At 32.1% G+C, this 57,671-nt stretch carries 55 protein-coding genes and 1 tRNA gene (2 of these 56 only partly in view); 23 read left to right on the forward strand and 33 right to left on the reverse strand.

What is annotated here, in order from left to right:
* A protein-coding gene (locus tag Q4Q39_RS17075; protein WP_303283769.1) for a TrkH family potassium uptake protein crosses the window boundary here: on the reverse strand, positions 1-18 show its 5' portion. It extends 1,476 nt beyond the left edge of the window; only the first 18 of its 1,494 coding nucleotides appear in the window; the start codon lies at positions 16-18; the stop codon falls past the left edge of the window.
* 14 nt (positions 19-32) lie between these two features.
* Positions 33-1,382 carry a Trk system potassium transporter TrkA gene (trkA, locus tag Q4Q39_RS17080; protein WP_303283770.1) on the reverse strand — a complete coding sequence of 450 codons (1,350 nt, stop codon included), beginning with the start codon at positions 1,380-1,382 and terminating at the stop codon, positions 33-35.
* 137 nt (positions 1,383-1,519) lie between these two features.
* Here trkA and ubiE point away from each other — a divergent pair, with 137 nt between their 5' ends.
* Together ubiE and porT are read left to right on the forward strand one after the other, a co-directional pair.
* Positions 1,520-2,245: a bifunctional demethylmenaquinone methyltransferase/2-methoxy-6-polyprenyl-1,4-benzoquinol methylase UbiE gene (gene ubiE, locus Q4Q39_RS17085; RefSeq protein ID WP_303283771.1), complete on the forward strand. Its 726-nt coding sequence runs from the start codon at positions 1,520-1,522 to the stop codon at positions 2,243-2,245.
* Positions 2,246-2,249: 4 nt separating this feature from the next.
* Positions 2,250-2,978 (forward strand): type IX secretion/gliding motility protein PorT/SprT, encoded by a 729-nt coding sequence (gene porT, locus Q4Q39_RS17090; RefSeq protein ID WP_303283772.1) that lies wholly within the window; start codon positions 2,250-2,252, stop codon positions 2,976-2,978.
* A gap of 188 nt (positions 2,979-3,166) precedes the next feature.
* Here the strand turns inward: porT and Q4Q39_RS17095 are convergent, their stop codons facing one another.
* Positions 3,167-3,886 carry a TrmH family RNA methyltransferase gene (locus tag Q4Q39_RS17095; RefSeq protein ID WP_303283774.1) on the reverse strand — a complete coding sequence of 240 codons (720 nt, stop codon included), beginning with the start codon at positions 3,884-3,886 and terminating at the stop codon, positions 3,167-3,169.
* Between the two features lie 279 nt (positions 3,887-4,165).
* Here Q4Q39_RS17095 and tamL point away from each other — a divergent pair, with 279 nt between their 5' ends.
* The 4 genes from tamL (at position 4,166) to accD (ending at position 9,210) form a co-directional block, all read left to right on the forward strand.
* Positions 4,166-6,658 (forward strand): translocation and assembly module lipoprotein TamL, encoded by a 2,493-nt coding sequence (gene tamL / locus Q4Q39_RS17100; RefSeq protein ID WP_345075620.1) that lies wholly within the window; start codon positions 4,166-4,168, stop codon positions 6,656-6,658.
* A gap of 14 nt (positions 6,659-6,672) precedes the next feature.
* Entirely contained in the window at positions 6,673-6,816 is a 144-nt protein-coding gene (locus tag Q4Q39_RS17105) for a hypothetical protein (protein ID WP_303283776.1), read from the forward strand.
* Positions 6,817-6,950: 134 nt separating this feature from the next.
* The gene (fbaA, locus tag Q4Q39_RS17110) at positions 6,951-8,018 is read left to right on the forward strand and encodes a class II fructose-bisphosphate aldolase (RefSeq protein ID WP_303283777.1); all 1,068 of its coding nucleotides are present in this window, start codon (positions 6,951-6,953) and stop codon (positions 8,016-8,018) included.
* A gap of 334 nt (positions 8,019-8,352) precedes the next feature.
* Positions 8,353-9,210 carry an acetyl-CoA carboxylase, carboxyltransferase subunit beta gene (accD, locus tag Q4Q39_RS17115; protein ID WP_303283778.1) on the forward strand — a complete coding sequence of 286 codons (858 nt, stop codon included), beginning with the start codon at positions 8,353-8,355 and terminating at the stop codon, positions 9,208-9,210.
* A 189-nt stretch (positions 9,211-9,399) separates the two neighbouring features.
* Here accD and Q4Q39_RS17120 read toward each other — a convergent pair whose 3' ends face one another.
* Complete coding sequence (locus Q4Q39_RS17120; RefSeq protein WP_303283779.1) at positions 9,400-10,323, reverse strand: LysR family transcriptional regulator; 924 nt, start codon at positions 10,321-10,323, stop codon at positions 9,400-9,402.
* An 84-nt stretch (positions 10,324-10,407) separates the two neighbouring features.
* On the opposite strand from Q4Q39_RS17120, the gene Q4Q39_RS17125 reads away from it, so the two are divergent.
* The 6 genes from Q4Q39_RS17125 to Q4Q39_RS17150 all read left to right on the forward strand — a co-directional run bounded on the left by Q4Q39_RS17125 (position 10,408) and on the right by Q4Q39_RS17150 (position 16,804).
* The gene (locus Q4Q39_RS17125; RefSeq protein WP_303283780.1) at positions 10,408-10,611 is read left to right on the forward strand and encodes a hypothetical protein; all 204 of its coding nucleotides are present in this window, start codon (positions 10,408-10,410) and stop codon (positions 10,609-10,611) included.
* A gap of 20 nt (positions 10,612-10,631) precedes the next feature.
* Positions 10,632-11,600, forward strand: coding sequence for a sodium-dependent bicarbonate transport family permease (locus Q4Q39_RS17130; protein WP_303283781.1), 969 nt, complete (start codon positions 10,632-10,634; stop codon positions 11,598-11,600).
* Between the two features lie 22 nt (positions 11,601-11,622).
* On the forward strand, positions 11,623-11,934 hold the full coding sequence (locus tag Q4Q39_RS17135; protein ID WP_303283782.1) for a hypothetical protein: 312 nt from the start codon (positions 11,623-11,625) through the stop codon (positions 11,932-11,934).
* A 253-nt stretch (positions 11,935-12,187) separates the two neighbouring features.
* Complete coding sequence (gene rpsO / locus Q4Q39_RS17140; RefSeq protein WP_303278477.1) at positions 12,188-12,457, forward strand: 30S ribosomal protein S15; 270 nt, start codon at positions 12,188-12,190, stop codon at positions 12,455-12,457.
* A gap of 225 nt (positions 12,458-12,682) precedes the next feature.
* Positions 12,683-14,941 (forward strand): polyribonucleotide nucleotidyltransferase, encoded by a 2,259-nt coding sequence (locus Q4Q39_RS17145; RefSeq protein ID WP_303283783.1) that lies wholly within the window; start codon positions 12,683-12,685, stop codon positions 14,939-14,941.
* Between the two features lie 426 nt (positions 14,942-15,367).
* Entirely contained in the window at positions 15,368-16,804 is a 1,437-nt protein-coding gene (locus tag Q4Q39_RS17150; protein ID WP_303283784.1) for a glycosyltransferase family 2 protein, read from the forward strand.
* Between the two features lie 329 nt (positions 16,805-17,133).
* Here the strand turns inward: Q4Q39_RS17150 and Q4Q39_RS17155 are convergent, their stop codons facing one another.
* Entirely contained in the window at positions 17,134-18,591 is a 1,458-nt protein-coding gene (locus tag Q4Q39_RS17155; RefSeq protein WP_303283785.1) for a PKD domain-containing protein, read from the reverse strand.
* A gap of 288 nt (positions 18,592-18,879) precedes the next feature.
* Between Q4Q39_RS17155 and Q4Q39_RS17160 the strand changes: the two genes are divergently transcribed.
* From Q4Q39_RS17160 to Q4Q39_RS17170, 3 genes are all read left to right on the forward strand, one after another.
* A complete protein-coding gene (locus Q4Q39_RS17160; protein ID WP_303283786.1) occupies positions 18,880-19,659 on the forward strand; it encodes a prohibitin family protein in 780 nt (259 codons plus the stop codon).
* A gap of 51 nt (positions 19,660-19,710) precedes the next feature.
* Positions 19,711-19,938, forward strand: a complete 228-nt coding sequence (locus tag Q4Q39_RS17165; protein WP_303283787.1) for a hypothetical protein — start codon at positions 19,711-19,713, stop codon at positions 19,936-19,938.
* 442 nt (positions 19,939-20,380) lie between these two features.
* Positions 20,381-21,232 (forward strand): zinc-dependent peptidase, encoded by an 852-nt coding sequence (locus tag Q4Q39_RS17170; protein WP_303283788.1) that lies wholly within the window; start codon positions 20,381-20,383, stop codon positions 21,230-21,232.
* On the opposite strand, the gene Q4Q39_RS17175 is transcribed toward Q4Q39_RS17170, so the two are convergent.
* The 4 genes from Q4Q39_RS17175 to Q4Q39_RS17190 all read right to left on the reverse strand — a co-directional run bounded on the left by Q4Q39_RS17175 (position 21,219) and on the right by Q4Q39_RS17190 (position 24,302).
* Positions 21,219-21,827, reverse strand: coding sequence for a pyridoxamine 5'-phosphate oxidase family protein (locus tag Q4Q39_RS17175; RefSeq protein WP_303283789.1), 609 nt, complete (start codon positions 21,825-21,827; stop codon positions 21,219-21,221). The genes Q4Q39_RS17170 and Q4Q39_RS17175 overlap by 14 nt on opposite strands.
* A 144-nt stretch (positions 21,828-21,971) precedes the next feature.
* Entirely contained in the window at positions 21,972-22,958 is a 987-nt protein-coding gene (locus Q4Q39_RS17180; RefSeq protein ID WP_303283791.1) for an alpha/beta fold hydrolase, read from the reverse strand.
* 312 nt (positions 22,959-23,270) lie between these two features.
* On the reverse strand, positions 23,271-23,678 hold the full coding sequence (locus tag Q4Q39_RS17185; RefSeq protein WP_303283792.1) for a nuclear transport factor 2 family protein: 408 nt from the start codon (positions 23,676-23,678) through the stop codon (positions 23,271-23,273).
* Positions 23,679-23,741: 63 nt separating this feature from the next.
* Entirely contained in the window at positions 23,742-24,302 is a 561-nt protein-coding gene (locus Q4Q39_RS17190; RefSeq protein WP_303283793.1) for a TetR/AcrR family transcriptional regulator, read from the reverse strand.
* 155 nt (positions 24,303-24,457) lie between these two features.
* Here Q4Q39_RS17190 and Q4Q39_RS17195 point away from each other — a divergent pair, with 155 nt between their 5' ends.
* A complete protein-coding gene (locus Q4Q39_RS17195) occupies positions 24,458-24,874 on the forward strand; it encodes a CBS domain-containing protein (protein ID WP_303283794.1) in 417 nt (138 codons plus the stop codon).
* Here Q4Q39_RS17195 and rpe read toward each other — a convergent pair.
* The 18 genes from rpe to mraZ all read right to left on the reverse strand — a co-directional run bounded on the left by rpe (position 24,871) and on the right by mraZ (position 44,072).
* Positions 24,871-25,533 carry a ribulose-phosphate 3-epimerase gene (gene rpe / locus Q4Q39_RS17200; protein ID WP_303283795.1) on the reverse strand — a complete coding sequence of 221 codons (663 nt, stop codon included), beginning with the start codon at positions 25,531-25,533 and terminating at the stop codon, positions 24,871-24,873. The genes Q4Q39_RS17195 and rpe overlap by 4 nt on opposite strands.
* A gap of 39 nt (positions 25,534-25,572) precedes the next feature.
* Positions 25,573-25,992 carry a BLUF domain-containing protein gene (locus Q4Q39_RS17205; protein WP_303283796.1) on the reverse strand — a complete coding sequence of 140 codons (420 nt, stop codon included), beginning with the start codon at positions 25,990-25,992 and terminating at the stop codon, positions 25,573-25,575.
* Between the two features lie 183 nt (positions 25,993-26,175).
* Positions 26,176-27,039, reverse strand: coding sequence for a sigma-70 family RNA polymerase sigma factor (locus Q4Q39_RS17210; RefSeq protein ID WP_034041378.1), 864 nt, complete (start codon positions 27,037-27,039; stop codon positions 26,176-26,178).
* A gap of 340 nt (positions 27,040-27,379) precedes the next feature.
* A tRNA-Arg gene (locus tag Q4Q39_RS17215) sits at positions 27,380-27,453 on the reverse strand.
* Between the two features lie 146 nt (positions 27,454-27,599).
* A complete protein-coding gene (locus Q4Q39_RS17220; RefSeq protein WP_303283797.1) occupies positions 27,600-28,049 on the reverse strand; it encodes a GatB/YqeY domain-containing protein in 450 nt (149 codons plus the stop codon).
* A gap of 171 nt (positions 28,050-28,220) precedes the next feature.
* Positions 28,221-30,221 (reverse strand): cell division protein FtsZ, encoded by a 2,001-nt coding sequence (gene ftsZ / locus Q4Q39_RS17225; RefSeq protein WP_303283798.1) that lies wholly within the window; start codon positions 30,219-30,221, stop codon positions 28,221-28,223.
* A gap of 105 nt (positions 30,222-30,326) precedes the next feature.
* Positions 30,327-31,640 (reverse strand): cell division protein FtsA, encoded by a 1,314-nt coding sequence (ftsA, locus tag Q4Q39_RS17230; RefSeq protein WP_303283799.1) that lies wholly within the window; start codon positions 31,638-31,640, stop codon positions 30,327-30,329.
* Positions 31,641-31,643: 3 nt separating this feature from the next.
* Positions 31,644-32,336 carry a cell division protein FtsQ/DivIB gene (locus Q4Q39_RS17235; protein ID WP_345075610.1) on the reverse strand — a complete coding sequence of 231 codons (693 nt, stop codon included), beginning with the start codon at positions 32,334-32,336 and terminating at the stop codon, positions 31,644-31,646.
* Positions 32,337-32,352: 16 nt separating this feature from the next.
* Positions 32,353-33,705: a UDP-N-acetylmuramate--L-alanine ligase gene (gene murC / locus Q4Q39_RS17240; RefSeq protein ID WP_303283801.1), complete on the reverse strand. Its 1,353-nt coding sequence runs from the start codon at positions 33,703-33,705 to the stop codon at positions 32,353-32,355.
* A 3-nt stretch (positions 33,706-33,708) separates the two neighbouring features.
* Entirely contained in the window at positions 33,709-34,809 is a 1,101-nt protein-coding gene (gene murG, locus Q4Q39_RS17245) for an undecaprenyldiphospho-muramoylpentapeptide beta-N-acetylglucosaminyltransferase (RefSeq protein WP_303283888.1), read from the reverse strand.
* A 76-nt stretch (positions 34,810-34,885) separates the two neighbouring features.
* The gene (locus tag Q4Q39_RS17250) at positions 34,886-36,079 is read right to left on the reverse strand and encodes an FtsW/RodA/SpoVE family cell cycle protein (RefSeq protein WP_303283802.1); all 1,194 of its coding nucleotides are present in this window, start codon (positions 36,077-36,079) and stop codon (positions 34,886-34,888) included.
* Between the two features lie 78 nt (positions 36,080-36,157).
* Entirely contained in the window at positions 36,158-37,489 is a 1,332-nt protein-coding gene (gene murD, locus Q4Q39_RS17255; protein ID WP_303283803.1) for a UDP-N-acetylmuramoyl-L-alanine--D-glutamate ligase, read from the reverse strand.
* Positions 37,490-37,624: 135 nt separating this feature from the next.
* Positions 37,625-38,866, reverse strand: coding sequence for a phospho-N-acetylmuramoyl-pentapeptide-transferase (mraY, locus tag Q4Q39_RS17260; protein WP_303283804.1), 1,242 nt, complete (start codon positions 38,864-38,866; stop codon positions 37,625-37,627).
* Position 38,867: 1 nt separating this feature from the next.
* Positions 38,868-40,331, reverse strand: coding sequence for a UDP-N-acetylmuramoyl-L-alanyl-D-glutamate--2,6-diaminopimelate ligase (locus tag Q4Q39_RS17265; RefSeq protein WP_303283805.1), 1,464 nt, complete (start codon positions 40,329-40,331; stop codon positions 38,868-38,870).
* On the reverse strand, positions 40,328-42,286 hold the full coding sequence (locus tag Q4Q39_RS17270; protein WP_303283889.1) for a penicillin-binding protein: 1,959 nt from the start codon (positions 42,284-42,286) through the stop codon (positions 40,328-40,330). Before Q4Q39_RS17270 ends, Q4Q39_RS17265 begins: the two co-directional genes overlap by 4 nt.
* A gap of 63 nt (positions 42,287-42,349) precedes the next feature.
* Positions 42,350-42,667, reverse strand: coding sequence for an FtsL-like putative cell division protein (locus Q4Q39_RS17275; RefSeq protein ID WP_303283806.1), 318 nt, complete (start codon positions 42,665-42,667; stop codon positions 42,350-42,352).
* A gap of 51 nt (positions 42,668-42,718) precedes the next feature.
* Positions 42,719-43,615: a 16S rRNA (cytosine(1402)-N(4))-methyltransferase RsmH gene (gene rsmH, locus Q4Q39_RS17280; RefSeq protein WP_303283808.1), complete on the reverse strand. Its 897-nt coding sequence runs from the start codon at positions 43,613-43,615 to the stop codon at positions 42,719-42,721.
* A complete protein-coding gene (gene mraZ, locus Q4Q39_RS17285) occupies positions 43,602-44,072 on the reverse strand; it encodes a division/cell wall cluster transcriptional repressor MraZ (RefSeq protein WP_303283809.1) in 471 nt (156 codons plus the stop codon). The genes rsmH and mraZ overlap by 14 nt, the downstream gene beginning before the upstream one ends.
* Before the next feature lie 293 nt (positions 44,073-44,365).
* Here mraZ and Q4Q39_RS17290 point away from each other — a divergent pair, with 293 nt between their 5' ends.
* Both Q4Q39_RS17290 and yihA read left to right on the forward strand, forming a co-directional pair.
* Positions 44,366-45,130, forward strand: a complete 765-nt coding sequence (locus Q4Q39_RS17290) for an alpha/beta fold hydrolase (RefSeq protein WP_303283810.1) — start codon at positions 44,366-44,368, stop codon at positions 45,128-45,130.
* Positions 45,131-45,240: 110 nt separating this feature from the next.
* The gene (yihA, locus tag Q4Q39_RS17295) at positions 45,241-45,855 is read left to right on the forward strand and encodes a ribosome biogenesis GTP-binding protein YihA/YsxC (protein WP_303283811.1); all 615 of its coding nucleotides are present in this window, start codon (positions 45,241-45,243) and stop codon (positions 45,853-45,855) included.
* Between the two features lie 212 nt (positions 45,856-46,067).
* Here the strand turns inward: yihA and Q4Q39_RS17300 are convergent, their stop codons facing one another.
* Entirely contained in the window at positions 46,068-47,162 is a 1,095-nt protein-coding gene (locus Q4Q39_RS17300; protein ID WP_303283812.1) for an ABC transporter permease, read from the reverse strand.
* An 8-nt stretch (positions 47,163-47,170) separates the two neighbouring features.
* The gene (locus Q4Q39_RS17305) at positions 47,171-49,315 is read right to left on the reverse strand and encodes a carboxy terminal-processing peptidase (RefSeq protein WP_303283890.1); all 2,145 of its coding nucleotides are present in this window, start codon (positions 49,313-49,315) and stop codon (positions 47,171-47,173) included.
* Between the two features lie 175 nt (positions 49,316-49,490).
* Between Q4Q39_RS17305 and surE the strand changes: the two genes are divergently transcribed.
* The 5 genes from surE (at position 49,491) to Q4Q39_RS17330 (ending at position 54,554) form a co-directional block, all read left to right on the forward strand.
* A complete protein-coding gene (gene surE / locus Q4Q39_RS17310) occupies positions 49,491-50,267 on the forward strand; it encodes a 5'/3'-nucleotidase SurE (protein ID WP_303283813.1) in 777 nt (258 codons plus the stop codon).
* Positions 50,260-50,544, forward strand: coding sequence for a hypothetical protein (locus Q4Q39_RS17315; RefSeq protein WP_303283814.1), 285 nt, complete (start codon positions 50,260-50,262; stop codon positions 50,542-50,544). The genes surE and Q4Q39_RS17315 overlap by 8 nt, the downstream gene beginning before the upstream one ends.
* 46 nt (positions 50,545-50,590) lie before the next feature.
* Positions 50,591-51,700, forward strand: coding sequence for a lipid-A-disaccharide synthase (lpxB, locus tag Q4Q39_RS17320; RefSeq protein ID WP_303283816.1), 1,110 nt, complete (start codon positions 50,591-50,593; stop codon positions 51,698-51,700).
* Between the two features lie 245 nt (positions 51,701-51,945).
* Complete coding sequence (locus Q4Q39_RS17325) at positions 51,946-52,491, forward strand: C40 family peptidase (RefSeq protein WP_303283817.1); 546 nt, start codon at positions 51,946-51,948, stop codon at positions 52,489-52,491.
* Positions 52,492-52,514: 23 nt separating this feature from the next.
* Positions 52,515-54,554, forward strand: a complete 2,040-nt coding sequence (locus Q4Q39_RS17330) for a ComEC/Rec2 family competence protein (RefSeq protein ID WP_303283818.1) — start codon at positions 52,515-52,517, stop codon at positions 54,552-54,554.
* Between the two features lie 38 nt (positions 54,555-54,592).
* Here Q4Q39_RS17330 and Q4Q39_RS17335 read toward each other — a convergent pair whose 3' ends face one another.
* From Q4Q39_RS17335 to Q4Q39_RS17350, 4 genes are all read right to left on the reverse strand, one after another.
* Positions 54,593-55,135, reverse strand: a complete 543-nt coding sequence (locus tag Q4Q39_RS17335) for a thioredoxin family protein (protein ID WP_303283819.1) — start codon at positions 55,133-55,135, stop codon at positions 54,593-54,595.
* Positions 55,136-55,196: 61 nt separating this feature from the next.
* Positions 55,197-55,655 carry a thioredoxin family protein gene (locus tag Q4Q39_RS17340; RefSeq protein WP_303283820.1) on the reverse strand — a complete coding sequence of 153 codons (459 nt, stop codon included), beginning with the start codon at positions 55,653-55,655 and terminating at the stop codon, positions 55,197-55,199.
* Positions 55,656-55,743: 88 nt separating this feature from the next.
* On the reverse strand, positions 55,744-57,528 hold the full coding sequence (locus Q4Q39_RS17345; RefSeq protein ID WP_303283821.1) for a peptide MFS transporter: 1,785 nt from the start codon (positions 57,526-57,528) through the stop codon (positions 55,744-55,746).
* A 53-nt stretch (positions 57,529-57,581) separates the two neighbouring features.
* A protein-coding gene (locus tag Q4Q39_RS17350) for a peptide MFS transporter (protein WP_303283822.1) crosses the window boundary here: on the reverse strand, positions 57,582-57,671 show its end. Its footprint extends 1,296 nt past the window's final position; only the last 90 of its 1,386 coding nucleotides appear in the window; the start codon falls outside the window, past its right edge; it ends in the stop codon at positions 57,582-57,584.

Genomic DNA, 57,671 nt, shown 5'->3' on the forward strand with positions numbered 1-57,671 from the left:
TTTATAATTTAACTTCATTCTATAAGCTTATATTAACGAAATAATTTTTCAACACCTTTTATTGATTTAAGTAGACTACAAACCACGACACGATCGCCTTCACGAATTTTAAAATCTCCAAGAGCAATAACACCTAATCCATTTCTAATAACTCCTCCAATAATAGCAGACCTTGGAAAATCAATATCTTTAATATGCTTATTACAAATAGCCGAGGTAGGTTTCACTTCAAACTCAAGTAATTCAGCATTCATATTATTAAGCTTTGTCATGGCAACAACCTCTCCTTTTCTTATATACCTAAAGATATTATTTGCTGCAAGTAACTTTTTATTTATTAGTGTTTCAATACCAACGGAATGAGATAATTCGAAATAGTCCATATTCTCAACCAAAGCAACCGTTTTTTTAACGCCTTTTGATTTTGCAACTAAGCAAGACATAATATTTGTTTCAGAATTACCAGCTACAGCTATAAAAGCATCCATTTCACTAATATTCTCTTCATCAAGCAAATCAACATTGCGCCCATCACTATGAATCACTAAAACATTTGGTAAATCGTCTGCAATTTCAAATGCACGCTCTTTATCTTCTTCAAAAAGTTTTACATTAAATCCTTTATCACTTAAATCTCTTGCCGATTTATAACCAATTTGGCTACCGCCCAAAATCATCACATTTTTTATCTCTTTGTTTGATTTCCCAGTTAGTTTGCAAAGTTCTTCCCCTCCTCCTTCTGAAGTGACAAAAACAACATTATCGCCTCTTTTAAACTCTGTATTCCCTCTGGGGATGATTGTATATTGTGTACCAAAACGTTGAATCGCAATAGGAACAAAATGTATTTCTGGAAAAATTTTGGCAGCCTCCTTAACCGTTTTGCCAACAAATGAGGCCGACCTCGATAATGTTAAACCAACCATAGTAAGTGCACCTCCTTCAAACTCATAAGTATCATTAAAAGACGATTGCTTTAAAGATACTTTTATTTCTGCCGCAGCTAAAGCTTCTGGAGAAATCAACTCATCAATACCAAACTTGGTAAAGCCTACTTCATCTTTATACGTTATAAATTCAGTATTAGAAATTCTGGCAATGGTTCGTTTGGCTCCTAATTGTTTGGCTAACACACATACTGTGATATTAGTTGTTTCAATAGCCGTAACAGCAATAAAGAGATCGCAATTATTTACGCGGGCTTCTTTTAAAATAGAGATTGATGTTGTATCGCCTTTAATAACTTTAATATCCAAATGGGTATCAGCATAAGCTAAACTCTCTTTGTCTATATCTATTAATGTTATTTCTTGAGACTCGTAAGACAGCAATTTTGCTAAATGAAATCCAACTTCACCAGCACCAGCAATGATTATTTTCATTATTCAATTATCATATAAAGTAGAGCAAATATACTATAAAATACATATTGCCACATGAGATATTATAAATATAATATTTGCTATCCTATTGGTTAATGCTTTTCTAAAAGTTTATATTTGCCAAAAAAAACACAACATTGTCAAAAATTAAACCCTACAAAAACAGTGATTTAGGAAAGAAAGAGCAAGTCACCAAGATGTTTGATACTATTTCTGGAGATTACGATGGTTTAAACCGCGTTATTTCTTTTGGCATAGATATTAAATGGCGAAAAAAAGTAGTAAAGATTGTTAAAGAAAGCACCCCAGATACTATTTTAGATATTGCTACAGGTACTGGAGATTTGGCTATTAATCTAGCTGAAACCAATGCCACAAAAATTGTTGGCTTAGATATTAGTAGTGGCATGCTAGAAGTTGGAAAAGAAAAGATTGAGAAAAAATCTTTAGAGTCTAAAATAGAAATGGTTTTAGGCGATAGTGAGAATATGCCTTTTGAAGATAATTCTTTTGATGCTATTACCGTAGCCTTTGGTGTTAGGAATTTTGAAACTCTGGAAAATGGTTTAAAAGAAATCTTTAGAGTCTTAAAACCAAATGGAACGTTTGTAATACTAGAAACATCTATTCCTTCTAAAACACCATATAAACAAGGCTATAAGTTTTATACAAAACACATTTTACCCCTTATAGGAAAACTATTTTCAAAAGACAGAAGTGCTTATAAATATTTATGCGAATCTGCCTCTGTTTTTCCTTATGGTGAAGATTTAAACAATATTTTACGTAAAATTGGGTTTATTAATGTTGAAGATTTTCCACAAACGTTTGGTGTGGCAACAATTTATAAATCATCAAAGTAATAATATGAAGCGGTTTTTTGCATTACTATCATTTTTATTTATCATACAAACATCTAATGCACAACTTTTTAGCAAAGAGAAAGTGACATATGATGCAAACCAAGGAAGAGGGTCTACTGACAACAGATTGTTACGCTGGGGGTACTTTTTAGGAATCAATAGTTATGATTTTAATTTTGACTATAAAGATGATTTACGTGATATTTATGTAAAAAAGAGTCCTGGCTTTAGTGTTGGTTTAATTGGAAACTTACGTGTTAATAGTTTTATTGATTTACGTTTTGAGCCTGGTTTACTAATTACCACAAGAGATTTATACTATAGTCAAACATATTTTACGGGTACAACTTTTAAAAGTTCAGATTTAATTAGACAAGTTAAATCAACCTATGTACACTTGCCATTTTTGGTGAAAATTTCCACCAAACGCATCAACAACTTCAAACCTTTTATTGTTGGTGGGTTTTCAACTGCTTTAAACCTATCTAGTAACCAAGATAACCCAGAAGATAATAGTAATGGGCAATTTAGAACTAAAAAAAATTCCTTGTTTTATGAACTTGGATTTGGTATAGACCTATATTTATACAACTTTAAATTTACGCCTTCTATTCGCGGGCTTTTTGGGATTGGCGACGAACTAGTTAGAGATAAAGACCCTAATAGCCCTTGGACTAGTAATGTTGCTAGTATGAAAACTAGAGGGGTATTTGTTAATTTTACATTTCAGTAAAAAACAGTACTCAGTCGCAATCAACAGTTTTTAGTTGGCAAACTTACTTACAACTTTATATCTTTAAAATAAAAGTGAGTTTTCTAAAATATATCGTAACTACGTTTTTTATATCGAAGAAAGAAATAGTCTATTAATACTTTATCTGTTAACTATAACCGAATACTGAGACAGACTGTAAACTAAAATTACCCTCTCCTAAACTCACTTAACAAAATAGCAGTTGCCGTAGCAACATTTAAACTTTCGGTAGCTTGTAAATCACCAAACCTAGGAATAGAAACCTTTCTCTTTATAAGCGCTTCAATGTCTTCTGAAACACCATTAGCTTCATTCCCCATAACTAAAACCCCATCATCTGGTAAACTTGTATTATAAACGGTCTCGCCCTCCATAAAAGCGCCATAAATTGGTAAACTTGTTTCGTTTAAAAACAATTCTAAGTCCACATAGCTAATGTTCACCCTGGTAATAGACCCCATAGTTGCTTGTATGACTTTTGGGTTGAAACAATCTACCGTTTCTTTACTACAAACCAAATCCTTAATACCAAACCAATCGCAAAGTCTAATAATGGTCCCTAGATTTCCTGGATCTCTAACAGTATCTAATGCTAAAACAAGTCCGTTTTGTACAATTGATTTTTCTTCTGGAATTTTAAAAATTGCTAGCGCTATATTAGGGGTGGTTAAAAAACTTATTCGATTTAATTCTGCCTCAGTAACTAAAATTTCATCTTTGGCATCAATATTGAAAGATTCCGTCGTATATAAGGCATGAAGTATTAATTTAGATTGTAATAGTTCTTTTATTGTTTTAACACCTTCAACAACAAAAAAGCCGTGTTTTAGTCTATATTTTTTCTGCTTTAAACTCGTTATTAATTTTATATGACTTTTAGAGAGCATGTAATCTACATTAACGTAATATTTATTTTATAAAGAAATGAAAAATACCGTTGTTTCAAACTAAAATTGTTTAAATATTTTTTCAAAATAAACACCAAAGACAAAAAAATTAGAATGTTCTATCCAACCTCTGAAAAAAAATAAAAATAAACACTTGAAAAAATGTACTTTTGGGCTCATGACTAACAATATTATATTTCTTTATTTAAAATCAATTTGGAAAACTATAACTTGAATTAATTTCATTTGAAAAAACAGCTCTCGAAAATATTAATCTTCTTGATATTAACAGGATACATTTTGTCTTGTGATAGTGTAAAAAGAGTTGCCGAAAATGAACATTTACTTACTAATACTGCTGTAGTAGTAAATGAAAGAAAAGATAATACAGAGACTATAAACAATTTATTGTATCAAAAGCCTAATAGAAAAATTGCAGGCATTCCGTTACGTTTACACATTTACAATTTAGCTCGTAATAATCGAGATTCCCTGTTCGAAGCATGGTTAGATGCAACTCCTAAACGTAGAGCTCGTTTGACCAAAAAATTATCAAAAAAGCAATTAAATCGATTGAAAAACTCTTCTATGGGATTTAATAATTGGCTGCGTAAAACAGGTGAAGCCCCTGTAATTGTAAATGAAGAAAAAACTAAAAAGTCTGTAAAACGTCTTCAAGATTATTATATAAATAATGGTTGGTTTGATGTTGAAACAACTTATAACACAAAAAAGAGTGAAGACAAGCGTGCAAGTATTAAATATCATGTTGAAACTGGTCATCCTTTCATAATTGATACTATTTCAGAAAAAGTAAAGTCGCCAGTAATAGATTCTTTATACCAAAACATTAAAAGAAACGCCTTAATAAAATCAAACGAGCAATACAAAACCACTAATTTTGAACAAGAGCGTGATAGAATCTCTAATGAATTACGTAATTCTGGTGTATTTCATTTTGATCAGGATTATATCACCTTCGAAATAGATACGGTAGGTACTAATAAAAAAGTGAACGTTGGAATTCAAATTCAAGATAGAGCTATTAGAACACAAGACTCTATAAGACGTGAACCCTTTAAAATATTCAAAATTAAAGATGTAAACATTATTACAGATTACACCTTTGAAAACAGAGGAAAACCGTTTCAAGATTCAATAACGTATAATGGCTATAAACTTTATAGCTATAACAAACTACGTTACAGACCAGAAGCCCTTACAGATGCTATATTTATAAGCCCTGGTGCTGTTTTTAAAGATTTAGATAGAACGCGTACATATAGACATCTAAATGAATTACGCACCTTTAAATACCCTAACATTCAATATATTGAGAACCCCGACAATACCCTTACGGATACTATTAGATTAACGCCTTTAAAAAAGTTTAGTTTAGGATTTAGTGCCGATGCTTCGCAAAGTAATATTCAAACAGTTGGTTTTTCATTAAACCCAAGCTTATTAATTAGAAATATTTTTAGAGGAGCAGAAACACTTGAAGTCTCTGTAATTGGATCCATAGGAGCGTCTAAAGATAAAAATAATATAGACGATCCATTCTTCGATATTAATGAAATGGGGCTTGATTTGAAATTAACAATCCCTAGATTGTTTTCTCCTTTTAACACCGAGAGCATCATTCCTAAGTACATGTCTCCGTCTACACGAATGAGTCTATCTGCAACCAGCCAGACTAATATAGGTTTAGACAAACAAACTTTTAGCGGTACCTTTAATTATAATTGGTATCCTAATAAAAAAGTAAGTAATCGATTAGATTTATTTAATGCGCAGTACGTTAAAAATCTTAATGTAAATAACTATTTTGGGATATATCAAAGTTCTTTAACATCTTTGGAACAGATTGCAAGAGCAGTTAATTATATAGACTCAGGTGACAACTTAGATTTCCCTGAAGAAACAGATGCTTTTTTAGATTATGCTTTAAACCCAGAAACTCCTAGCGAGATTTCAAATGATCAATTAGCAACAATTAATAGTATTGGAGAACGCAAAAACAGGTTGACAGAAGATAATTTAATTCTTTCTTCCAGTTTTAGTTTTATTAATGACGAGCGTACTAATTTATTTGATGATGATTTTTCAATCTTTCGTTTCAAACTAGAATTAGCAGGGAACTTATTAACAAGTACCTCCAAATTATTAGGTTTAAAGAAAAACAGTGATAATCGTTACGAAATTTTTAATGTAGCATATTCTCAATATGTAAAAACCGAATTCGATTATACAAAACATTGGGATTTAGGGAAAAAAAATGTGCTAGCAATGAGAAGCTTTTTAGGCATTGCGATACCTTACGGAAACTCTACCAGTATACCTTTTTCAAAAAGTTTCTTTGCAGGAGGCCCCAACGATAACCGTGCTTGGACTGCTTACAGCTTAGGCCCTGGAAGTTCGGAAACTTTTAATGAGTTTAATGAGGCCAATTTAAAAATAGCTTTAAATGTAGAACAACGCTTCAATATATTTGAAGATTTAAATGGAGCCATTTTTGTTGATGCTGGAAATATCTGGAATGTATTAGATAATGTAGAAGACGACAGTGCTACACTTACAAGTGCTAATTCTTTGAAAGATATTGCTATTGGTTCTGGTTTTGGTTTGCGTTACGATTTTAGCTTTTTTGTTTTTCGTTTCGATATTGGTTTTAAAACATACGATCCTTCTTACAGAGAACAAAACAGGTGGTTTAACGATTATAACTTTTCAAATGCTGTTTATAATATAGGTATTAACTACCCTTTTTAAACCTGATTTTAATTATGAACTCATTTAGACTTTTTGGATTTAAGCGAAAATTAGAAGTTTTTGGCTATGTTGAAGACTTTTTTGAGTTGCATAGCAGAGCTACGGAAGGAAAAAAAGACAAAAACAGAGCTAAAAACAGCCATTTTTTAGCAAATTGAAAAAGTATAAATGAGTTCTGTATATACTATAACGTTTTAGTCCTTTTTAGTGTTTTCAAACAACTAAATCACGTCTATTTATTCAAAAAATGATTACTTTTGACATCAATTAATCACTAATCAAATTATTTAAAATGGGACACAATATTAAACCAGGAGTTGCTACAGGCAATGAAGTACAAGCAATTTTTAAACTTGCAAAAGAAAAAGGATTTGCTTTACCAGCTGTTAATGTAATAGGTTCGGACACAATTAATGGTGTTTTAGAAACTGCAGCAGCTTTAAATGCTCCCGTAATTATACAATTTTCTAATGGTGGCGCTCAATTTAATGCTGGAAAAGGCTTAAGTAACGAAGGTCAAAAATCAGCAATAGCTGGTGCAATAGCTGGTGCAAAACATGTACACACGATGTCTGAAGCATACGGTGTTCCAGTTATTTTACATACAGACCACTGTGCAAAAAAACTATTACCTTGGATTGATGGTTTATTAGATGCTAGTGAAAAGCATTACGCAGAAACTGGAAAATCACTTTTTAGTTCGCATATGATCGACCTTTCTGAAGAACCAATTGAAGAAAATATTGAAATATGTAAAACCTATTTAGAACGCATGAGCAAAATGGGTATGACATTAGAAATAGAACTTGGAATTACTGGTGGTGAAGAAGATGGTGTAGATAACAGTGATGTAGATGATTCTAAATTATACACACAACCAGAAGAAGTAGCTTATGCTTATGAAGAATTAAGTAAAGTGAGTGATCAATTCACTATTGCAGCTGCTTTTGGTAATGTACACGGTGTTTACAAACCAGGGAATGTAAAATTAACTCCAAAAATCTTAAAAAACTCTCAAGAATATATTAGTAAAAAATATAATGTTGAAGAAAATCATATTGATTTTGTTTTCCATGGTGGTTCTGGTTCAACAGTTGAAGAAATTCGTGAAGGTATCAGCTACGGTGTTATAAAAATGAATATTGATACAGATTTACAATATGCTTTCATGAGCGGTATTCGTGATTATATGGGAGATAAATCCGAATACCTAAAGGCTCAAATAGGAAATCCTGACGGAGATGATGTTCCAAATAAAAAATTCTATGACCCACGCGTATGGTTACGTGCTGGTGAAGTTACTTTTGTTGAACGTCTAAAAAAGGCTTTTGAAGATTTAAACAATGTAAACACCTTATAATCATAGGTAAATTTACTACAATAATGTTTACTAAAGACTCTGTATTTTGCAGAGTCTTTTTTACTTATACACCTATAAAACAACTAATTACAGTTATTGAATTAAAAAATCATTAGGGTGTTTCCACAAAATTAAAAAAAGGTTTAATTTTGTGGCCAGGCTTTTGGCTGTCGCTTCCCATTTAAAAATTAAGGGAGCTTTAACAAACGCTTCAAATACAAAATATTAACGATTTCATATTTAACAAAATTAAAGGACGAATAATCCTTAACATGAGTAACGCTTAATTAAGATTAAAAATCTAACAACCGTTAATCTAAAACTGTAAATCACTATGTCTTGGTTTAAAAGAAAAACAAAAGGAATTACAACAACTACAGAAGAGAAAAAAGACACGCCTAAAGGTCTTTGGTATAAATCTCCCACTGGTAAAGTTGTTGATGCAGAAGAATTAGAAAAAAACTTCTACGTAAGTCCAGAAGACGGCTATCATGTACGTATTGGAAGCAAAGAATATTTCGAAATATTATTTGACGATAACAAGTTTAAAGAATTAGATGCTAATTTAGAATCTAAAGATCCACTTAAATTTACTGATACAAAAAAATACCCTGAACGCCTAAAAGCTGCTCAGGATAAAACGAATTTAAAAGACGCTGTTCGAACAGCTGTTGGAAAATCTAAAGGAAAAGATTTAGTAGTTGCTTGTATGGATTTTGCCTTTATCGGTGGATCTATGGGAAGTGTTGTAGGTGAAAAAATTGCACGTGCTGCAGATTATTCATTAAAGAAAAAAATTCCTTTAATGGTAATATCTAAATCTGGTGGTGCTAGAATGATGGAAGCTGCATTATCTTTAATGCAATTGGCTAAAACATCTGTAAAATTAGCTCAATTAGCAGAAGCACAAATTCCATACATTTCTTTATGTACAGACCCAACTACTGGTGGTACAACTGCTTCATTCGCTATGTTGGGAGATATTAACATTAGTGAACCCGGTGCTTTAATTGGATTTGCTGGCCCACGGATTGTAAGAGATACTACAGGTAAAGAATTACCAGAAGGTTTTCAGACTTCAGAATTTTTATTAGAACATGGTTTCTTAGATTTTATAACAGTAAGAAAGGAGTTGAAAAACCAGGTAAATAAATACCTTGATTTAATAACGAATCAGCCTTTAAGAGTATAAAACAAAAGAAGGAAAACAAGCTTTCTCCTCTTTCTATAATTATAGAAAAGCCTTATCAAATAATTTTGATAAGGCTTTTTTTGTTTTAAATAATCTGCTAAGTCTTGTAATAACTAAGATTTCTCTCCTTATCATTAATCACTTTATAGCAATGACACCAAAAAATAACAAACTGGTCATTAAAAACAATTAATACTTCTCTAACCAACCAAAGTGCTTATCGATTAACGCTTGTTTGTTTGTATTAATATGCTCTATCAATTTTTTGGAGATATTAGACATATTCTTTGAGCTTAACCAAACCAAATTCCAAGTAGTAATAATTGGAAGTCCTTTTACTGGAATAATCTGTAATTCGCCAATACTAATAGCATTCTTTATACCGATTAAAGGCATAATAGAGTACCCTAAACCAGAAATAACAGCTTGTTTTAATGCTTCATTAGAGGTTAATTCCATTTTTTTATACGTAGATATTTTTCTAGAATCTATAAATTTTTCCATTGCCAATCGAGTAGCAGACCCTTGTTCTCTATATATAAGTGGTAATTTTTGAAACTCAGTTTTAGATAAATATTTCCCTTTATGCTTATAATCCTTCCCACCTACCATAAACAATTCGTTTTTCATAAGCTCAATTCTATTCATTTTAAGTTTTTTAGGGAGCGTTGAAACCATAGCAAAATCTACTTCATTATTCTCCAAAGCCCTAACAACATTTGCTTTATTAGTAACATCCATAATTAAGTCTACCCCCCTATTTTCATTAATAAAATCTGAGATAAAATATGGCATTACATATTTAGCGGTAGATACAATAGCTATTTTTAATTTTCCGGCAAGTTCACCTTGAAAGGATAATGCTTTGTAATCTATAGCTTTTACCTCTTCCATTATTTTTTTTGCAGCACGTCCTACCTCCTCTCCAAACTCAGTTATATATATTCTCCTCCCAACAACCTCAAAAAGAGGAATTTTAAATTGTTCTTGAAACTTTTTTAGCTGAATTGAGACAGCTGGCTGGGTAAGATAAAGTGCTTCAGAAGCTCTTGTAACACTTTGTAATTCAGATATTTTAAGAAAAACCTCTAACTGGTGCAATGTATAATTCATAAATATAGTTTATATATTGTATAATAAATATAAATAAAAATAAATGAATAAAAAAATTAAACTTTGCATCAAACATAAAAAACAATGAAAGAAAAATTATTAAATAGTATTAAAAGATTACATCAAAAATCAGCCGCTCTTAATGACATCATTATTGCATTAATTTATGCAACTATCGTTTCACTGTCAATAATAAACAACTATTTATTTCTAGAAGAGATATTGCTGTGCGGTTTAATTATTGGAATGACTCTATTAAGTGCAAAAGACAGATACACTAACAAATAACAGTTACAATATAATCTTTTATGGATTTACACTTACTAATAGACAACCTTACTAATCCTGCATTACTTTTTTTCTTTCTAGGTATCATTGCGGTCCAATTAAAGAGTGATCTCAAAATACCAGAAAATTCATCGAAGTTCATATCACTTTATTTATTACTAGCTATAGGCTTTAAAGGAGGGCAGGAATTATCTCATAGCGAGTTTAACATGGAAATTATTTGGTCCTTATTATTTGGTATTTTTTTAGCAGTTGCTGTCCCTGTCTACACATACTTTATACTAAGAAAAAAGTTCAGCATTGAAAATGCTGGTGCAATAGCTGCATCATACGGATCAGTTAGCGCAGTAACTTTTGTGACCGCAATATCTTTTTTAGAAATAGAGCAAATCCCCTTTAGTGGTCACATGGTTGCTGTTATGGCTCTAATGGAAGCCCCTTCTATTATGGTTGGCCTTTTTCTAATTATGATTTTTAAAGGAAGTAAAAGAAAATCCGATGTTCCTTTAAAAACAACACTACGTCATGCTTTATTTAATGGTAGTGTCTTACTTATAATTGGAAGTTTAATGATTGGTTTTTTAGCTAATGATGCTCAAGCTCAAGGGATCAAACCATTTACTACAGATATTTTCAAAGGATTTCTGGCTGTTTTTTTACTAGATATGGGAATTACCAGCGGAAAAAAACTTTCAGAGTTCATTAAAAAAGGCAAATTTGCTCTACTATTCGCCATCATTATACCAATTATAAATGGTTTACTAGTTGCTGTTATGAGTGGTGCATTTATTTCTGATATAGGTAACAGATTATTATTTGCAATTCTTGCGGCTAGCGCTTCATATATTGCAGTACCAGCTGCAATGAAAATAGCAGCACCTAAAGCAAGTCCCAGCCTATATATACCGATGGCACTAGCCATCACATTCCCTTTTAATATAACCTTGGGAATGCCTTTATACTTATACACTATTCAAAGTTTTAATTAAAAATAAATTTAAAAATCACATTATGGAAACAAGCCTAAAAACATCAATTGATTCAAAACTAGAACAAAAAATTAAACTTATTGATGGCAACTTTACCCCATCAGAAGCAGCAGATATAATAAATAACATTCTAGATGTGAAAATAAACTTTCACAAAATACAAAGGCTATCTCGTACTGAAGGAGACATAAATGATGCATGCGAATATGATAGCGGTAGAATCGTTGAACTTATTGATTCAAAACATGATGCAAAATCATTTTTAACCGATGCCAGATTACATGGTAAAAAATTAAAAATAAAAAGTACCGTAACAATAACAGTAGAAGATTGATTAGTAGCAGTTAGTTTTTTTGAGTTTAGTTAGTCTGAAAAGCCCATCAAGTTACTTTTTGATGGGCTTTTTAATTATTCTTGCTTTCCCGTTACCCTAGCTTAGTCGAATCATATAAACCTGTTAAAAACATAATAGTGACTTAATCCTTTTCTTTATAATAGATTATCTTGCAAATCATTAAAAATTACTATATTTGCCGCTCGAAAGAGAAACTTTCGTTTACATAACAATTATTTACAATAATATTAGCATGTATTTAGATCAAAAAGAAAAAGAAGCCATCTTTAAAAAACACGGTAAAGATGCAAAAAACACAGGTTCTGCAGAAGGGCAAATTGCATTATTCACTTACAGAATCAATCACTTAACAGAACATTTAAAAAATAATCGTAAAGATTTTAACACAGAGCGTTCATTAGTGAAATTAGTAGGAAAGCGTCGTGCTTTACTAGATTACTTAACTAAGAAAGATATCTTAAGATATCGTGCCATAGTAAAAGAATTAGGATTAAGAAAATAATTAAAAGAGAGGCTTTTCAGCCTCTTTTTTGTTTTTACGCTATTATACTTATGGACTAAAAAGTCAAGTAATACGTAAATAATATAACTCTAGCGTGAGAGTATAAATCATGTATTTTATGATTAAGCAGATCCTGAAACAATTTCGGGATATATAGTTTTTCATTGGTCAAACACAACACTACAACAACACAACGACCATTGTTTAATTAGAATTAAAAAATTTATGATTCCAAAAGTTTTTAGAGAGGTCATAGACCTAGGTGACGGTAGAGAAATTTCTATCGAAACTGGAAAATTAGCAAAACAAGCGCATGGTAGCGTTGTAGTGCAATCAGGAAATTGTATGCTTTTGTGTACAGTTGTTTCCAATTACAAACAAGCAGACGTTGATTTCTTACCATTAACGGTTGATTATAGAGAAAAATTTGCTGCGGCCGGACGTTATCCAGGAGGTTTCTTTAAAAGAGAAGCAAGACCTAGTGATGGCGAAGTTTTAACAATGCGTCTTGTAGACCGTGTTTTACGTCCGTTGTTCCCTAAAGATTATCACAGTGAGACACAAGTGATGATTCAGTTAATGTCTCATGATGATGATGTTATGCCAGATGCTATGGCTGGATTAGCGGCTTCTGCTGCGATTCAATTATCAGATTTTCCTTTTGAATGTGCCATTTCTGAAGCTAGAGTTGGTCGTGTAAACGGTGAATTTGTTATCAACCCAACTAGAACTCAGTTAGAAGAATCTGACATCGATATGATGATTGGCGCTTCTGCAGACTCAGTAATGATGGTTGAAGGAGAAATGGATGAGATTTCTGAAGAAGAAATGACTGAAGCTATCAAGTTTGCGCATGAAGCAATAAAAGTACAATGTGCTGCTCAAGTTGCATTAGCTGAAGCATTCGGAAAAAAAGAAGTTCGTGAATACGAACCAGAAAGAGAAGATGAAGATTTAGCAAAGAAAATTCATGATATGGCATACGATAAAGTGTATGCTGTTGCAAAAGCAGGTTCTGCTAAACATGAAAGAGGAGCTTCATTTGCTGAGATTAAAGAAGAAATAAAAGCAACCTTCTCTGAAGAAGAACTAGAAGATGTTGGTGGTTTAATTTCTAAATATTATAGCAAAGCTGAAAAAGCAGCAGTTAGAGATTTAACTTTAAACGAAGGTTTACGTTTAGATGGTCGTAAGACTGATGAAATCAGACCTATTTGGTGTGAGATAGATTATTTACCATCTACACATGGTTCTGCAATCTTTACTCGTGGAGAAACTCAAGCATTAGCGACAGTTACTTTAGGAACATCTAGAGAAGCTAACCAAATAGACATGCCTTCTTTTGAAGGTGAAGAACGTTTCTATTTACACTATAACTTCCCTCCTTTTTCAACGGGTGAAGCTAGACCAATTCGTGGCACGTCTCGTCGTGAAGTAGGACACGGTAACTTAGCACAACGTGCTTTAAAAGGAATGGTTCCAGAAGACTGTCCTTATACCGTTCGTGTTGTAAGTGAGGTATTAGAAAGTAACGGTTCGTCTTCTATGGCAACAGTATGTTCTGGTACAATGGCTCTTATGGATGCTGGTGTACAACTTAAAAAACCTGTTTCTGGTATTGCTATGGGATTAATCTCTGATGCAGATTCTGGAAAGTACGCTGTATTATCTGATATTTTAGGTGATGAAGATCACTTAGGTGATATGGATTTTAAAGTTACTGGTACAGCAGATGGAATAACAGCTTGCCAAATGGATATTAAAGTGAAAGGATTATCGTATGAAATCCTTGTGAATGCTTTAAAACAAGCTCGTGAAGGTCGTTTACATATTTTAGGTAAATTGACTGATACGATCTCTGCTCCTGCTCAAGATGTGAAACCACACTCTCCAAAAATGATTACCAGAAGAATTCCTAACGAATTTATTGGTGCTTTAATTGGCCCTGGTGGAAAAGTCATTCAAGAATTACAAAAAGAAACTGGAACAACAATCGTTATTAATGAAGACCCTGTTACTGAAGAAGGTATTGTTGAAGTTTTAGGTGTTGGTAACGAAGGTATTGATGCTGTTTTAGCAAAAATAGATTCTTTATTATTTAAACCAGAAGTGGGTAGCGTTTACGAAGTGAAAGTTATTAAAATGCTTGATTTTGGTGCTGTTGTAGAATATATGGATGCGCCTGGTAATGAAGTATTATTGCACGTAAGTGAATTAGCTTGGGAACGTACAGAAAATGTATCTGACGTTGTAAACATGGGAGACGTTTTTGATGTGAAGTATTTTGGAGTTGATTCCAGAACACGTAAAGAAAAAGTATCTCGTAAAGCTATTTTACCAAAGCCAGAAGGTTATGTAGCAAGACCACCAAGAGAAAGTAATGGTCGTGATAACAGAGGACGTGATAATAGAGGTAGAGACAATCGTGGACGTGATAACCGTCGCGATGACAGAAAACCTAGAGAAGATAAGAAAGAAGATTAATATCTTTTAAATCTATAAGTTCAAACCCTCTCAAATTTAGTTTTGGGAGGGTTTTTTATGTTTCTAAACAGCCTTTTCAAAATTCATAGGCTATTAAGATGGTATAATTAGCGTTGCCGTTAAATCTAATTTTGATGTAGACACGATAAAGCTAAGCTTCTTTACCAAAGACTAGAAAATCCAGATTAATTTTTCAAATTATTTTAGAATTCTTACCTCAATTTGTCGTAACAGATTTAAGTTTTTTTATATCATTCTACAGCTATTTAAAAGCAGTTCTTTTTGAACTTATCTTGACTAAAATTTTAACAACCTACTCCATTTTAGACACTAATCACAATTACTTTCTTAAATAAATATTAAAAAAAGTCTGAAACGATTTTTACTACGTAAAAGGTTTAAAGCTTATAATCAAAATAAAAACTTATGAAAATCAAAAAGATAGTTTCTAAACTATTAAAGCCATTAAAAAATCACATTTTTCATGCGCCTCAATCTACCATTATTAGTAAATATCTATCGTCGCTAAAAAAATCAGACATTTGGGGTCTTTTGGTTTTAACATGTACTTTTTTACTTATGATTGATGCTGTTTATTTAGGCTTTGTTTTAAAGGAAGATTACATACAATTTAATATAGAACGCATGAGTTCTACATTAGGATTTTCATTTATGATAGCCTCTATCTCCTTCTTAGTATTTAAAGGCAGTTTTTTTATTTATAACTTATATCATTATTTTAAATACAAACATATTGCATCTGTATCTAATGACGAATTACCAACCTGTACAGTCATCGTTCCTGCATATAATGAAGGCAAGCAAGTTTGGGACACTTTAATGAGTTTAATAAATAGTGATTACCCTAAAGAGAAGTTGCAATTACTAGCTATTGACGATGGAAGCGTAGATGATACTTGGGAATGGATGCTAGATGCTAAAAAACAATTAGGAGACCGTTTGGAAATTTACCAACAACCTAAAAACAAAGGGAAACGTCATGCTTTATATAGAGGTTTTAATCAAGGAAATGGAGACATTTTTGTTACTGTAGATAGCGATTCTATTGTAAAGTCAGACACACTAAGAAATTTAGTGAGTCCATTCGTTACAAATAAAAAGTGTGGAGCGGTAGCAGGAAACATTCGTGTGCTAAATAAAGAAACATCTTTATTACCTAAAATGTTAGATGTAAGCTTTGTTTTGAGTTTCGAATTTGTACGTTCAGCAGAAAGTAATTTAAATTCTGTTTTATGTACTCCCGGAGCCTTAGCTGCATACAGAAGTGAAGCTGTTTTTGCCTGTCTTCCAGAATGGATCAATCAAACTTTTATGGGACAACTTTCAGATATTGGAGAAGATAGAGCCATGACAAACATGATTTTGAAACAGGGCTATAGCGTCTTATTCCAACGAAATGCTTACGCATATACCAACGTACCAGAAAAATATAGTGGTTTGTATAAAATGTTTATCAGATGGGGAAGAAGTAATGTTCGTGAAAATATTGAAATGTCAAAATACGTATTTAAAAATTTTAGAAAAGGACCAAAAACAGCTCCACGGCTTCTTTTTTTAAGTCAATCATTAAAAATAATAATGGCATATCCTTTCTTATTGTTTATGCTATTTTTTGTGACTACCCATCCCATTTTATTTTTGAGTTCTACATTTTTAAGTATACTAATATTATCAACGTTTTCTGTAATATTCTATGCAAACAGGTATAAAACCAAAGAATCTTTTTGGGCCTACACTTACAGTATTTTATACACATTTGGTTTGTTTTGGATTACACCTTATGCCATAGTAACAGCCAATAAAAGAGGCTGGTTAACGCGTAGTTTACCTGAAAAGAAATAATTTAAAGGCTATAAACTTTCAAACAATCAACTCGAGTTTCCAATAATTTAGATTATATGCTTGATTTGGAAAGCCATCACAAACAGTATTAATTTCAACGTTAGTTTGACATATTAAAACCTAATTTACAGTAATTTCAATGTAGAAATGGTATTACAGTTCATAATCTGTATAACCTCTATCTCCATACAAAGCACTTTCAGCTGGTAAATCATGAGTACATGCGCTGAAAATATCATCTACTATACAATAGCCCCTATAACTTTGTACTGGAGCATTTTTGAGTTGGTGCTTTGTTTTGCAACTCTAAAAAGTCTAAATGAGTTCTATTATTGAGGTGAATCAGGTAATATTTGCGGAGCATCTATATAATAAGGGCCTTTCCAATCAGACGGCAATACGTTTACATTTTGATTAGTTATGGTTTTATAATCTCCTGTACTGGTATTTCCTCTTTCTATAAGATTGCGTCCTCCAAAAACAGTTTCTACCTGGAAGTCAAATTTGAAAACATTATTTTCAACAATAACATCATGTACACCTTCTTCGCTTATTGAATTTTGAGGATCGAATGTAATAGACCACGGGTTTTTTTGAGCAGAACCATCTCCCAATGTATTATTAGCAACTACTATCCAACGACTAGCACTATTCATACTGTCTTTTGCTAAGATTTCGTCCTCCTTTAATAATATACCGCCACTATGTAGTTTAATATTATGATGGGCAGAACCTGCATTATAGAATAAATTATGACCAATAAATGTATTTACTGCATATCTAGGCCTTATATTATGCTGTGCGGGATTTGCTAACTCGGTACCTAACATATTAAACCCATTTGATAATACCCAAGAGTTAAAACTAGTAGTGGGTGCTGTATTTGTTGATTCATACATAAAAATATTTGAAGGGTATCGCATACTTTGTGATTCGTTTGCCGTACCATTCAAGACATAATACTCAACAGTAGTCCCTACATAAAAACTAGTGTTAGTTCCTCTAATAATATAAATATCTTCAGAAGTATTAGGAAGGTTTATAGCTTGTGAATTTAAATCTGAAACGACTACACGAGCGGCCCAATCTGATGTGGATGGTTTACCTCTTTCTATGTTTACCTCGTCTATAATAGGGTCTGCATTTGTTCCATTTTTGCCTATTTGTATATCCTGAACTTTTTTAAGGTTTATTGGACCAAATGAAGTGAAATCTTGACCAGACATTAATAGGTAACGTTTTCCAGATTCCCATACAGGCCAAAAAGTTTGATCTGTTAGTAAAAGAGCGTCTTCTGGAGCTTCAGAAACATGCGAATTTGTACTTATTACAACGGTATTTTCTTCAATATATACTTTATCAGGGTCTGTTACTGTAATTTCAACAAATGCGTCATTAAAATTTCCTTCACTATCCTGAGCTCTTACTTTTACTGTATAAAATCCTGCAGACTCAAAAACATGAGAAGCAATTGGACCTCCGATTTGCGAGTTTTTGGATTTGTTACTATGTTTCCATACGCCACTAGCTTCGTCGTTGAATGTAAAATGATATGCTAATTCCCTAAAGGTATTGACATCTTTATTTTCGTGAGTCGTTTCTATGGCACTAAATTGAATAGCTAAAGGAGCTGGTCCACTAGTTCTACTGGCTTTTAATACTGTTGATATAACACTCTCATTGTCAATGCTTGAGTCAGGGTCGTCTACTTGGGAACCATCATCAGAACTACAGGCAGTCACTATTATAATGCATATTGCAGCAAGCCATACAAATAAATTTTTCATAGTATTTTTATTGATTGGGGGTTTAATTTCAAATATAGTAAAAGTGTAAGATTCACTATACTTTTTTTACTTTATATTCAAAATATGTTTTTTATACAATATTTTGAAAAACAGGTATTGCTTGAATGTGATGATTTTAGCTTCTTCATATTAATTTAATTTTTTTATTTCAGAATTGAGATATAATTCATTAAATCTATTTATGTAATTCATAAAATATATAAATAAAAATATATGAATTATAATATAGATATTTGTTTATCTATAAATAGTACAAAAATAAAAGTTATGAAAACGAATTTTTTTCTTTTAATTGGAGTGTTAGTATTATGCTCTAATTGTGCAGTAATAAAACCTGGTGAAGCTGGGGTAAAACAGACATTAGGTAAATTTTCAAATGAAGTATCAACTCAAGGGACTGTATTTTATAACCCTTTTATAAGCAAAGTGATTAAAGAATCTACACAAACCAAAAATATAAAACTTATTTTGACTTTACCTAGTAAAGAAGGGCTTAGCGTAAATTCTGAAATCTCTATTTTATACCGTTTAGTACAAAACAAGATTCCTTCTGTGTTAGAGAATTTAGGACAAGGGTATGAATCTATAATTACTAGTGTGTTTAGATCAGCCTCTTCCGATGTTTGCGCGCAATTTTACGCTAAGGATATGCATTCTGGAATGCGAGCAAAAATAGAAGAGGAAATTAAAAATAAAATGGAAATAAATCTTAAAAAGCAAGCAGACGGAATAGAACTCATTGCTGTTTTAATGAAACGTATACAATTACCCAAAGGTTTAGCCAATTCTATAGAGCGAAAATTACAGGCAGAACAAGATGCCATGCGAATGGAGTTTGTATTACAGCAAGCAACGCTAGAAGCCGAAAGAAAAGTAATAAATGCCAAAGGAGAACGAGATGCCCAAAAAATACTTTCTGAAGGATTAACACAGGAAATTATTAAAATTAGAAGCATAGAGGCTTTCAATAAATTAGCTGAATCAACTAATAGTAAAATAATTATTACTGATGGAAAAACACCTCTATTGATTAATTCGGATGAGTAAGCGAAATATACATTAAGATATAATATAAACTGTATAAAAAATGTTCGTATTATGAAAGACTTAATAGAAAAAGCTTTAGAATTTGATAAAAGGAAAGTGAGCAAGATGACCACAAGCGATCGAGTTTCAGCATCAAGAGAAGCAAAATCGTTAATACTTAGTATTAATGAGCTCTATAAAAAAAATAAGGATCCATACCTGATGCATATTATGAAACTGCTAACTAAGAAAAAACATAAGATTGAAAGAAGGCTAAAAGGAGGTTTATCGATTACATAAAATAGTATATGGTGGTTATGCCATTTTATATGCCTCTATAATAATCTAAAATTTTCACTCGTAATAAATTACTCGTATTTGATTCAAGTTTAGCTCAGCACTATTCATATTATTTTTACTGGTAATATACTCTACAATGTTTGATACCACCTTTATTGTATTGTACTTCGTTAACACGAAAATATTCTTTAAAAGCGGTTTTTGCAAGTTTCCATGCATATTGACTGTTCAATATTTGTATCTAGCGAAGTGAAAATTGTGCTTTAGAAAAGGATGAAAAGAATCTCTATATAATTTTGTTTTGTCAGTTGATTCAAAATAAGGTTTTAAATTATAATAAACCTTGTTTTGTTGCTTAACTATGCTTTTAAATTAGTTATTTTACACGAACAATTAACATTAAAGTGTATATTATATTTTAATTAAGAGCGTTAAGCTACATATGTTCCAAATTTTAGTAATTCAACAATACAGTTTAGGTAGTCAGATCATTCTCGGTATTTTCTTTGTGGCCATGGGGTATATATTTATAAACTATGGTATGAAAATGATAGAAATGGGCTACGTGCTTAAATACAAACGACCATTATATAATCATTTTTATCTTCGTTTAAGACGTTTAAATAAAAATCAAAAAGCTGTTTTAAGAAATCAATTTTCCTTTTATAAAAAACTCACAACCCAAGAGAAAAAGTATTTTGAACATCGAGTAGCATCCTTTATAAAAGATAAAGATTTTATTGGCAGAGATGGCATCGTAATTAACGATGAAATAAAAGTTTTAATAGCGTCTACCGCTGTAATGCTAACGTTTGGTTTTCGTGATTTTTATATTGGGATTATTTCAAAAATAGTCATATATCCTGGAAACTATTATTCTAATATAAATAAGGCATATCATAAGGGGGAATTTAATCCTAGGTTTAAAACTCTGGTATTATCCTGGGAAGACTTTGTAAAAGGTTTCGATAATGAAAGTGATAATTTGAATTTAGGAATCCATGAGATTACACATGCAATTCATATTAATAGTATGAAGGAACGGGATGTAAGCTCCATTATTTTTAGTGATTCTTTTAAAGAATTATCTGCTTTATTCTCTAAAAACGAATTACTACGTGATGAATTACAAGCGTCTGATTATTTTAGAAAATATGCCTACACAAATCAATTTGAGTTTTTAGCGGTTACTATTGAGAATTTTATAGAAACACCTCAAGAATTTAGATCTCAGTTTCCAGAAATTTATAGTAAAATAAAGCAGATGCTTAATTTTAAAGTTAAGGGGTATTAGTTTTTAGAATATTTATTTCCTCTTGTAATGCTTTAATTTTATCATATAAAGGTTTTGTTACTTCTTCAATTTGCTCTATCGTAAAACGGCGTCGGATATGCTGTCTGCAATTAACATCCCAGGCTTCAACCGTAAAAATGATAGCTCTTTCAGATTTAGCATTATAGTTTTCATCAGATAATGAATTGATTAACTCCTTATCATTTTCAATAATTTCAGCTGTTCCCCAAATTTTGATTCTGGTTTGGTTGGAATAATCCATTAGAAAAATATAAGCTTTATTATTCTCGCTAAGGTTTCCTATTGAAATATATTGCTTATTTCCAGAGAAATCTGCAAAAGCTAACCGTTTATTATCTAATACTTTTAAAAAACCTTTAGGCCCGCCTCTGTGCTGTATATATGGTTGATTGTTATTATTAGAGGTTGCGAAATAAAAAGAATCCATATTTTGTAGTATGTGGAATAAATTCGAATTGATCTCATGTTGCCATCCTCCGGATAGTTCCATACGTTCATAAGATTTTCGTGAGCCATATTTTTCCTGAAGTTCTTTTACTGCTGGTGTAAATGCAATATCGCTGGTATGTTTCATGGTCATAACTGTTATAAAAAAGGTGAAAAAGTCTGATTTTTTGTCTGTTCGAGCGCAGTCGAGAACTAAAATACTTCGTTAAATATGAAGGTTTCGACTACGCTCAACCAGACATTCAATTCTTATGTGTCTTTTTTATTTGGATTATTTTATTTGGTTCTTTTTTAAAAAATTCAGTATGTAATTTGCTATTTCAATACCTTTTTCTTCAAGAGCAAAATGACCTGTGTCCAATAAGTGAGTTTCTAAGTTTTTTAAATCTTTTTTGTATGAATATGCCCCTTCAGCAGGGAATATAATATCATTTTTGCCCCAAACAATGAGTGTTGGTGGTTGATAATCTCTAAGATATTGTTGCCATTCTGGATATAATGTTACATTGGTTCTATAATCATAAAACAAGGCTAATTGTATCTCATTATTTTCTGGTCTTGTAAGATGATGTAAATCTATTGTCCAGTTATCTGGACTAATTTTCGATATATCTTGTACGCCGTGCGTGTATTGCCATTTCAATCCATCAATAGAATGGGAACCTTCAAGGGTTTTGCCGTTTTCAATAGTATAATCATTCCAATACTTTTTAATAGGGTTCCAGAATTCAAGTAAACCTTCTTCATAGGCATTCCCATTTTGAATAATTAACGACTCTATGCGGTTTGGATGTTTAGTGGCAATTCTATAACCAATTGGCGCACCATAATCCATTAAGTATAAACTGTATTTTTCTACATTAAGTTCATTTATAAATGCTTCTACAATTTTTGACATATTATCGAAAGTATAATCGAAATCTTTTATTAAAGGTTGATCGCTTTTTCCAAAACCAGGATAATCAGGAGCTAACACATGATACTGAACAGACAAGTCTGTTATTAAATTACGAAACATATATGATGATGTTGGATAACCATGTAATAATATAATCGTTGGTTTATTAATGTCCCCAGCTTCACGGTAAAAAATATTTAATCCATTTATAGTGACGTTTTTGTGTAATGTTGGATAAGGGGTCTTTTCAATCGCATTACTAATTTTAGCATTTTTTAAGCCATTAAAAGACAATACTCCAAAGGATACAATTGCTAATAGGGTTAAACCCAAAATTGATTTTAAAATTTGTGTTTTCATAATGTTTTATTTAATTGTTATTTAATATGACGCATTTATCGGTATCGTCTTTTAATATTCCAAATATTAATTTTGGGTGTTTTTGCTATGAACTCATCTTGACTTTTTGTTTTTAACCGAACCCGCCTGCCGGATGGGCAGGAATGAGATAAGATTTGTTCAGATGAAGCATTTTTTGCAAGGCATAACAGTGCTAAGCATAAAAAAAAGTAACAAAATATGGGTGAATTTTAGCCATTCTTTAGGAAATAGAAAAAGTCAAGATGAGTTCTATACTTGTAATTTGGTTGCTATTTAATGTTTTCATAATTTTTATAATTTGCGTTCGTTTTCATTTATTTTTATATCATTGGCACTCATATCTCTCACTCTCATTAATCCGTCATTATCAAATTCCCAATGTTCATTACCATGTGTTCTATACCATTGTTGTGTTTTTTCGTTTAGCCATTCATATTCAAAGCGAACAGAAATTCTGTTTTCGGAAAAGCACCATAAATATTTTTTTAATTTATAATGTGATTCTTTTTTCCATTTTCTGCTTAAAAACTGTTCAATGGCATCTCTGCCTTGAAAAAATAAGTTTCTATTACGCCATTTTGAATTTTTAGAGTAGGCTAACGATACTCTATATGGATCTTTGCTATTCCAAGCATCTTCTGCTGCTCGTACTTTGGCTTCTGCTGTTTCTTTGTTAAAAGGTGGTGTTAATTTTTTCATTGTTTCAGCTAACAGAACAGACAGGTCTGTTCTTTTTGTTTATAAAAATATTATCTTGGTGTTTTATTTTAATAAATTAATACATGCATTTTTAGCGGCTATAATAGGCCATTTGTTTTTTTGAATTTGGGATAAAATAATAGCACCTTCAATAAGTATTATAATTTGATCTCCTAAACTTTCTGCTTGTTCTAAGGAATATTCAGGAGCATCTTTTAACAAGCTATGAATATAATGTCTTATTTCATTTTTATGATTTATGGCTTGATCTCTAATTTTATCATGATCACTTGGTAAGTCTGTTATAATATTTTGCCATCCACAGCCTCTAAAATCTACTTCACACAACCAATCTGTTAAAAAATCAAAACAACGAATTACTTTTCCTTTACTAGTGTTTTCTGTTGATAGATAATCAAATAATTTTCCCATCCACATACTATGCCTATCTATTAGGTAAGCGACTGCAATATCTTCTTTAGACCTGAAATGTTGGTACATACTAGCTTTAGCAACTCCAGCTTCAGCAATAATTTGATTAATACCAGTTTGATTATAGCCATTATGATAAAACAGATCTGATGCTGTTTCTATAATACGTTCTTTTACTCCTAATCTTTTCATAATGCAAATATATAATAAAAACAGACAGGTCTGTTCGTTATTAACATAACTTTAACATTTTATTTTCTCGTTTTTAATGTTTGCTACATGATTTTTATCATACTTTATTTTCCTTTTCATGCTTAATTTTAATATGGAATTTAAAACCAAGTGAGATGAAAAGAAGAACTCCAGTTTCAGAAATAATGAGCAAGGATCTTATTGCTTTATATAAAGAAGATACTTTAGAAACAGCTGAAATGCTTTTTAAAAAGAATGGCATTAGACATATTCCTGTTGTTAGTGGTGAATCTATTATTGGTATGTTAAGTTATACTGATTTACTTAGAATTAGTTTTGCAGATGCAACAGATGATGAGAATAGTATTGACACAATAGTTTATAATATGTTTACTATTGAACAGGTCATGACAAAAAACCTAGTAAGTGTTTCTAGCGATACAACTATTAAAGAAGTCGCTGAAATTTTAGCTAATAATGAGTTTCATGCTTTACCAATTGTAGACGATTCACTTTTGGTCGGTATTGTAACTACAACAGATTTAATAAACTATCTGCTAAAGCAATATTAAGAATTAGCTAGCGCTTTAAGATCTTTGATAGTGGTGATTTGGTCACTACTTTTAAAGACATAACTTCCGGCAACTAAAACATCGGCGCCAGCATCTACAAGTGCTTTAGCATTTTTATTAGTCACACCGCCATCAATTTCTATAATTGTTGAAGCACCTTTACGTACAATTAATTCTTTTAACTGCGATACTTTGTTATATGTGTTTTCAATAAAACTCTGCCCTCCAAACCCTGGATTTACACTCATAATACAAACTAAATCAATGTCATTTATAGTGTCTTCTAAAACATTTATATTAGTATGTGGGTTTAGTGCTACACCAGCTTTCATCCCTTCAGCTTTTATAGCTTGTAAAGTTCTATGTAAATGCGTACAAGCTTCGTAATGTACGGTAAGTACATCACTACCTAATTCTGCAAACGTTTTAATATACCTATCAGGATCAACAATCATTAAATGTACATCAATCGTTTTTTTTGCATATTTTGTAATAGCCTGTAAAACAGGCATTCCAAAAGAAATGTTAGGTACAAATACCCCATCCATAATATCAATGTGAAACCAGTCGGCGTCACTGGTATTAACCATTTCTATATCACGTTGAAGGTTTGCAAAATCTGCAGCCAGAATTGATGGAGCAATTAGTTTAGAACTCATGGAATATTTTTGTTTATTCGGCAAAAATAACTGTTTTACTTATTGTTTAGCTATTTTTTGCGCAATAAAATTTTCAACCATGTTAACAACTTTATTAGCTGACTTATTATCTGCTTTTCTTAGCCATTCGAGATATTCGTTAAGTTCACCTAGTTCTTTGCTGTTATCAACTATAGTGAACCCGAAATTATAGTCTTCAAAAATACGTTGTTGTGTATTTATGTCGATAACTTTAAAAAGATTTCTGTGTCTTCTATCTAAACTTATTCTTTTAAAAGTGGCATCAACGCTAACTCGATCACCTTCAAGAACTTGTAGGAAATTAGCGTTAGAGTATATCAATACACCTGTTATGTTATATTTTGAATTATTTTTTTTCGCTTTTGAAAATAAAATTTTGAGAGTATTTAATGATTCTTCCTGACAAGAATCACTAATATAGCATATTGTCTTTAGCATTTAAAAAAAATTGGTTCAATCTAAAATACAAAAAATAATATAATGGAGTGATTGGAGATCAATATTTATATTAAAGGGAATAAAAACGAACCCCCGGTAATCAGCCGAGGGTTCTTTCATCAATCAAAAAACGAACAGTTATGTGTAACTGTTTGTTGTCGTAATTTAGTCGTAAAAAAATTACTAACCTAAATATGTTTTTAATATTTTACTTCTAGAAGTATGCTTGAGTCTTCTAATCGCTTTTTCTTTAATTTGTCTCACACGCTCACGTGTTAAGTCAAATGTTTCACCAATTTCTTCTAAAGTCATTGGATGTTGATTTCCTAAACCAAAGTATAAGCGGATTACGTCTGCTTCACGGGGTGTTAATGTTTCCAAAGCACGCTCAATCTCAGTACGTAAAGACTCATGTAATAATTCTCTATCTGGATTTGGCGATTCACCACTGTTAAGTACATCGTATAAGTTTGAATCTTCACCTTCAACTAAAGGAGCATCCATACTTACGTGGCGACCAGAGTTTTTCATAGATTCTTTAACATCATTAATAGTCATGTCTAGTTCCTTAGCAATTTCCTCTGCACTTGGAGGACGTTCATGACTTTGCTCAAGAAAAGCAAATGTTTTATTAATTTTATTAATAGATCCAATTTTGTTTAATGGTAAACGTACAATACGAGATTGTTCAGCCAATGCTTGCAAAATTGATTGACGAATCCACCAAACAGCGTATGATATAAATTTAAAACCACGTGTTTCATCAAAACGTTGTGCCGCTTTAATTAAACCTAAATTACCTTCATTAATTAAATCTGGTAATGTTAAACCTTGGTTTTGATATTGTTTTGCAACCGATACAACGAAACGTAAATTAGCTTTTGTCAACTTCTCTAAAGCTATCTGATCTCCAGCTTTAATACGTTGTGCTAATTCTACTTCCTCGTCAGCTGTAATTAAATCAACCTTTCCTATTTCCTGTAGATATTTATCTAACGAAGCGGTTTCTCTATTAGTAACCTGCTTCGTAATTTTAAGTTGTCTCATCTAAAGTTATCCTGTGATTTTTAATTGAATATTTGGGCATTCATGTGGTTATACGTATATATGTCGTATAATGTTACAAAAAGTTTCAAATTATTTTTTGTATTCATTTTTTAGACCCGAAAAAATTAAGAAAGTCACATTAATACCTTTGTAGATTACACGAAAAATGAGATATTTACTATTTTTATGAATCATATAAATATTTTTTTTACTACTCTTTATTGAAAATCTAAAAGATATTTAAAGCAGTTCAAACCGCTTAAAATCTCCAGTATTAATAAGGTTTTTGAGGCAAAAAAGAAACAGAACAAACCCTATATTAAGAATTTGTCCCGCTCAGTGACCGCGAAGGGATTCGAACCCCCAACCCTCAGAGCCGAAATCTGATATTCTATCCAGTTGAACTACGCAGCCATTTATTTAATTATAAATTGTCATTTCGACAGAGTGAAGCATGAACGACGAGAAATCTTTAATTTCAATAAAAATAAACCTTATAATTATGAGATTCCTCCTCATACTTCGTTCGGAATGACAACTAATATTTGTTAACTATTAATTTATGCTAATTTTTGTCGTACAATATTAGAAATGGTTTTACCATCAGCTTGCCCTGCTAACTCTTTGCTAACAATTCCCATAACTTTTCCCATATCTTTCATACCCTCTGCTCCTATTTGATCTATAGTCATAACAACTACTTTTTCAATTTCTTCATCGGTTAAAGCTTCTGGTAAAAATTGAGCAATAACATCTGCCTCTGCTAATTCCGGTGAAGCTAAGTCTTCTCTTCCTTGCTCCAAATAAATAGCAGCGCTATCTCTTCGTTGTTTTACTTGTTTTTGAAGTATTTTAAGCTCTTGTTCTTCTGTTAAATCCTCTTTTGCTCCACTTTCAGTTTGTGCCAATAAAATAGCAGATTTTACAGCACGCAAAGCCGTTAAAGCTGTTTGATTTTTAGCTTTCATTGCTTCTTTTAAAGCTGACATAACATCTTGTTGTAAACCCATTATAATTTTATTTAAATGCGAAGATATAAAAAAGTTGGAAGCATGAAGAACGAAGTACCAAGAAAAAAGATTCCCTCGTAGGAGGAAATGACAAAATTTCAATTAATAAAAAAACCCGAAAAGACGAGGTTTCCTTTTCGGGTTCATAACAAAGTTAGGCCAGTGTTCTATTTAATCTACGTTATCGTGTAAAAACGAATTATTGCTTCTTAATTGTATATCGTCATTATCATCTAATCCTATACTGGTTCTAGACATATCTGTTTCTGATGAATGTTTAGCTTCATTTAAATTAACGCCTTGACGCTTATAGGCAGGCTCTTTTTCTATATCATCAATCTTTGCATTATTGAATTTATAATTGAAGTCTTTCATTTTACGCCTGCGCTCTTCTGCACGTTCTTTAAGCAACTCAGAAATTGGTGTATTCATCGGGTCTATTTCTTCTGTAGCTTCCTCATTTAAAGCAGGCTCATTTGTTACCTTTTTTTCAAAAACAACATCATTATCTACTTCTTCTAAAACCTCATTAGATGCTGGGTTCTTTTTATTAATTGAAGACTCAACCTCAACATAATCGTCCAGTGCGTAACGAATATCTCCATTTTCATTAGTTTCTGTAACTGGAATAATTTCTACGTAATCATTGACTGGTATTTTTTTTATGTCCTCATCCATTAATTGATGAGAAATAACATCTTCCTCTTCTTTAATCTCTTTATTATTATCTGATGATGATAGTGGCAAGTCAAAGGTTAAAGTAATTTGTTGTTCTTCTTCAATATAATCTGAAATAATTTCTACATCAGTAATATCTTCAACATCATCAGACATTCTTGTAACTGGCTTAATAATAAAATCCTCATCCTCTTCTTCAATATTAGCCTTTACTTCGTCATATACAACATTGATATTTTTAATAATTTCCGATGTTGGTATTAAATCGATATTTTTAGTTGGTTCTACCGTTTTTTGTTTATTAACGGTTCGTTTTTTTAAATTACTATCTTCATCTTCTACAGTACTCACATCTAAAGTGTGACGAACTACAGGTGGTTCCTTTTTCTTTTCTAACTCAATTATTGGAGCAATAATCGCTGGTTCTTTTTCTTTAGGATTTAGATCCTGTTCTTCGCTAAGCGAGTGTACTACTTTTTTGGTTTCTGTATTAGAAATTTCGTCTTGTTGTTCAATGTTAAATCCTGTTGCAATAATGGTTACTGCTATAGATTCTTCCAATGATTCATCTTCACCAACACCCATGATAATATTGGCACCATGTCCTGCTTCATTTTGAATGTGATCGTTAATCTCTCCTATTTCATCAATAGTAATTTCCTGAGAGCCAGAAACAATTAACAACAATACATTTTTAGCTCCTGTAATTTTATTATCGTTTAATAAAGGAGAATCTAAAGCTTTACGAATGGCATCTTGAGCACGATTTTGACCTGAAGCTAAAGAAGACCCCATAATAGCCGTTCCACTATTACTCAATACTGTTTTAGCATCACGCAAATCAATATTTTGTGTGTAGTGATGTGTAATAACTTCAGCTATACCACGAGCAGCCGTAGATAGCACTTCATCTGCTTTAGAGAATCCAGCTTTAAAACCAAGATTACCATAAACTTCACGAAGTTTGTTATTATTTATTACAATTAAAGAATCTACAACATCTCTTAATTTTTCAATCCCTTTTTGAGATTGTTCAATACGCATTCTACCCTCAAATTGAAATGGCATGGTTACAATACCTACTGTTAAAATGTCTAACTCTCTAGCCATTTTAGCAATAATAGGAGCAGCTCCTGTTCCTGTACCACCGCCCATTCCTGCAGTTATAAATACCATTTTAGTATTAGAGTCTAACATTTGAGAGATATCATCAAAACTCTCAACGGCAGACTGTTCTCCAATATCTGGATTTGCACCTGCACCTAACCCTTCAGTTAAACTAAGACCTAATTGGATTTTGTTTGGAACACCGCTGTTCTGAAGTGCTTGCGCATCGGTATTACATATGTAAAAATCAACACCTTTAATACCTTGTTGGAACATGTGATTAATGGCATTGCTACCACCTCCTCCAACACCAATAACTTTAATAACATTTGACTGGTTTTTAGGCAAATCAAATGCAATGCTTTCGAATTCTTCTTTGCTGCTCATAAATTCTATTTTACTGAGGTTTTATACTTTATTTTTTAATTCTATGGATATTTTCTATATGCTTTTACTAAAATGATCTATTAGACCATTTTAGTACACTCATTTTTACTCTGCGTTATCTAAAAAATCTTTAACGCGTTCGGTTAACTTATCTAAAAAAGAACGACGCTCTTTGACTGGCTGTTCTTTAATGTCTTCAATTGGTTTTTCTTCTTCATTTTCTTCAATAGCAACTTCTTCTTGTTCTATTTTTTTTCTTTCTTGGCGTTTTAATCCGTCTAAAACTAGTCCTACTGCCGTAGCATATAATGGGCTTGTAATATCGTCATCGCTATCTCCAGCTAAATGCTCATTTGGATATCCAATTCTGGTATCCATTCCAGTTATGTACTCTACTAGTTGCTTTAAATGTTTTAACTGGCTACCACCACCTGTTAATACGATACCTGCTATTAGTTTTTTCTTTTGCTCTTCGTGTCCATAATTTTTAATTTCAACATATACTTGTTCAACAATTTCAACAACACGAGCATGTATTATCTTTGAGAGATTTTTTAATGTTATTTCTTTTGGTTCTCTACCTCGTAATCCTGGTATAGATACTATTTCGTTATCTTTATTTTCCCCTGGCCACGCAGAACCAAATTTTATTTTTAATAATTCAGCTTGCTTCTCAATAATGGAGCAACCTTCTTTTATATCTTCAGTAATCACATTACCTCCAAAAGGAATCACAGCTGTGTGACGTATAATTCCATCTCTAAAAATGGCCAAATCTGTTGTTCCTCCTCCTATATCTATAAGTGCTACACCTGCTTCTTTTTCTTCTTGGCTTAAAACCGCATTTGCTGAAGCTAGTGGCTCTAACGTAATGCCTTCTAAATTCAAACCTGCACTTTGCACACAACGGCCAATATTCCTAATAGAAGATACTTGACCTACAACCACATGGAAATTAGCCTCTAAACGGCCTCCGTACATTCCTATTGGTTCCTTGATTTCTGCTTGCCCATCTACTTTATACTCTTGTGGCAACACATGTATAATTTCTTCTCCAGGAAGCATAACCAGTTTATGCACTTGGTTTATTAGTCTATCAATATCTTCGTCATCTATAACATGCTCTGAATTTGGTCTTGTTATATAATCACTGTGTTGTAAACTTCTAATATGTTGCCCAGCTATGCCAACAGTAACACCCTCAATTTTCATTTCTGCAGAAGCTTCTGCTTCTTGAACAGCTTGTTGTATAGATTGAATAGTTTGCGTAATATTATTTACAACACCACGGTGCACTCCTAAACTTTTAGATTTACCTATTCCTAAAATTTCAACTTTACCGTATTCATTTTTACGTCCAATCATGGCCACAATCTTTGTGGTTCCTATGTCTAATCCTACTGCTAAATTATGCTCCATGGTTTATATTTTGGTACATACTACTTGGTTGTCAAACTGCAAATTGACTTTACTATAATTATTAAGTGTTTTCTCTTTCATGTTTTTTTGATAAAATGCCTTTAAATTATTAATCTTTTTATCTAAAAAACTTACGTCACCTAATTGTACTATAAAATTACAATGCCTAAATTTTAAGGATACAACTTTATCTATATTTTGATGAATCTCGATAACATTTTTTTTCAAGAATTCATCATTCATAATTTTACTAGCAATCTTACGAATGCTTTTTAAATTATTCTTCTCAACATAACCAGTAACTAATGGTACTCTTGCTGAATAATTGATAGACAAAGGCATGTAGAAACCTTCGTCATCAACATAATAAGACGCATTTGTACTCACTCGTGCTATTGGTGTTTTTTGTTCTATTTCTGCATTAAGTGTACCATTTACAGAAACATACACTTCTGCCGCTTTGATCATTGGATTAGATTTCAGGGCATTTTCTAGCTCATTCAAATCTAAAGTTTCTTTGGGTACATTTTTAACACCCCCATATTTTTGTATTAACAATTTACTAACAGTTTCATTTGTAACAAATAAGTTATTTTCTCCAATAAATTTTACATGCGGATTTGATACTTTTCTAGCAGCATTTCTTTTTGATGCAAAAGCGAATAAAAAGCCCACTAGCACCAATAAAACAAACATCTTTATGTAATTCCAATTAACCCGCAATACTTAATTCTTTTTTAATACGTTTTACTTGTTCTCCAATATCTCCTGCTCCGATAGTTAATATAATGTCTGCATTGCTGTCTTGTATAGCCAACAATAGCCCTTCTTTACTAACCAATTTCTTATTTTTATTATTTATTTTATTTAGTAACCAAGTTGATGTTACACCTTCAATAGGTAGCTCTCTAGCTGGATAAATATCTAATAATATCAATTCATCAAACTGCGATAAGCTTTTAGCAAAATCGCCTATAAAATCTCGTGTTCTAGTATATAAGTGTGGCTGAAAAACAGCTAAGACTCTTTTGCTAGGATACATTTCCCTAACAGCCTGATGAACAGCATTAATTTCCTCTGGATGATGTGCATAATCATCTATAAAAACTAAATCATCAGTTTTTATATGATATGTAAACCTGCGTTTAACACCTTTGTAAGATGCCAAAGCTTTAGTAAGCTGAACAGAAGAACACCCATATTCCAAAGCCATAGCCAAAGCTACTAGTGCATTTAGCAAATTATGCCTGCCAGGCAAATTAAATTGTATATTTTCGAGTATCGTTTTTGGCGTTTTTACATCAAAAATATATGTGCCGTTTTCTATTTTTATATTTTGAATTGCGTAATCTGAATTATCTTCTATACCATAAGTAGTACCCTGTAAAGGCAATCCATTTCTAACAAATAATTTTCCTTGTGGCTTTAATCTTTTTGAAAAATCTTCAAACGATTTTTTCAATTCTGAAGGGTCTCCATAAATATCTAAATGATCTGCATCCATCGATGTAATACATGCTATATCTGGAGATAGTGTCAAAAAAGAACGATCAAATTCATCTGCTTCAACTACTGAAACATCAGTTCCATTTAGTATTAAATTAGAATTATAGTTTTCACTAATTCCACCCAAAAAAGCAGTTAAAGGCACATTGCATTCGTTCATTATATGTCCTAAAATACTAGTTGTGGTCGTTTTTCCATGAGTACCTGCAACCGCTAAACAAAATGTATTTTCTGTTATTAATCCTAAAATCTGGGAACGTTTTAACACATGATATTTATTCGTATTAAAATAGTTTAATTCTGAATGGCTCTCAGGAATTGCTGGCGTATAAACTACCAGTGTTTTTTCTACATCTAAAAAAGAACCAGGAATATTATCTACTAAATCATTAAAATGAACTTCAATACCCAAAGCCACCAAACCATCTGTTATTTCAGTTTGAGTTTTATCGTACCCTGCAACATGTTTATTATTAGCATAAAAATATCGAGCTAATGCGCTCATCCCGATACCTCCGATACCAATCAAATAAATATTATGTATGTTATTTAAATTCATTTATTATTTATTCAGAAGCTTTTCAACCTCATCTGCTATTTGAGTTGTAGCATGTACTAATGCCATTTTTTTTATGTTACTTCCTAATTTTTTTTGTTTTTCTGGAGATGCTATAAGTTGCGAGAATTTGTTTTCAAAATCCACATCTAAATCTGCTTCTTTAATTAACATCGCCGCATCATTATTTACAATTGCCATCGCATTTTTTGTTTGATGATCTTCTGCCACATTTGGGGATGGTATAAAAATGACCGGCTTACCTACAATACATAATTCTGAAACTGAACTTGCTCCTGCTCTAGATATCACGACATCTGCTGCTGCATAAGCAAAGTCCATATTATTTAAGAATTCATACACTTGTACATTGTTCGTATTATTATAAATTTTGTATTGCTGATAATACAGCTTACCACACTGCCATATAATTTGAATGTTTTGTGCATCTAAAAAATCCAACTTATTCTCAATCAATTCATTTACTCTTCTAGCTCCTAAACTCCCTCCTAAAACCAAGAGTGTATATTTCCCATGTTTTAGATTAAAAAACTCCTTAGCTTCTACTATTTTACTATCTACATCTAATAAGTCTTGACGTACTGGATTTCCTGTTTTTATAATTTTTTCACGAGGAAAGAAACGCTCCAATCCATCATAAGCCACGCATATTTTTTGTGTTTTTTTAGACAATAACTTATTAGTAATTCCTGGATATGAATTCTGTTCTTGTATCAAGCTTGGAATATTACTTGATGCCGCTACATATAGCAATGGACCACTAGCAAATCCTCCTGTCCCAATTGCCACATCTGGTTTAAATGATTTTATTATGCTTCGCGCACTCCAAATACTACTAATTAACTTAAGAGGAAATGCCAAATTTTTCAGACTTAGCTTTCGCTGAATTCCAGAGATCCAAAGTCCTTCAATATCATATCCTGCTTGTGGCACTTTTTCCATTTCCATTCTATCTTTAGCTCCCACAAATAGAAACTCAGCACCTGGAAAACGAGACTTCAACTCATTTGCAATAGCAATAGCAGGATAAATATGTCCTCCTGTTCCTCCTCCAGATAATATGATTTTGTATTTACGATTCACTATGTATGATTTACGAATGTTCTTCTAAAAACGCTCTTTCTCTTATACTTTTTTTTCTTTAATCTTTATTCTTGACCTCTTAAATGGTTTCTGATAAAATTTCCAACGGATTATCTTCATTTAATTCTCGCTCTTTAATCTCTTCTCGTTTTGCGCTCACACTTAGAATAATACCTAAAGCCAAACACGTCATCCATATAGATGTTCCTCCACTACTCACTAATGGCAATGTTTGTCCCGTTACAGGAAATAATTCTACAGCTACAGCCATATTAATTAATGCTTGAAACACTATTGGTAATCCGACACCAAGCACCAAAAGCTTACCGAATATCGTATCGGATTTTTGAGATACTATGACAATTCTAAACAACAACCACATGTAAAGAATCATAATTGTAAAGCCTCCTATTAAGCCATATTCTTCAATAATAATTGCAAAAATGAAATCTGATGATGATTGAGGCAAAGCATGTTTTTGAATGCTTTTACCAGGACCTACACCAAAAACTTTACCAGATGCTATAGCTACTTTTGCTTTTTCTATTTGGTAATCTGCTTCTGTATCTTCGTTATTTGAGTAGTTTTTAATTCTATTTTCCCATGTGGTCACCTTAACATGCAATGGTCCTGTTGTTAATTTAGCGAACATTACAAAAAACACTAATGCCAACAAACCTGAGCCCAAAATAACTCCTAAATAACGGACGGGATATCCGCCTAAAAAAACTAAGAATATGACCATTAAAAACATAATCGCTGCCGTTGAAAAGTTTGATGGCAAGATTAATGCTAATACAAAAAAAACAGGCATCCAAAGTGGCAAAATAGATTTCTTTAATGTAACATCAACATCTTTAATTTTAGACATGTATCTGGCCACATAAACCATAAGCACTACAGAAGCAAAAGTTGATGTTTGAAAAGACATGCCAACTATAGGTATTTTAATCCACCTACTAGCACTAGCGCCTCCCATTACCGTACCTTGCAACATTGTAATAACCAACAAGACTAAAACTATAGGAATCATAACCAAAGACAGTCCCTTAAAATACCTATAAGGAATTTTATGAACGCCATACATAATAGCAAAACCTAAAAACAAATGCATAAAATGCTTTACAAACGAAATGAACGTATTACCGTTATACTTGACATAAGCCAAATCACTTGCAGCACTATAAACAGGTAAAAACGATGCTATAGCCAACAAGGTTACTATGGCCCAAATCAATCGATCTCCTTTTATGTTTTTAAATACTGTTTGCACTCTTCAACTTTGTTTTTCCTACTTAAATGAGATGCTTCAACAAGCTAAGCACGACATAAGCATCATTAATTGTGTTAATTATAGATTTCTAACGGCATTTTTAAATTGGCGACCTCTATCTTCATAATTCTCAAACAAATCAAAACTTGCACATGCTGGAGACAATAAAACACTATCTCCTGCTTCTGTAATTTTATAAGCAATTTTCACTGCTTCACTCATAAACTGTGTTTCTACAATAACATCAACCATACCTTCAAACGTTCTCATTAATTTTTCGTTATCTACTCCCAAACAGATAATGGCCTTCACTTTTTCATTTACAAAAGAGAATAATTCTTCATAATTATTACCTTTATCTTCTCCTCCTACAATCCACACAGTAGGCGTATCCATACTCTCTAGAGCATAATACGTTGCATTTACATTAGTTGCTTTAGAATCGTTTATATATTGAACTTTATTAATTTTTAAAACCTGTTCTAAACGATGCTCAACGCCTTGAAAATTCTCTAAACTTTCCCTTATGGTTTGTTTTCTAATTTTCAATAAATGCGATACTGTAGAAGCAGCCATAGCATTTTTTATGTTGTGTTTTCCCTCTAATGTTAAATTTGTTGTTGGCATAATTATCTGGTTGTTGTTTATTGCTATTTTAATCTTATTATCTTCTAAATACGCACCGTTTTCGATTTTTTTAGTTAACGAAAACGGTAATAATGTTGATTGAACCGGGTTGTTTTTTAGATGATTTTCTATAACGTCATCATCCGCATCATAAATCAAATAATCATCTTTAGTTTGATTCATTGCTATTCTGAATTTTGAAGCGATATACTTCTCAAATTGATAGTCATACCTATCTAAATGATCAGGTGTTATATTAGTAATAATTGCTATATGCGGCTTAAAACTGACGATATCATCTAATTGAAAACTACTAATTTCTAATACGTAATTCTCAAAATCCTCCTCTAAAACCTGCTTAGCGAAACTATCCCCTATGTTACCAGCTAAGCCCACATTTAATTCTTGTTTCAAAATATGATGTGCTAAGGATGCCGTTGTTGTTTTACCATTACTTCCCGTAATTCCAACAATGGTAGCATCAGTAAACTTTGATGCAAATTCAATTTCAGACACTACTAATATCCCTTTATCACGAATTTGCTTAACCAAGGGTGCTTTATCAGGAATACCAGGGCTTTTCATAACAATGTCTGCATTCAGAATGTTCCTTTCAGAATGTTTTCCATCTTCCCATTCAATCTCATTATGTATAAGAACTTGCCTATATGCTTCTTTAATTATTCCTTTGTCTGAAACAAAAACATCATAGCCTTTTTCTTTTCCTAAAAGCGCTGTCCCTACTCCGCTTTCTCCTCCTCCTAAAATGACTAAACGCCCCATCCTAAATCCTTCCCCAAAGGGTAAGGACTTACCACTCTGCTTTTATTAATTGTTTTTATGTAAATTTCTTTTATCACTTTTCTAATTCTATTTCTCTTTATTCACGATTACAAAACCCCTACCTTCCCAGAAATTTTATCGTATTTTCAATGTTACAATTGAAAGAATCGCTAACAGAATACCTACAATCCAAAATCGGGTTACAATCTTACTTTCATGATATCCTGATTTTTGATAGTGATGATGGAGTGGTGACATTTTAAAAATGCGGCGCCCTTCTCCATATTTTTTCTTAGTATATTTAAACCAACTCACTTGCATAATTACCGATAGATTTTCTGCTAAAAAGATTCCACATAGCACTGGAATTAACCATTCTTTGCGAACCGCAATAGCTATAACCGCGATAATACCCCCAATGGTTAAACTTCCTGTGTCTCCCATAAAAACTTGAGCTGGAAATGTATTGTACCATAAAAATCCTATTAACGCTCCTACAAAAGCAGCGATATAAATAGTAATCTCTTCTACTCTTGGTATATACATGATGTTGAGATAATCTGAGAAAATAATATTACCAGAAACCCACGCAAAGATTCCTAAAGTAAGTACTATTATAGCCGAAGTTCCTGCGGCCAATCCATCAATACCATCTGTTAAATTAGCACCGTTTGAAACAGCTGTAATGATAAGAATGACTATCAAAATAAAAATAATCCATGCGTATTTCCCTAAACTCGGACTTATCCATGTTACCAAATCTGCGTAATCAAACTCATTGCCTTTTACAAAAGGAATTGTCGTTTTTGTTGATTTTATCTCTTCATCAAATAATTTTGAAGCTTCCACTTTTGGGTTTTCAGCTAAAAGAATTTGCTGCTCAGCTACTGGAAGTTTTTCTTTCATAGTAACATTTGAATGAAAAAACAAAGTGGCTCCAACTATAATACCAAGTCCCACTTGTCCCAAAATCTTAAACCGCCCTTTTAACCCTTCTTTATCATTCTTGAATTTTTTAATATAATCGTCAATAAAGCCAATAACACCCATCCAAAGCGTTGTTACTATCAACAAAATGATGTAAATATTTTCTAGTTTAGCCAATAACAACACAGGAATCAACGTCGCTAGAATAATAATAACACCTCCCATAGTTGGTGTCCCTGCCTTCTCCTGCTGTCCTGCCAATCCTAAATCTCTAATAGTCTCACCTACTTGTTGTCTTTGCAAAAAACGAATAATCCGTTTTCCATATATTGTTGAAATAAGCAGTGACAAAATCATTGCCAAAGCTGCTCTGAAGGTTAAAAAACCAAAAAGAGATGCTCCTGGTATTTGAAACTGTTTTTCTAAATAATCGAATAGATAATACAACATGTTATTTTTGTATTTGCTTTAAAAATGCTTGCACTATTTTATAATCATCAAAATCGAAACGTTCACCTTTAATTTCTTGATATGTTTCATGCCCCTTACCTGCTATTAAAATAATATCGTTAGGCTTAGCTAATTGACAAGCTGTTTTTATGGCTTGCTTTCTATCTACAATGGTTAATGTTTTTTTGTAATTCTGAGGTTCAACTCCTTTTTCTATATCATTAAGAATTTTTTCTGGAACTTCACTACGCGGATTATCGCTTGTAAAAATGACTTTTGTACTTAAAGCCGAAGCTATGTGTCCCATTTTTGGGCGTTTGGTTTTATCCCTATCTCCTCCACAGCCAACTACTGTAATTAATTCTTCATTCTTAGTTCGAATACTATTAATGGTTTCCAATACATTCTTTAATGCATCTGGTGTGTGCGCATAGTCTACTATGGCTGTAATTTTTTCATCAGAAATTAAATACTGGAATCGTCCACTTACATTATCTAATTCACTTATCAAACGTAATATTTCAACCTTTTCTAAGCCTAATAATTTAGCAGTAGCATAGATAGCTAGCATATTATAAGCATTAAAGCCCCCTATTAATCTAGCCCAAACCTCACTGTCATTTATTTTAAGCAATAAGCCACTAAATTGGTTTTCTAAAATTTGAGCTTTATAATCTGCATATTCTTTTAAAGCATACGTAAGCTTTTTAGCCTTAGTATTTTGCAGCATAACCAGCCCATTTTTATCATCGACATTTACCAATGCAAAAGCTTTCTCTGGAAGTCCATCAAAAAACGCTTTCTTAACATCTCTATATTCCGAAAAGGTGTTATGATAGTCTAAGTGATCGTGAGATAAGTTAGTAAATATGCCCCCTGTAAAATGCAAACCTTCTGTTCTGTGTTGATGAATCCCATGTGAACTCACTTCCATAAAACAAAACTCAACACCTACGCTATTCATTTCCTTTAAATAGCTATTTATAGTTAATGAATCCGGCGTTGTATGTGTTGCTTTATACTCGGTATTATCAACCATAATTTTAACTGTTGATAACAACCCAACTTTGTAACCTGCTTTTTTAAACAACTGATATAGTAAGCTCGCTACCGTTGTTTTTCCATTGGTTCCAGTAACACCAACAAGTTTTAAATTTTCCGATGGGTTCTCGTAATAATTCGCTGCCATAACAGCTAAAGCCCTGCTAGTGTTATCAACTTCTACATAAGTAATACCGTCAATCAAATTTTCTGGCAACTTCTCACACACAACTCCTATCGCTCCATTATTTATAGCAATGTCAATAAAATCATGTCCATCTGCTATATTTCCTCGAATGGCAACAAACAAATCGCTTTTAGTGATTTTCCGAGAATCAAAATCAACAGCACCCACATCAACACTAGTACTACCTACTACAGCATTAATGGTTACCTTGTATAATATATCTTTTAATACCATCATGACGCTTTTAAAACCACTGTTTGATTATTCTTTAATTTCTCGCTTTTATCAACAGATTGCGATTTTATAACACCATTCCCACTAAGCTCAACCTTTATATCCACATCCATATTCTCTAAAAGCGCTAACGCATCCATTGCTGGTAAACCAACAACATTTGGCATTATTGTTCTATAAGTTGTTGCCGTTTTATAAAAGCTTTCATATTCTTTTTCTGCAGAAGCAACCTTAACTTCTAGCAATTCAACCTCATCAATCTTTGGTGTATCTGTATATATTTTTTGCGCTATTCTTTTAAATACGGGTCCCGTAACATCTGCTCCAAAAAAACCAACCTCTGTACTTGGCTTATGAATAACCACTATGCATGAATATTTTGGATTTTCCACAGGGAAATATCCCGAAAAAGAAGAGATATATCTTTTATTTTCTACCCAATCCTTCATCCAATATTCCGTTCTCGCAGTCCCCGTTTTTCCTGCCATTGAGAAATTTTCAGAATATAACTTCTCACCTGTACCTCTAACCACTATATTTTTTAAAATCTCTCGAATTTTACTTAAAGTTTCATCAGAGCAAATCTTTTTCTTAATCACTTCTTTATCAAAAGTTTCAATTTCTTTATCAAATTCTTTTACCGCTTTTAAAAATCTTGGCTTCACAAGTTCTCCGTCGTTAGCTATCGCATTATAAAAGGCCAATGTTTGAAGCGGTGTTAATTCTAAATTGTAACCGTATGCCATTGAAGGAAGCGCATTTCTACTCCATTTCTCACCGCCTGGCTCTGGAATATCGGGCTCTCCTTCACCAATAATTGAAATACCTAAACGCTCGTTTAATCCCCATTCCTTAAGCTTATTTATGAATTTCTTAGGATTATCTGAATAATGCTTATCTATTATAGTAGCCAAACCAATATTAGAAGAAACTTCTAACGCTCGAGCTGCTGAAATTTCCCCGTACCCTCCATAATGAGAATCATTTATATATCTACCATAAAACTTTTTTCTACCTTTTTGAGTATCAACAATTGTAGATGTATCAATAACCTTATCCTCTAAAGCTGCCATCATTGCCATCACCTTAAATGTAGAACCTGGCTCATGACTTTCTCCTACTGCATAATTTAATTTTTCATAATACACGCCTTTACTTGTTCTACCCAAATTTGAAATGGCCCTAACTTCTCCTGTTTTCACCTCCATAACTACCACACAACCATGTTCTGCCTTATACTTATTTAACTGTTTCAAAAGCGCATGATGAGCTATATCTTGAATATTAACATCTATAGTTGTGTAAACATCATACCCATCTTTTGGTTCCACTTGGTTATGATCGGTCATTGGCTTCCACTTACCATTGCCTATTTTTTGTTTTTTTCTTATTCCGTCTGTCCCTCTTAAATATTTCAATCCAAAAGCACCATCAATACCAGGTCTGGTCACATTTCCTTCTTCATCAAAACGCTCGTACCCAATAGTACGTCTCGCAATATTTCCCATAGGAAACTCCCGCTTCGTTTTTTGCTCAACAATTAATCCTCCAGAAATAGCACCACGTTCTAAAAGCGGGAAATTCCTAAATCGAACATAATCTGTATAATTAATATTCTTGACTAATAAGTAATATTGATTCTTATTCAATCTTGCCTTCCTTATCCCTCTCTCATAGTAGCTTGAAGGTTTACCTAAATACCCCGAAAGCGAGTCACATAAAGGCTTTATAAATTCTTCAAAGGTTTTATTTTGAGATGTCACAGCATCTATAGCAATGTTATACTTTGGAATTGATGTTGCCAACAAACTACCATCGTTAGCATACACATTCCCCCTGTTTGCCGGTATAGTAATATCCTGAATATCTCTTTTATCAACCAGAGCACGATATTTGTCTCCTTGTAAATACTGAATGCTTAACAATTTAAACATCACAGCAAGCCCAAAGACGAACATACATCCTGCTATAAAATACAATCGGTTCAATATGCCTTTTTCGTTTACTGCCAAAGACTCGCTTTATTTTTGAGATTTTATTTTTATTTTTTTAGGCGGTATCACCGAAGGTGACAAGCCTTTTTCTTTCATTTTACGAATAACTGCCGATTCCATTTTAAGCCTCATAAGTTTTGAACGTCCATCAACAAAAGCCGAACGCATTTCTTTGACTTCATTTTTTAATCGGGCTATTTCATATACTTTTTTATCAGCGCTATGTGAGCTTGCTATCATTATAATTGCCAAAACAGAAATAAAAATGATAAACCTCCAGTTCTTAAAAGAATCGTCACTTACCAAAAAGGTTCCTTTTAATATGTTATAGATATTTTTTTTCATTTCTCTCTGTCTCTTTGAGACATCTCTCCATAGGAGAGATTTTAATTATTTTTAAAGTTTTTCCGCAATTCGCAACTTTGCACTTCTAGCTCTACTATTCATATTTATTTCTTCTTTTGTAGGCACAATTAAACCGTTTACTTTTTTTAATGGCACTTCAAAATTTCCAAACATATCCCGTTCTGGCTCCCCTTCAAACATCCCATTTCTAATAAAACGTTTAACCAATCTATCTTCCAGAGAGTGATAGGATATAAAACTTAATCGTCCTCCTTTAAATAAGACCTCTGGTGTTTGTTCTAAAAACTCTTTTAAAACTTCAATTTCTTGATTCACTTCTATGCGAATGGCCTGATAAATTTGGGCCAACACTTTGTTTTCATGTCTTGGCGGCAAAAATTTTCTCAATACATTTTTTAACTGCTCGCTTGTTATTATCGGCTCCGTTTTTCTATACTCAACTATTAGTCTTGCCATGGCTGGTGCTGCTCGCAATTCTCCATATTGCAAAAACACTTGCTTTAATTGCTCTTCTTCATATTCATTTACTACATGAAAAGCAGAGAGGTCATTTTGCTGGTTCATCCGCATATCTAAATCTGCTTCAAAGCGTGTAGAAAATCCTCGTTCAGCAACATCAAATTGGTGAGAGGAGACTCCAAAATCAGCCAAAACACCATCCACTTGTTTTACACCATGAAAGCGCAAAAACCGTTTTATATATCTAAAGTTCTCATGAATCAATGTAAAGCGAGGATCATCAATTGTATTCTCCAAAGCATCTTTATCTTGATCAAAAGCAAACAGTTTTCCGTTTTCTCCCAGCCTACTTAATATCTCTTTACTGTGACCACCGCCACCAAATGTCACATCCACATAGACACCATCAGCTTTGATAGCCAAACCATCTACGGTTTCTTTTAACAATACAGGGTTATGATATTCCATTGTCATCATCGTCTTGTCCCATTACTTCTTCAGCTAAATCGGCAAAATCAATAGCAGCATCATCAATAGCTTGTTCATATAAATCTTTATCCCAAATCTCAATAATATTTATAGCCGAGGCCACAACTATATTTTTCGAAATATTTGCAAACACTGTTAAATCTTTTGGGATTAATAAACGCCCATTAATATCAACATCAACTACTTTTGCCCCCGCAGTAAACCTGCGAATAAAATCGTTGTTTTTCTTTTTAAACTTATTAAGCTTATTCATTTTTTGCATTAAAACTTGCCACTCACCCATTGGATACAACTCTAAACATTTTTGAAACACGGAACGACGTAATACAAAACCGTCAGATAAAATAGAAGACAACTGCTTTTTTAAAGCAGCGGGCATCATTAACCTTCCTTTTGCATCAACTTTACAATCGTATGTCCCTGTTATTAAGTCCAAAGCAGTTTGTTGAAATTTTAACGTTTAATTTTCAAATATATTGAAAAATATACCACTTTTTACCACATTATACCACTTTGTTAATAATTTTTCGACTAAATGGAGGCAAAAAACGTTTTTAGCATAAAAAAAGGACGCTTAACTCTTACTATCAAGATGTTAAAGACAAAAATTTAATAACAAATATTTTATCAACATTCCTTACAGAATGTTTTATTTTTGACAAATAATTTAAATGGTTAAAATATGAATGAATTAACTATATTTGTTTTTAATGCAATGACCGACCAATAATGATGTATCGTTTAAAAAAGGAAAAAGAATACAGTTACATTGAAGCTGGAGAAGGCACGCCAATTGTGGTGTTACATGGCCTTATGGGAGGATTAAGTAACTTTAATGCTGTTTCAGATTTTTTTAGCTCAAAAGACTATAAAATCATTATTCCAGAATTACCTATTTACACTATGTCTTTGTTAAAAACCAATGTAAAAAGCTTCGCTAAATATTTACACGATTTTATAGAATTCAAAGGTTTTGACGAAGTTATTTTACTAGGAAATTCGCTAGGTGGACACATAGGCTTATACCACACCAAATTGTATCCAGAAAAAGTAAAAGCGCTTATTATTACGGGTAGCTCTGGACTTTATGAAAGTGCTATGGGTGGTGGTTACACAAAACGTAGCGATTATGAAGTCATTAAAAAGAAAGCGCAAGAGGTTTTTTATGATCCAGAAGTGGCCACTAAAGAGATTGTTGATGAAGTTTATGAAACTGTAAACGATCGCAATAAACTTATAAAGACATTAGCCATTGCTAAAAGTGCCATAAGACATAATATGGCAAAGGATTTACCAAATATGAATATACCTACTTGTATTATCTGGGGTAAAAACGATACCGTTACACCTCCGGAAGTTGCTGAAGAATTTAACGAGCTTCTACCAGATTCTGATTTGTATTGGATAGATAAATGCGGGCATGCTGCTATGATGGAGCATCCAGATGAATTCAACACTATTCTTGATGCATGGCTGAATAAAAGAGGGTTTTAAATTTTTAAGCCTGCTAAATCAAGTTATATTACAAAAAAACTAAGTTCAATTAATAAGGTTCCCGGCTTTATTGAAATAAATTCAGTACTGATCTCGGGAATGATTAAAATATGAAGATTAAATCTGCCGAATTTGTGATGAGCAATTCTGATGTTGCAAAATGCCCAAAAAGCATGATACCTGAATATGCTTTTATTGGTAGAAGTAATGTTGGTAAATCGTCACTAATAAACATGTTGACCAGTAGAAAAAGCTTAGCTAAAACGTCTGGCAGACCCGGAAAAACGCAGTTAATTAACCATTTTTTAATTAATAAAAATTGGCATTTGGTAGATTTACCTGGTTATGGGTATGCACGTGTTTCTAAAAGTTCTAAAAAAGTATTTCAAAAATTTATAACACAATATTTTGGTTTACGCGAGCAACTTGTAAATGCTTTTGTTTTAGTGGATATTAGACATGAACCTCAACCTATAGATTTAGAATTCATGCAATGGCTAGGAGAGAATGGTATTCCATTCTCCATTATTTTCACAAAAGCGGATAAGCTGAAACCAAAGGCAATCGATAATCATGTGGAGGCTTATAAAGCTATTCTTTTAGAGACTTGGGAAGAAACACCAAATTACTTTATAACCTCTTCTTCTAAGGATATTGGTAAAGAGGACGTTTTAGGATATATAGATTCTTTGAATGAAAACATGCGTTTAGATTCTAATAGTTAGAACCTGTTTTTTTCAAAATTACTGTCTACCATTTTATCTAAAACTTCTTTTCTATGGTTTCCACTAACTGGAATAAGGCTTGAATAGTTACAAATTTTGTAAAGTGATCTCAAACATTAAAATATACGATAAAGGGTTCTGAATTGAAAATATATAATAATAACTCTAGAAAAGTATATTGAGTAAAAATACCCTGCCCAATACATGGCCATTTAATTCTTAACATCCAAAGCATCACGTAAGGCATTCCCAATAAGCATAAACGCCATAACCAAACTCATAATACATAGTCCGGGTATAACAGCCAAATAAGGTTTACCGAGTATAATATAATTATAGTGATCTTTAATCATAGCGCCCCAGCTGGCCATAGGTGGTTGCGCTCCGATACCTAAAAAACTAAGTCCGCTTTCTATTAAAATGGCTCCCGCAAAATTAGCTGCTGAAATCACAATAACCGGAGCCATTATGTTAGGTAAAATATGTCTGGTTATAATTCTAAAATCATTAAATCCCAAGGCTCTAGCTGCTGTTACATATTGCATTTCTTTAGCACTAATTATTTGTCCACGTACTACTCTAGCAACTTCAACCCACATAGTAAGCCCTACAGCTATAAACACTTGCCAAAAACCTTTCCCTAAAGCTAGAGTTATAGCAATAACAAGTAACAACGTTGGGATTGACCAAGTAACATTAATAATCCACATAATAACAGCATCAACTTTACCTCCAAAATACCCAGCTACACTACCCATAAAAACACCGATAAGTAACGAAATAAAAACTGCTACAAACCCTATAAAAAAAGAAATCCTAGCACCTATCAATACACGACTTAACAAATCTCTCCCATATTTATCTGTACCAAAAAGAAAAGTCTTTGCTTTTATATATTTACCTACTTCATTATTAGGAAAAACACTTAGCGAAGTTGTTTTCTCAACACCTTCTAGTCCATCTGATGCATACTCTTTATACATTAGCAAGTCTTCTTCTATTAAATATTCTGAAATAGGAACCTCAGTATCTGTATTTTTTTTTCCAAAGAAAACTTTGCCTAACCAACTTTGATTACTTTCTAATTGTGATGGTATCGTTAGCATTTCAATTTTAAAACCTGGTTTTTTAGAATGAATTGATAAGTGCATTTGGTTTGCAAACTGCGAATCATCTGGAGCAAAAACATAAGCAAATACAGATACTAAACCAACAAATACAATAAAGCCAAAACTAAAAACGCCCCAAAAGTTCTTTTTAAACTTTTGGAGCGCTAATTGTTTTAATGAGCTTGATTTATGACTCATAAATAAATTTATTTTCTTACAGTAGATGCCACTTTTTTAATCGGATACGACATTTTTAAATCTTCTAATACATTAAGTGCTTCCTCAATATAAACATCTTGACTTAAACTCTGATGCCAACGTTCACGTTTCTCTTTTAAATCTGTTCCATCTTTAGTGAAAAGCGATTTTTCATAGCTATGCGATTTAAACGTTAAGTTTGTTTGATATTTAGATATAGCCTTAAATTTTTCAGACTCTTCATCATTTAAATCTAGCTTTGCTTTATACTTTTTGTAATTCAATGAATATACTGTTTCATCAATTTTACTCTTCACCCATTTAGCCTTTTCTTCAATAAGCTTTAACTGCTCATTATCGACCATACGTTCTTTACTTCTTTTTACAGTTTCATTGTAATCGAAATAATATTCCCAAGGCGTGTAATTTGCGGCGTCAATTTCATCCCATGGCAATGGATTTTCTTTATCTTTTTCTCCTACATCAATAAAGCTAAAACGTCCAGGTACTTCCACATCACTTTTAACACCTTCTAGCTGTACCGACCCACCATTAATCCTATAATACTTCTGAGTTGTTAAAGCTAAAGCTCCTAAATCCCCACTTGTATTACTTCTTATCATCTTATTTAAATTAATAACATTTTGAACGGTTCCTTTACCATACGTTTGTTTACTCCCTATAATTATGGCACGCTTATAATCTTGCATAGCAGCAGCCATAATTTCGGAAGCCGATGCAGATATTTCATTAACCAAAACAACCAAAGGGCCATCCCAAGAAATAGATTTATCCATATCTTTCAGGACTTCTTTAGCTTCACCTGTAGAACGTACTTGTACAATGGGGCCTTCTTTTATAAACAAACCAGCCATATCTACAACTGCTGGTAATGATCCACCTCCATTATTACGTAAATCTAAAACCAGGCCTTCCATACCTTCCTTTTTCAAACGCTCAATCTCATTTTTCACATCTATAGCAGCATTTACATTTTTATAGTCCTTAAAATCAACATAAAAAGCTGGCAAGTTAATCACTCCAAATTTCTTGTTACCTTTAACAACTACTGAAGATTTAGCATACGTTTCAACCAACTCCACAACATCTCTTACGATATCAATATCTTTAACTGTTCCATCTACTTTTTTTACAGTTAGCGTTACTTTGGTATCCTTAGGCCCTTTAATATATTTAATCGCATCATTAATACGCATTCCAACTATATTTACAGGAAATTCTTCATCTTCCTGCTTTACTTTTAAAATAAGATCTTCAACTTCTAGCTCTTTACTTCTCCAAGCTGGTCCTCCAGAAATAAGCTCTACTACTTTAATATAATCCATTCTTTTTTCCAACCTAGCCCCAATACCTTCTAATTTACCAGACATACGCTGATCAAAATCTTCTTTTCCTTTAGGTGCTAAATAATAAGTGTGCGGATCGAACTCTTCAACAATAGTATTGATATAAATGGCAAACCAATCTTCACGCTGCAAATCATCAATATTATCATTAAAATAAATATCAATAGAATTTAAAGTTGCATCACGAGCTTCTTTTTCAATTTGAGCTTCTGTCTTCATTACATATGATGCATCTTTTTCTTTTGCTAATTCTTCCTCCTCCATCAAATCATCATAATTAGAAAGTGTAGAGAACTTAAGCTGCTTTCTCCAACGCTCCTTCATATCTTTTCTGCTATTTACATACTCACTATTTTCATGATTTGTATCAAAATCTTCATTAATTGTGTAATCAAAAGGTTTGGCTAAAACTTCTTTATAAATTTCTTTTGCTTCTTCTATACGTTCCAACATGCGCTTATTCACAACATTGAAAAATGTAATCTCTGGCTCTCTTGCTTTTAGTTGGTTATCGAGAAAAAACTTATACTTTTCAAAATCCTTATAATCAGATTCATAAAAATAACGCTTCACTGGATCCAGAATTTCAATATAATCTGTAAACAATTCAGCTGAAAAATTGTCATTCATAGCAATAGGATCGAAATGACCTTCCTGCAATACAAATCTTATGATTTGAATTAGTTTTTTATCTTTATCTGGATTGTTGAATTTCTTTGTAGTAAAACTGCAAGATCCAAATGCTAATAATAATAAGAGAGACAATATTTTATAATTCCTTTTCATAATTTTTTTCATCTATTAATATTTAATTACTCTTATAAAGTAATATATATAATTCACTAAAATAAAGAAAAAATTATGCCAACATAGGCAATTGACACTAATTTTTTGTTAAACAGAAGAAATTTACAGTTTACTGGCTAAATTGTGTATTTTAGCGACGCCTTAAAAGTATTATATGACAGAAAAACCACTCATATTAATTACAAACGACGACGGTATTAGTGCTCCAGGGATTAGATCATTAATTTCGATTATGAATTCTATTGGTGAAGTTGTAGTTGTTGCTCCAGACAGTCCACAAAGCGGCATGGGCCATGCTATCACACTAGACTCAACACTTTACGCCGAACGTATTTATATGGATAACGGACCTCAAATTGAATACAGCTGTTCTGGAACACCTGCCGATTGCGTAAAATTAGCTATTAGAGAATTGTTAGACAGAAAACCAGACCTTTGTGTTTCTGGTATTAACCATGGTTCAAACTCATCTATAAACGTTATTTACTCTGGTACTATGAGTGCTGCTATTGAAGCTGGTATTGAGGGAATTCCAGCTATTGGTTTTTCTTTACTTGATTATACCTGGAATGCTAATTTTGAGCCTTCAAAAACATATATAAAAACGATTACCGAACAACTTTTAAATAATAGTCTGCCAGACGGTATTGTGTTAAATGTTAATATCCCTAATATTTTACAAAAAGACATTAAAGGCATTAAAATTTGCAGGCAGGCAAAAGCGAATTGGGTTGAAGAATTTGATAAACGTAAAAATCCACAAGGGAAAGACTACTATTGGCTTTCAGGAAAATTTGTTAATTTAGATGGTGGTGAAGATACAGATGAATGGGCTTTAGAACAAGGATACGTTTCTGTTGTCCCTATTCAATTTGATTTAACTGCTCATCAACATATTAAAAACTTAAAGACTTGGAATTTGAATGATTAAAAAAGATGTTTTTATAGGAATATTTGTTGGTTTAATAGCTAATGCCATTGGTCTATTTTTTTCAGCTACTTTTTTAGGACAAGGAGATGATTTTATAACAGTTATTAAAGCCGCGTCTGCACAAGGCTTTTTAGGCAAGTTAATAAGTTTAGGTGCCATTCTAAATTTAATAGTATTCTTTATTTTTATAAGAAAAAAACAAGATTATAGAGCAAGAGGTGTTTTATTAATTACTGTTTTTATTGCTGTTTTCACATTTATTTTCAAACTTTTTTAAATAGTGAAGTTACATCTGAGTATTTTTACAAATTAATTTTAGACAGATGAAATATTACATTCTAGCAGGAGAAGCATCAGGAGATTTACATGGTTCTAACTTAATGAAAGCATTATTAAAAGAGGATGTTAATGCAGATATTAGGTTTTGGGGAGGCGATCTTATGCAAGCTGCTGGTGGCACTTTAGTAAAACACTATAAAGAGCGTGCATTCATGGGTTTCGTTGAAGTCATTACGAATTTATCTAAAATTTTCAAACTCATCTCGTTTTGTAAAAGTGACATTAAAACCTATAATCCTGACGTTATTGTTTTTATTGATAACTCTGGGTTTAATCTACGGATAGCAAAATGGGCAAAACAGCATAATTTTAGAACTAATTATTATATTTCCCCTCAGGTTTGGGCTTCAAGAGCTGGCAGAGTAAAGGCCATAAAACGGGATATTGATCGCATGTATGTTATTCTTCCTTTTGTAAAACCTTTTTACAAAAAATACAATTATGATGTGACATTTGTTGGGCATCCATTAATTGATGCTATTACAAATCGTGAGCAAATTGACGAATTTGAATTTCGGGAAACTTATAACTTAGGAAATAAACCTATTATTTCATTATTACCAGGAAGTAGAAAACAAGAAATAACGAAAATGCTTTCTGTTATGCTAAGTCTTGTTAGTGATTATCCAGATTATCAATTTGTAATTGCTGGTGCCCCTAGCCAAGATTATAGTTTTTATGAAACTTTTATAAAATCTTACGATGTCAAATTTATTTCTAATAAAACGTATGATTTATTAAGTGTTTCAAATGCAGCTTTAGTAACATCTGGAACTGCTACTTTAGAGACTGCTCTGTTTAAAGTACCTCAGGTAGTATGCTATAAAGGGAGTGCTATTTCTTATCAAATTGCAAAGAGAATTGTCACGTTAAAGTTTATTTCGTTAGTTAATTTAGTTATGGATAAAGAAGTGGTTACTGAACTTATTCAAAACAATCTTAATAAAAAAAGCCTCAAGTTAGAACTAGACAAAATCTTAAACCCTGATATTCGCCACACATTATTTTTAGAATATTATGAGTTAGAAAAAGCTCTAGGCGGAAAAGGTGCCAGTGAAAAAACAGCTAAATTGATTTACGATAATTTAAGCTAAAAAGAGACAGACTACTAGCAAAGCATAATAAAACAGTGCTATTTTGCTAAGATTATTTTGTTTGCGATGAAATAACTTTTGATTGATTTTTTTGTTATTGAAATAAACTTTCTATTTACTTATAAATCAATTCGTAGTATGAATAAAACCACAGTTGACAAAACAGCTCCTAAAAAATAAAATTTATTTGTATCTTATTTTATTATAAATTTACAATTAGCAACCCAAACCTACTTTAATTTATAATGAAAAGAACCATCTTAATTCTTTTAATGATTATTGGCTTCACTAGCTGTAAATCTTCAAAACGTGCTAAAAGCAGGAAAGAAGCTTCTACTACAATCATAAGTAAAAAAAACAGAAAAGAAACTGCTTCCTACAAAGCCAAGACAAAGAAAAAAGGATCTAAAGCTGATAACATTGTAAACTATGCAAAACAGTTTGAAGGTGTTCGTTATAAATGGGGAGGTACTACAAAATATGGAATGGATTGTTCTGGGTTAGTTTTTAAATCTTTTGGAGCTTATAACATAACATTACCTAGAATAGCAAGAGATATTGCTAAAAAAGGGAATAAAATACCTCTAAGGAAAGCACAACAAGGTGATTTACTTTTCTTTAAAACTAGTAAAGAAAGGAGGCATCGTATTAATCATGTTGGTTTGGTTGTAAAATCTAAATCTGGAGACATTAGTTTTATACATGCAAGCACTAGCAAAGGTGTTATTATTTCTAAACTTTCTGAAAACTATTGGAAATCAGCATTTGTAGAAGCACGTAAAATATTGTAAGGTATTTCGTATATTGCAAAAACATGCAATTACTAAATTTTACAATAATTAAGCTTACGATTTGTCTCGTTATAGGAATTTCTGTCGGCTATTTTTTTAGCATTTCTTTACATCGCCTTTTATATATACAGGCCTCATTTTTTGTTGCCTTATCCGTGTTTTACTTCATAGCAAAAAAGAAAATAGACCAAACCAATTGGTTTGGTCTATTTTCTTTTTTAATGATGATTAGCATAGGTGTATTGGCAGTAAATTTTCATAACGAAAAAAGCTTTTCTAATCATTACACTAATCAAATTTCAATAGAAAATGATACTTTAAAAACGATAACATTTAGAATCAGGAGTATTTTGAAACCTGGAAGTTTTCATGACAAATATATTATAGATCTTTTAGAAATTGATGGTCATAAAGCAACAGGAAAATCCCTTTTAAATATTCAAAAAGACTCATCTTTAAAGACTTTAAAAGTCGACGATATATTTATAAGTACAATCGCTTTTACAAGTTTAAACCAGCCATTAAATCCTTATCAATTTAATTACAAAGCCTACTTAGAGAAAAAATACATTTACCACCAGCTATTTGCTTCTAATCAATCACTTTTACAAGTAAGTTCGAGTGCACATACTCTTTTAGGGCTTGCCAACAACATTCGCGAGCATATTAATTCAAAATTAAAATCTCATCATTTTAAACCTGACGAACTTGCCATAATTAACGCTTTAATATTAGGGCAGCGACAAAGTATTAGTAAAACGATTTATTCAAATTATACAAACGCTGGTGCTATACATATTTTGGCTGTATCTGGATTACACATCGGTATTATATTAATTATTCTAAGCTTCGCGCTTAAGCCTATAGAAAACTTCAAACATGGAAAACTTATAAAAACTATTCTATTAGTCATATTTTTATGGTGCTTTGCTTTTATTGCAGGGCTATCAGCTTCAATTACTAGAGCTGTTACGATGTTTAGTATTATAACCATAGCTTCAAGCTTAAAAAGACCTACCAATATTTACAACACACTGGCTATATCTATATTTACAATATTACTTTTTAAACCTATGTTTTTATTCGATATTGGTTTTCAATTAAGTTATTTAGCCGTTTTTGCTATTGTTATTGTTGATCCAATTATCTATAAACGGTGGAAACCAAAATCTAAAATAATAGATTTTTATTGGCATACATTTACGATCACCCTTTCTGCCCAATTAGGTGTTATACCTATAAGTCTATATTATTTTCATCAATTTCCGAGTTTGTTTTTTATATCCAATTTAGTAATCATCCCTTTTTTAGGCTTTATTTTAGGAATCGGAATACTTATCATTCTGTTAGCTAGTTTAAATATGCTTCCAGAATATCTGGCAAATACTTACGGTTACATTATAAGTTTAATGAATGATTTTATTGCATGGGTTTCAAGACAAGAAGTCTTTTTACTGAAAGATATTCCTTTTAATCTTTCATATGTTATCGCTACTTATATTGTTATTATTTGCTTGATAAGAATTTTAAAAAAATGGCACTACTCTAGCCTTAAATATGTATTAATTGCTTTCATAATTTTTCAGAGTGTTGCTATTTATACGAATTATAATAAACCTACAAATGAGTTTATCGTTTTTCACAAAAACAAGCATAGCCTTATAAGCAACACCATACATAATAAAATGTTATTAGCTTATGATTTTGATAGTTTATCCAGTAGTGCAAACAACATCGTAAAAGATTATGCTATTGGTAATCATATTAATAGTATAAAAAAAGACTCTTTACAATCTATTTATCTTCTTAAGAATAAAAGACTTCTGGTTATTGACAGCTTGGGAGTTTACAATATAAAATCATTTGAACCTGATTATTTGTTACTAAGGCAATCACCAAAAATAAATTTGAATAGATTGATTGATTCTATCAAACCAAAATATATTATAGCAGATGGGAGCAATTATAAATCTTATATAAAAACTTGGGAAACCATTTGCAAAAAAAGAGAACTCCCTTTTCACCAAACTAGCAAAAAAGGAGCTTTTATTATTCCATATTAGACAAAAACTGTGTCAGTGTGAACCTAACGTTTACACAGTTACCCCTTAAACTCAGGTTTAAAGGCTTTGTAGTACACATTAAATTTTTCTTGAGTGTCAATTTCTTTATGATCGTCTTTACTAAACATTTTTAGATATAATTCTAATTGAGGTGGTGTTTGATAACCTCTAATTGGAGCAATGACCTCGCCTTTTTCATCTAAAAACACAATTGTTGGATACGCTTGTACTTGAAGGTATCGTGACAACTCGTGCGCAGAATTACGTCTTTTTGCATTTGCTGGATTATAGTTAGGGTTCGAAAATACTTTCCCTTTATAATTAACCTTCTCATTTCCTTCTGCATTAAATTTTACTGCATAATAGTTTTTATTTACATAATCTACTACGTCTTTATTATGGAATGTATTTTTATCCAGCATTTTACAAGGCCCACACCAGCTAGTATAAACATCCATCATAATTTTTTTAGGTGTTTTCTTTTGAAGTCCTATAGCTTCCTCAAAAGTCACCCAATTAATCTTCTGTGCATTTGTAAAAGCTGTTGTAAAAACAGCTAATAATAACAATATCCTTTTCATCTGTTTCATTTTTTATCTATCTAAATGTAATTCACCAATAATCATATTTATTGGTGTCAACTTACAACATAGACATCGCTTTATCGATCCATTTAATTGGGCCTCCAGCTACATATCCTGTACTTCCAAGGCTTCTTAAATTTATTTGTTTTTCAGAATTAATTTCTGGATTAACAAACCAAATTGTAGGATAACCTCTTACTTTAAAAATACTTTGCAGTTGACGATTTTGAGCTTTAATATTAGCATCTTGAGGAGTTCTTTTTGGAAAATCCAATTCTACAAGAACAACATTTTCATTGGCCCATTTTTTAAATTCGTCTGTTTTAAAAACTTCTTTTTGTAAACGTATGCACCAACCGCACCAATCTGATCCTGTAAAAAACATTAACAGCGGTTTTTTTTCTTGCATAGCAAATTCGGATGCTTTGCTCATATCTGTATGCCAAGTTAGTTCTTGAGCATTAACAAATACTATAGTAAAAAAGCTTATTAAAAATATATAAATTGTTTTCCTCATACCTATGTTTGTTGCAAAACGTATACCGAACTTACAAAAAATGCTCCAAATCTGGAGCATTTTGAAATTATTTTAGCTGTTTTTTCGACTAACGAACGCCGTGCATTAGTTTTTTTAATACAGGATTAAGGACTATAGATATGAAACCAACACCTATTGGTATTAATGTGAATATTAAAAAGAATGTCCCTAATGAGTATTGTTCGGAAATTTTATCGATCATACCTCCCATCGTTCCTGCTGCTTTTTGTCCAACGGCAATTGCTAAATACCAAACCCCAAACATAAACCCAATCATTCTAGGCGGTACCAATTTACTTAAATAGGATAAACCTACTGGCGATAAACACAGTTCTCCCATAGTATGAAACAAATAAGCCAAGATTAAAAATATAATACTTACAGAAGCCGTTTTTGCTCCTGAAGGAATATCTGAAGCACCATAAGACAACACAGCAAAACCAATACCTAATAAGATCAAACCTATTCCATATTTCATGGCTGCACTTGGATTATATTTGCTTTCCCACCACCTAGAGAACAATGGAGCTAGCGTAATTATAAAAAACGAATTCAAAATCCCAAACCAAGTGGCCTCGATCTCATTTCCTGGCTCAGAAAACTTATTTACCAATCTAAAAATCACCAAATACCAAATACCAATAAATGCAATAGCAAGAATGATGTTAGACAATCCTATCCTTGAAAATGTTTTTTTAGATAATAAAAAAAGTACCCAAGTAATAATAATAAGAGGTATTGTTGTTAATAAAGCATCAACAATTTTAAAAATTAATGCTGAGTTTCCAACAAGCGTCCTATTGGTATAATCTCTGGCAAATAAAGTCATTGAACCCAACGACTGTTCAAAGAAAGCAAAGAAAAACACTGTAAATACTCCAAAGATTGACACTGCAATAATTCTATCTCTAACTATCGGAATATATCTGGATATTCTAGTTACAAGTAATATTAAAAACAAAACCAATGCTGCTAATACAATAATATTAGAACCATTCATTCCTCCAATTTCAAAAGGCGCTAAACTTTTTCCTCCAATTTTTTCTAAAGGATCATTAAATAAATATAGCAATCCACCTATAGAAGATAAAACAATCAACACCTTATCCAACATAGTGAAAGGGTTTAATTTATCATCTACATTCGTTTTTTGTTCTTCTGCAGGGCTCTCTTCATTTATATTTTGAGGCAACTCAACTTCATAAACTTTTGAAGGTTTTGCTCCGATACTTCCAAACAAACTACCAGCTAACCAAAACTGAAGCATTCCCAAAAACATAAAAATTCCAGCTAAACCAAAGCCCCAAGACCAACCATAATTTTCAGCTAAATAACCACATAACATCATACCAAAGAAGGCACCAGCATTAACCCCCATATAAAAAATAGTATAAGCACCATCTTTTTTAGATTCTTTCCCCTTATACATCTCAGAAATAATAGAGGTGATATTTGGTTTAAAAAAACCTGTTCCAATTACCAATAAAGCTAATCCGATATAAAAGGTCATAGTTGTTTCCAAGGCCATAGCTGCATGACCCAAGGTCATAATTAAGCAGCCAATAACCACAGCAATACGATAACCTGTGATCTTATCAGCAATCCACCCTCCTATAATTGGAGTTAAATATAATAACGACGCATAAGTCCCTATTAAAGCCAAAGCATGCTCCCTTGGCCATTCCCATCCTGGATTATCACTCAAAATAGGAGCGGTTAAAAATAACACCAAAAGTATACGCATCCCATAAAATGAAAAACGTTCCCACATTTCGGTAAAAAATAACACAAACAGTCCAGCTGGGTGTCCAATAACTCTGTCCTCAAATAGGTTTTCAATATCAGTATTCATATAAAAAATCGTTAGTTATAGAAAAAACCCTCTTAAAGAGGGTTTACATATTTTTAATTATCCGCAAGTTCAAAACCTTCAGCTTCTTCATATATAGTTCCTTCATTGTCTTCAGCTCCATGTGTAAGCTTTTCTAATTTTTT

This window comes from Flavivirga amylovorans (genome assembly GCF_030540875.1).
In the GTDB taxonomy this organism is placed as follows: Bacteria; Bacteroidota; Bacteroidia; order Flavobacteriales; family Flavobacteriaceae; genus Flavivirga; species Flavivirga amylovorans.

Coding starts and splice junctions, on each gene's coding strand:
- trkA (WP_303283770.1), bottom strand. CDS start 1,382: ATGAAAATAATCATTGCTGGTGCTGGTGAAGTTGGATTTCATTTAGCA.
- porT (WP_303283772.1), top strand. CDS start 2,250: ATGAAGCGGTTTTTTGCATTACTATCATTTTTATTTATCATACAAACA.
- Q4Q39_RS17095 (WP_303283774.1), bottom strand. CDS start 3,886: ATGCTCTCTAAAAGTCATATAAAATTAATAACGAGTTTAAAGCAGAAA.
- Q4Q39_RS17105 (WP_303283776.1), top strand. CDS start 6,673: ATGAACTCATTTAGACTTTTTGGATTTAAGCGAAAATTAGAAGTTTTT.
- fbaA (WP_303283777.1), top strand. CDS start 6,951: ATGGGACACAATATTAAACCAGGAGTTGCTACAGGCAATGAAGTACAA.
- accD (WP_303283778.1), top strand. CDS start 8,353: ATGTCTTGGTTTAAAAGAAAAACAAAAGGAATTACAACAACTACAGAA.
- Q4Q39_RS17120 (WP_303283779.1), bottom strand. CDS start 10,323: ATGAATTATACATTGCACCAGTTAGAGGTTTTTCTTAAAATATCTGAA.
- Q4Q39_RS17125 (WP_303283780.1), top strand. CDS start 10,408: ATGAAAGAAAAATTATTAAATAGTATTAAAAGATTACATCAAAAATCA.
- Q4Q39_RS17130 (WP_303283781.1), top strand. CDS start 10,632: ATGGATTTACACTTACTAATAGACAACCTTACTAATCCTGCATTACTT.
- Q4Q39_RS17135 (WP_303283782.1), top strand. CDS start 11,623: ATGGAAACAAGCCTAAAAACATCAATTGATTCAAAACTAGAACAAAAA.
- rpsO (WP_303278477.1), top strand. CDS start 12,188: ATGTATTTAGATCAAAAAGAAAAAGAAGCCATCTTTAAAAAACACGGT.
- Q4Q39_RS17145 (WP_303283783.1), top strand. CDS start 12,683: ATGATTCCAAAAGTTTTTAGAGAGGTCATAGACCTAGGTGACGGTAGA.
- Q4Q39_RS17150 (WP_303283784.1), top strand. CDS start 15,368: ATGAAAATCAAAAAGATAGTTTCTAAACTATTAAAGCCATTAAAAAAT.
- Q4Q39_RS17155 (WP_303283785.1), bottom strand. CDS start 18,591: ATGAAAAATTTATTTGTATGGCTTGCTGCAATATGCATTATAATAGTG.
- Q4Q39_RS17160 (WP_303283786.1), top strand. CDS start 18,880: ATGAAAACGAATTTTTTTCTTTTAATTGGAGTGTTAGTATTATGCTCT.
- Q4Q39_RS17165 (WP_303283787.1), top strand. CDS start 19,711: ATGAAAGACTTAATAGAAAAAGCTTTAGAATTTGATAAAAGGAAAGTG.
- Q4Q39_RS17170 (WP_303283788.1), top strand. CDS start 20,381: ATGTTCCAAATTTTAGTAATTCAACAATACAGTTTAGGTAGTCAGATC.
- Q4Q39_RS17175 (WP_303283789.1), bottom strand. CDS start 21,827: ATGAAACATACCAGCGATATTGCATTTACACCAGCAGTAAAAGAACTT.
- Q4Q39_RS17180 (WP_303283791.1), bottom strand. CDS start 22,958: ATGAAAACACAAATTTTAAAATCAATTTTGGGTTTAACCCTATTAGCA.
- Q4Q39_RS17185 (WP_303283792.1), bottom strand. CDS start 23,678: ATGAAAAAATTAACACCACCTTTTAACAAAGAAACAGCAGAAGCCAAA.
- Q4Q39_RS17190 (WP_303283793.1), bottom strand. CDS start 24,302: ATGAAAAGATTAGGAGTAAAAGAACGTATTATAGAAACAGCATCAGAT.
- Q4Q39_RS17195 (WP_303283794.1), top strand. CDS start 24,458: ATGAAAAGAAGAACTCCAGTTTCAGAAATAATGAGCAAGGATCTTATT.
- rpe (WP_303283795.1), bottom strand. CDS start 25,533: ATGAGTTCTAAACTAATTGCTCCATCAATTCTGGCTGCAGATTTTGCA.
- Q4Q39_RS17205 (WP_303283796.1), bottom strand. CDS start 25,992: ATGCTAAAGACAATATGCTATATTAGTGATTCTTGTCAGGAAGAATCA.
- Q4Q39_RS17210 (WP_034041378.1), bottom strand. CDS start 27,039: ATGAGACAACTTAAAATTACGAAGCAGGTTACTAATAGAGAAACCGCT.
- Q4Q39_RS17220 (WP_303283797.1), bottom strand. CDS start 28,049: ATGGGTTTACAACAAGATGTTATGTCAGCTTTAAAAGAAGCAATGAAA.
- ftsZ (WP_303283798.1), bottom strand. CDS start 30,221: ATGAGCAGCAAAGAAGAATTCGAAAGCATTGCATTTGATTTGCCTAAA.
- ftsA (WP_303283799.1), bottom strand. CDS start 31,640: ATGGAGCATAATTTAGCAGTAGGATTAGACATAGGAACCACAAAGATT.
- Q4Q39_RS17235 (WP_345075610.1), bottom strand. CDS start 32,336: ATGTTTGTTTTATTGGTGCTAGTGGGCTTTTTATTCGCTTTTGCATCA.
- murC (WP_303283801.1), bottom strand. CDS start 33,705: ATGAATTTAAATAACATACATAATATTTATTTGATTGGTATCGGAGGT.
- murD (WP_303283803.1), bottom strand. CDS start 37,489: ATGGGGCGTTTAGTCATTTTAGGAGGAGGAGAAAGCGGAGTAGGGACA.
- mraY (WP_303283804.1), bottom strand. CDS start 38,866: ATGTTGTATTATCTATTCGATTATTTAGAAAAACAGTTTCAAATACCA.
- Q4Q39_RS17265 (WP_303283805.1), bottom strand. CDS start 40,331: ATGATGGTATTAAAAGATATATTATACAAGGTAACCATTAATGCTGTA.
- Q4Q39_RS17270 (WP_303283889.1), bottom strand. CDS start 42,286: ATGTTCGTCTTTGGGCTTGCTGTGATGTTTAAATTGTTAAGCATTCAG.
- Q4Q39_RS17275 (WP_303283806.1), bottom strand. CDS start 42,667: ATGAAAAAAAATATCTATAACATATTAAAAGGAACCTTTTTGGTAAGT.
- rsmH (WP_303283808.1), bottom strand. CDS start 43,615: ATGGAATATCATAACCCTGTATTGTTAAAAGAAACCGTAGATGGTTTG.
- Q4Q39_RS17290 (WP_303283810.1), top strand. CDS start 44,366: ATGATGTATCGTTTAAAAAAGGAAAAAGAATACAGTTACATTGAAGCT.
- yihA (WP_303283811.1), top strand. CDS start 45,241: ATGAAGATTAAATCTGCCGAATTTGTGATGAGCAATTCTGATGTTGCA.
- Q4Q39_RS17300 (WP_303283812.1), bottom strand. CDS start 47,162: ATGAGTCATAAATCAAGCTCATTAAAACAATTAGCGCTCCAAAAGTTT.
- Q4Q39_RS17305 (WP_303283890.1), bottom strand. CDS start 49,315: ATGAAAAGGAATTATAAAATATTGTCTCTCTTATTATTATTAGCATTT.
- surE (WP_303283813.1), top strand. CDS start 49,491: ATGACAGAAAAACCACTCATATTAATTACAAACGACGACGGTATTAGT.
- Q4Q39_RS17315 (WP_303283814.1), top strand. CDS start 50,260: ATGATTAAAAAAGATGTTTTTATAGGAATATTTGTTGGTTTAATAGCT.
- lpxB (WP_303283816.1), top strand. CDS start 50,591: ATGAAATATTACATTCTAGCAGGAGAAGCATCAGGAGATTTACATGGT.
- Q4Q39_RS17325 (WP_303283817.1), top strand. CDS start 51,946: ATGAAAAGAACCATCTTAATTCTTTTAATGATTATTGGCTTCACTAGC.
- Q4Q39_RS17330 (WP_303283818.1), top strand. CDS start 52,515: ATGCAATTACTAAATTTTACAATAATTAAGCTTACGATTTGTCTCGTT.
- Q4Q39_RS17335 (WP_303283819.1), bottom strand. CDS start 55,135: ATGAAAAGGATATTGTTATTATTAGCTGTTTTTACAACAGCTTTTACA.
- Q4Q39_RS17340 (WP_303283820.1), bottom strand. CDS start 55,655: ATGAGGAAAACAATTTATATATTTTTAATAAGCTTTTTTACTATAGTA.
- Q4Q39_RS17345 (WP_303283821.1), bottom strand. CDS start 57,528: ATGAATACTGATATTGAAAACCTATTTGAGGACAGAGTTATTGGACAC.